Origin of the sequence: Vibrio sp. Isolate30, assembly GCF_022397975.1 — a bacterium.
In the GTDB taxonomy this organism is placed as follows: domain Bacteria; phylum Pseudomonadota; class Gammaproteobacteria; order Enterobacterales; family Vibrionaceae; genus Vibrio; species Vibrio fortis.
Genome location: NZ_JAKEUS010000014.1, coordinates 1 through 57,427 on the forward strand (window position 1 = coordinate 1; position 57,427 = coordinate 57,427).

Genomic DNA, 57,427 nt, shown 5'->3' on the forward strand with positions numbered 1-57,427 from the left:
TTAGTGTCAACCACTTTTTTCAAAACTTTTTTCAAGCGCTTAGCTTGGCTAATTTGGCTTGCTGATTCGTTTTGGTTTCCTAAGAAGCCATCCCGTGTCAGCGAGGTGGCATTATAGAGATTGCGATCACATTGGCAAGCCCTTTTTTACGTTTTTTTTTGTTTTTTGATTGTTCGGATAAAAAACACCCAAAAACGGCCATTTATCCTAGTCAGAGACCCAATAATGCTCTTAAGCTAGCTATATAAAGGAGGATTTATGAGTTCTATACGCAGTTATAAAGGTATCGCACCGAAAATAGGCCAAGATGTCTATATAGATGAAACCGCAGTATTAGTTGGTGATATCAAGATTGGTAACGACTCTAGTGTTTGGCCTTTGGTTGCAGCAAGAGGCGATGTTAATCATATCCATATTGGTCAACGTACAAATATCCAAGATGGTTCAGTTCTTCATGTCACCCATAAAAACAAGGAGAATCCTGACGGCTATCCTTTGATTATCGGTAATGATGTCACGATTGGCCACAAGGTGATGTTGCACGGTTGCACCATTCAAGATCGGGTATTGGTAGGAATGGGAGCGATCATTCTAGACAATGTTGTCGTAGAGCAAGAAGTAATGATTGGTGCTGGCAGTTTAGTTCCGCCAAACAAAGTTTTAGAGAGCGGTTATTTGTATGTGGGAAGCCCAGTAAAACAAGCACGTCCTTTAACAGATAAAGAACGTGCTTTTCTCCAGAAGTCTGCCGACAACTATGTTCAGAACAAAAATGACTATTTAGATTCAGTTCGCCCTGTTTAAGACGCTTGAATCTCGATTTGACCAGAGGAGTTAAACTCCTCTTCTTCTATTAGCTCTTCTGCTAGTTCTTCTAAGTCAAAACGCAGCTCACTGAACACCTCAATAGCTTGTTCATTTGTTACTTCACGTCCTGCTAGTTTTCCTAGCTCTTCTAAAGTAATAGTGCACTCGATGAGTGCGCCACTTTGTTGAGCCGGGAAAACGACGCATTGATTCTCTGCATCCCAGGTTTGGATGTCAGGAAACAAAATTGACTGATTCATTATTAAGCCTCTAGGTTCTTTCTCAATTCTCTGAGGATTTGCTTTGTACCCGGTCTTAGACCTCGCCACAACATAAAGCTTTCAGCCGCCTGACCCACTAGCATGCCTAAGCCATCATAAGCAGCGTGGGCACCATTATCCAATGCCCAGCGATTAAAGACCGTGCGTCCCGAACCATAGACCATGTCATAAACGGTACTTGTTGGTGTGAATATCTCGGCGGACACTTTTGGAAGTTCACCGCTCAACCCTGAAGAAGTAGAGTTAATGATCACATCAAAGCCTTCATTCACTTCATCAAGCCCAACGCCTGAGACATGACCAAAAGAAGTAAACATTTCTGCAAGTAGTTGTGCTTTAGAAGCTGTACGGTTGGCAATCACTAACTGGCGAGGACTGTGGTCAAGCAATGGCTTAATCACACCTCTTGCTGCACCGCCAGCTCCAAGCAGTAGAATACGAGCGTCTTTTAATACCACTTGGTGTTGCAATAAATCTTGGACAAGCCCCTCACCATCGGTGTTGTCACCAATGATCTCACCGTCATCAAGCTTTTTAAGGGTGTTCACGGCGCCAGCTAGTTGAGCTCGCTCGGTTAGACGATCCGCGAATTGGTATGCGTCTTCTTTAAACGGTGCTGTGACGTTACAGCCTTTACCACCATTGCCAAAAAAATCTTTCGCTGCAATGAGAAAATCATCTGGCTCAGGCTGTTGAGATGTATAGGTAAGTTGCTGGTTCGTTTGGCGAGCAAATAGCGTATGAATAAATGGTGATTTACTTTGACTAATTGGGTTTCCAAAAACGGCATAGCGATCTATGTACTGTGTCATATCCTTACCTAACAGAGCTTATGAAAAAGGGTCATCGAATGATGACCCTATCACTATACCTATAAGGAAGGAAGTCTTACCAAACTCTAGGTTTTAAATAGTCTGTGTACAGTAACGCCTCTGGTGAACCCTCTTGAGGTTCGTATCGATACTCCCATCGTGCCAGTGGTGGCATCGACATCAAGATCGACTCAGTACGCCCACCACTTTGTAGACCAAATAGAGTGCCGCGATCATAGACTAGATTGAACTCTACGTAGCGACCACGACGATAGAGTTGGAAATCGCGTTCACGTTCGCCGTAAGGCGTCTCTTTTCTTCGTTCAACAATTGGTAGATAAGCTTGGGTATAACCCTCACCAACCGCTTGCATGTAAGCAAAGCTCTTCTCAAAGCCCCACTCATTTAAGTCATCAAAGAACAAGCCGCCTACACCACGAGTTTCATCACGATGAGGTAGGTAAAAATACTTATCACACCACTCTTTATGTTGCTGATAAACATCATCGCCAAATGGCGCACATAGATCTTTCGCTGTTTGGTGCCAAGATTTGCAATCTTCAGCAAATGGGTAGAACGGGGTCAAGTCGAAGCCACCACCAAACCACCAGATGGGCGCTTCACCCTCTTTCTCTGCAATGAAAAATCGTACATTGGCATGAGAGGTTGGGATATATGGGTTCTTAGGATGGATCACCAAGGAAACACCCATTGCCTCAAATTTTCGGCCAGCAAGCTCTGGTCGATGTGCAGTCGCTGATGCTGGCATCTCTTTGCCTGCGACGTGGGAAAAGTTCACTCCACCCTGTTCAAATACGGCACCATTAGTCATAACACGCGTACGACCACCACCGCCAAGACGCTCACCAGGCTCACGTTGCCATGCGTCTTCTTCAAACGCCGCAACACCATCGGCTTGTTCTAGCTGTTGGCAAATCGAATCTTGTAAGTTGAGCAAGAACTGCTTTACCGCATCTTTATCAATTGCTGACATGTTTCTTCCTTTGTGCAGGGTTTAGCCCTGTCTTAATATTTGAGAAGTCTTGGCATCACGGATTTCACTTGGCTTATCACGGCCTCCCGTTTCACCCTCAAGTATTGCCACCAGCTTATGACCAAGCTGTTGTTTCACTTCTTCTGTGGTCATACACGGCGGCTCACCCGACAGGTTTGCGCTGGTAGAGGTTAACGGCTTTCCAAGCGCATTACACATCTTCTGTACCAAAGGGTGATCAGTTACACGTACCGCAATTGAATCGAATTGACCACTCACCCAACCCGTCACCCGAGTACTAGCTGGCATGATCCAAGTAACTGGCCCTGGCCATGTCGCTTTCACACTGGCCAGTTGTTCTGCTGTGAGTTGGCTTTCATCTATATAAGGAAGCAGCTGTTCATAGCTAGCAGCAATCAAGATAAGACCCTTTTCCACCGGGCGCTGTTTAAGTTCAAGTAATTTTTGGATGGCTTGCGGGTTATCAGGGTCGCAGCCCACACCAAATACACCTTCAGTTGGGTAAGCGATGACTTCACCTTGTTGTAATGCCTGTAAAGTATTCTGAAAGTTGTCCACGGGTTGCCTCACCTATTTCTGCTATTAAACTCGTTAAGTGTACAAATAATCACTAACTGTGACTAAAGCTATTTGTTTATAAAATGTATCAAATGGCAACTTTGACTAACGCAAACGTTTTCCTTAAGCAATTTTCCCCGTATAATGCGCGCAAATTATCTAAATCACTTAATCAAATCGTACCTGAAGGAGTTTGAGATGACTGTCGGTATTATCATGGGTTCTAAATCTGATTGGCCAACAATGAAGCTAGCAGCAGATATGTTGGATCAATTTGGCGTAGCGTACGAAACAAAAGTGGTTTCTGCTCACCGCACTCCTCAACTATTAGCAGATTACGCAACTAGCGCAAAAGAGCGTGGCATTAAGGTGATCATTGCAGGTGCGGGCGGTGCAGCTCATCTACCAGGTATGGCTGCGGCGTTTACGAGTGTTCCAGTTCTTGGTGTACCTGTTCAGTCGAAGGCGCTGAAGGGTATGGATTCTCTGCTTTCTATCGTGCAAATGCCAAAAGGTATCGCGGTAGGCACGCTAGCTATCGGTGAAGCAGGTGCAGCGAACGCGGGTATTCTAGCGGCACAAATCATTGGTACACACAATGAAGAAGTAATGGCAAAAGTAGAAGCATTCCGCTCTGAACAAACAGAAACGGTACTTGCTAATCCAAACCCTGCAGAGGACTAATTCCCATGCATGTTCTTGTGTTAGGCGCGGGCCAGCTTGCTCGTATGATGTCCCTAGCTGGGGCACCGCTGAATATTGAAATTTCTGCTTTTGATGTTGGCAGCAAAAATATTGTTCATCCATTAACGCAAGCGATTCTAGGTAACGGCTTAGAAAATGCGATAGAGCGCGCGGACTTCATTACTGCTGAGTTCGAACACATCCCTCATGATGTACTTGAAGTGTGTGAGCGCAATGGCAAGTTCCTACCGACAACCGAAGCGATCAAAGCAGGTGGTGATCGTCGTCTTGAAAAAGCTCTGCTCGACCAAGCAGGTGTGAAAAACGCTAAATACGCAGTGATCAACACTCGCGAAGACTTTGACCACGCTATCTCGCATGTCGGTCTACCTATGGTGCTTAAAAGCACACTGGGTGGTTACGATGGCAAAGGTCAATGGCGTCTTAAGTCATTAGACGCAGTGGAAAGCGTTTGGGCGGAGATGGCAGAGTGCATCGCGGCGACCGACAACCAAGCGATTGTTGCAGAAGAGTTTGTCCCATTTGATCGTGAGGTCTCTTTAGTTGGTGCTCGTGGTAAAGATGGCGAAATTCAGGTTTACCCACTGGCTGAAAACGTTCATACCAATGGAGTGCTGAGTCTATCGACAGCGATTGATGACATTGAGCTACAGGAACAAGCTAAGACGATGTTCACTGCGGTTGCTGAGCGCTTGGATTACGTTGGTGTGCTAGCGCTTGAGTTCTTTGATGTTCAAGGTGCACTACTCGTTAACGAGATTGCGCCACGTGTTCATAACTCTGGTCACTGGACGCAGCAAGGTGCTGAGACTTGTCAGTTTGAGAATCACCTTCGTGCCGTATGTGGTATGCCGTTAGGTAGCACTAAGCTGATTCGCCCGACTGCAATGATCAATATCCTTGGTGAAGACACACTACCAAATGAGATCCTAGCGCAAGCAGGGTGCCACGTTCACTGGTATGGCAAAGAAAAACGTGCAGGTCGTAAGATGGGTCACATCAACGTCAGTGCTGACTACACTGCAGAACTGCAACGCACGCTTTGCGGTCTAGCGAATATTCTGGATAAAGCAGCCTACCCTGCAATCCATGATTTTGCCGAGCAGATGCAGTAAGTTAAAATCAATTAAAAACGGCGCTCAATGAGCGCCGTTTTTTATGCTTGTTCTTGAATGTGGTGACACTTTCGATCAGCACATTGCTTTTTAACGCCATGCGCTGTTTTCTTCTCGACCAACAATGGGAATCGGCAGACTTCACAACGACCAATAATCGGTGGCTGATTTACTGCAAACTTGCACTTGGGGTAGTTATCACATGCAAAGAACAGTTTTCCGTAGCGAGACTTACGCTCAACAAGATGGCCTTTTCCACACTCTGGGCAGGCGACTTGTGGCGCTTGCGTCTGTTCTTCTTTCGGTTGATCGAGAGACTCTATGTGATGGCACTCTGGATAGCTGCTGCAGCCGATAAACATACCGTAGCGCCCCTGTCTTAATACCAACTCACTTTGGCATTTAGGACAAGGCACACCGAGCTCTTTGACGATGTGCCCATCGTTTTGATGCAGCGGCTTGATGTAGTCGCATTCTGGGTAATGAGTACACCCCATAAACGGGCCGTGCTTACCGTGACGAAGCTGTAACTCACCATCACACTGAGGACACGCTTCATGTTCGAGCGCGTGCTCATGGGCGGAAAAAAGCTGATGATCGATCTTACTACTCATGACAAGCCTGTATTAATGCAAGATACCTTGCTCTTTGGTGTACAACAGCTCTTCCATTTGCGTGTAAGCACTCTCATTACCTGGTACGTTAAACAGCACCATTAAGATAATCCATTTGAGATCATCCAACTCAAACTCATTGGTTTCTAACCCCATCACTCGGTCGATCACCATCTCACGAATTTCAGTGGTCAGCACATTAATTTGCTCTAAGAATAGAAGAAAGCCGCGACACTCTAGATTGATTCGTGCCATTTCTCGCTTGGTATACACACGCATGGAGGTATTCGAAGAGACCGAAATCGCCGCTTGGCTGTCGGTTTCTTGCAATGCAGCGAGATCTTCTAACCAGTGAAGCGCCTTATAAATATCGTCTTGGTGAAACCCTGCTCGAAGTAATTCTTCTTCAAGCTCGTCTTGATCCACCTGCAATTCAGAATCGCTATGGATGTAGGTTTCAAACAGGTACATCAGAATGTCCATCATCATAGCTAGCCTCTCCCCTTTCGAATATAGCCACCAGAAACTGCAACAACATGCCCTAAAAGTTCTAACTCTAAGAGCTGCATCATGACCTCATGCACAGGTATATGGGTTCGCTGTGCCAAAATATCAACGGGTGTCGCCTCTAACCCTACGTTAGCTAACAGATGTGGAAATGGCAATTGTTCATTTGCATTGTCAGTTGTTGGCGCATCAAACAGACTGGGTTGTACTTCAATAGACCAATCTAATAGGCTTTTTATTTCAACAAGGACATCTTGAGCACTCTGCACTAGGCAAGCGCCCGACTTGATTAAACTGTTTCCTCCACGACTGGTAGGGCTGTGTATTGAACCTGGCAAAGCAAAGACTTCTCGCCCTTGTTCTAATGCGTAGCGAGCCGTAATCAAGGAACCGCTCTTTTCCGCCGCTTCAACCACCAATGTGCCTAGCGACAAGCCACTGATAATGCGATTACGACGTGGGAAGTTTTCAGGACGCGGCTTAGCAGAAGGGCGAAACTCAGAGATTAACGCCCCTTGTTCTGCGACTCGTTCCGCGAGTTTACGGTGACGAGCCGGATAAACCGCATTCAACCCAGAGCCTAATACAGCAAAGGTTTCTCCTCCACCCGACAAGGCTCCATCATGGGCATAGCCATCAATACCGAGCGCTAGGCCACTGGTAACAATCAAACCACTCTGGGCGAATTCTCGAGCGAAGGCTTTGGCTGTTTGCAAGCCTTCCAAGCTCGCATTGCGACTGCCGACCATCGCGATCTGAGGATCACTCAGTGTTTTAATATTGCCGCGCACAAATAAGGCGCTCGGCGCACTGGCTATCTGTCGCAAGCAAGGTGGATACGCTACGCATTGGTGAGTAACGATATGATGTGTCGAATCTTGTGCTTGCCATGCTAAGCACTCTTCAATTAGAGGCTCAGTTTTGAATTTGAGGTAGGTTATTTGCGAATCTGAAAAACCAATAGCCGACAGCTGTTCGTGGGTGTAATCAACAAGATTTTGAGGTGAATCGATAGCCAGCAAGCGCTTAAGACGCTTCATACCCAACTTAGGGACAAAACTTAACCTCAACCACGCCGCTAGCTCTTGCTCTGTCATTTGAGAACCCTACTCGCCTGAGCCATCACTTAAGAGCGGTGACACAGCCAAGGTGTCCTGACTAATAGGTTTACTGCTTTGAGTAACTAAAGCCAAACTGAAATACTGATAAGGCCTTATTACCATCAGATTCCCTATCTCAGTATTTGGCAATTGGATCTTATCGCCCAATGTCTCACTGTCGTAACTGTAGTCACCCTGCTGACCATAGACCACAGCGCCAGACTGACTAAGTGAAAACATCGAACCTTGGCGAAGATTGTCGTGTGTACCTCTATCAATCACCACCACCTGATTCTTGGCACTGAATTTCCCGCCCTCCAAGGACCCAACGATATGTGCAAACTGCCCTGCAGCAGTCGGTGTCGGGTAAAAGGTCGTCGTCAGTGTGGCTTGATCGATATTCAATACAGGCAGCACTACATCATTCACTAAAATCTCTTGCTGCTGGGAATCGACCTGCAAACTACTAAAAGAGGCTTCTACGGAATGGAGACGAGCATTAGCCACTAAACGCAGCGATATCATCGACGACTGAGGATTACTGCGTTGATACTCCGCAACCGCTCGGTAGATACCCCACTTTTGATGTTGCTGTTGTCCTGATATAAACAGTCGATCTTGAGCCGTTAAAAACTTGCGCCCATCGCTGGTTCCCAATACGCGCTCAGCCGCATCGACCTCCGATTGAGTCACGAGTCGGTCCGATTGAAGATACGGAAGAACAAGCCCCTCATCGACCGTCGGTACCGCTTTTTTGGCTTTAACTCGAATCTTAGGACTCAATTTAATAACGGGTTTGAGGCTTAAAACGGGCTGGCCATTCAACCAAACTAGGGAGAGTTTATCCCCTGGATAAATCAGATGGGGATTATCTATCTCTGGGTTCACCTGCCATAAACGCGGCCATAACCAAGGGCTGTCGAGGTACATCTTTGAAATATCCCACAAGGTGTCACCTTTCTCCACGATGTACGTCTTGGGCGCGTCCTGTTTTATGTTCAGAGGAGTTGGGGGGTGCTGGGCCAGTGTCGCGGCTGAAAATGGTAGAAAAACTAGCGATAACCTTGTTAAAAAATGGCGCATGACCTCGGTTCCTTGGTCTGGATATATGACATCTAATCGTAGAATTACCTTCAGGATGCTGTCATTTGGCCTATAAAATGTCTAGAATTGAGCCAACAAGGTTTAAGCTGTTTCGGCACAGTTCAATATTTCGAGTGTATATGTCTGTATTACAAGTATTAACATTACCAGATGATCGTCTACGTACCGTGGCGAAACCGGTAAAAGAAGTTACCCCAGAGATTCAAAAGTTCGTTGATGACATGATTGAAACCATGTACGACGAAGAGGGCATTGGCCTTGCAGCAACGCAGGTTGATTTCCACCAACGTATTGTTGTTATCGATATTTCAGAGACACGTGATGAGCCAATGGTGCTGATCAACCCTGAAATCATCGAGAAGCGCGGTGAAGATGGCATCGAAGAAGGTTGTCTATCTGTTCCTGGTGCTCGCGCACTTGTGCCTCGTGCGGCAGAAGTTACCGTGAAAGCACTAGACCGCGATGGTAAAGAGTACACCTTCGACGCTGACGACCTACTGGCTATCTGTGTTCAGCATGAGCTTGATCACCTAGAAGGTAAGTTGTTTGTTGATTACCTATCGCCACTAAAGCGCAAACGTATTCAAGATAAACTAGCTAAGATCAAACGTTTCAACGAGAAACAAGCAAAATAAGCGCTAGTTAAACTAATTAGAAGGAAGCCTACCTTGAGTCAGTCTTTAAGAATTGTCTTCGCAGGTACTCCGGATTTCGCCGCCCGTCACTTGGCGGCGTTGTTGTCTTCGGAGCATGAAGTTATTGCGGTTTACACCCAACCGGATCGCCCTGCAGGTCGTGGTAAGAAGCTAACGGCAAGCCCAGTTAAAAACATCGCCCTTGAACATGATATTCCGGTTTACCAACCTGAGAACTTCAAGTCAGACGAAGCGAAGCAAGAGTTGGCTGATCTTAATGCCGACATCATGGTTGTAGTCGCTTATGGCTTGCTGCTACCTCAAGTGGTGCTAGATACTCCTCGCTTGGGTTGTATCAATGTTCACGGCTCTATCCTACCGCGCTGGCGTGGTGCTGCGCCTATCCAACGCTCTATCTGGGCAGGTGATGCAGAGACAGGCGTAACTATTATGCAGATGGATATCGGCCTAGATACGGGTGACATGCTCAGCATTGCTACGCTACCAATCGAAGCAACAGACACCAGTGCTTCAATGTACGAGAAACTCGCTGGTCTTGGCCCTGATGCTCTTGTTGAGTGTTTAGCTGACATCGCTGCAGGTAAAGCTGTTGCAGAGAAGCAAGACGACGAACTTGCTAACTACGCGAAGAAGCTGAGCAAAGAAGAGGCGCGCATCAACTGGAGTGACGACGCAGCACATATTGAGCGCTGTGTTCGTGCCTTCAACCCATGGCCAATGAGTCACTTTGAAGCCGCAGAAAACAGCATCAAGGTATGGCAAAGCCGTGTGGCAGAGCAAACTACTGATAAGCCAGCAGGTACCATTCTGCAAGCGGATAAAACCGGCATCTATGTAGCAACCGGACAAGGTGTCCTTGTTCTTGAGCAGCTACAAGTACCGGGCAAAAAAGCGATGTCAGTACAAGATATCTTGAACTCTCGCGCAAGTTGGTTTGAGGTGGGCACGCAGCTCACCTAACCCTTGCAAGACTGCACTCAATGCAGTCTATAACCTTTACGAGGGCAGAGATGCCCTCATGTATTCAATAACATAGTCGGTACTCCCCATGAATGTTCGCGCTGCTGCTGCCAATGTCCTGTTCCAAGTTGTCGATAAAGGCCACTCTCTTTCACACGCACTACCTGCGGCTCAAAAAACGATCCGCCCACGTGACCATGCTCTACTGCAAGAGATCTGTTATGGCGCTCTGCGCTACTTGCCTCGCCTAGAATCTATCGCCAACCAATTAATGGACAACCCGTTAAAAGGCAAGAAACGTGTTTTCCATCACCTGATTCTGGTTGGTATTTACCAACTGAGCTTCATGCGTATCCCTTCGCACGCAGCCGTCGGTGAGACAGTAGAAGCAACCAAAACGCTGCGTGGGCAGAACCTAAGTGGCTTAATCAACGCGGTACTACGCAATTACCTACGCGATCAAGAAGCTCTAGATGAGGCTGCGGTCAGTCACAACGCTGGCAAATACGGCCACCCAAGCTGGATCCTAAAAATGCTACAAGAAAGCTACCCAGATCAATGGGAGCAACTTGTCGAAGCGAATAACAGCAAGGCACCAATGTGGCTACGCGTGAACCGCCAGCATCACACTCGTGATGAATACGCTGAGCTACTTAAAAACGAAAACATTGAATACAGTCTGCACTCACAAGCTGCAGATGCCATAAAATTAGCTGCGCCGTGCGATGTCACTCTGCTTCCAGGCTTTGATAAAGGTTGGATTTCGGTACAAGATGCTGCCGCACAATTGTCGGTTGACTACTTGACGCCAAAAGATGGCGAACTGATTCTGGATTGCTGTGCCGCTCCGGGTGGTAAAACTGCACATATCCTTGAGCACACTAACGACACAGAAGTGGTTGCGATCGATGCAGACCCGAAACGTCTAGACCGCGTCTATGACAATCTAGAGCGTCTCCAACTGCGTGCTGATGTCATTTGTGGTGATGCTCGATACCCACAAGAGTGGTGGAGTGGTGAACAATTTGATCGTATTCTGCTTGATGCCCCTTGTTCGGCAACCGGTGTAATTCGCCGCCACCCAGACATCAAGTGGTTGCGCCGAGCGTCAGACATTGAAGCACTCGCAGAGCTGCAAAGCGAAATCATGGACGCAATGTGGGGACAATTAAAAGCTGGCGGCACTATGGTGTATGCGACCTGCTCTATCACACCACAAGAGAACGTACTTCAAGTGAAAGCGTTCCTTGAGCGTACTGCGGATGCAACACTTGTCGGCTCCGATATCGAACAACCAGGTCGTCAAATATTACCTGGCGAAGAAGATATGGATGGTTTCTACTACGCAGTGTTAGTGAAACAAGCATAATTATACAGCGGCTAAGAAGGGGTTCTTAGCCGCTGTTTCGTTGTGGTGAATATCACCAAGGCGTTAAATAACAAAAAATAAGAGATAGGCTATGAAGATCATTATCCTAGGTGCTGGACAAGTAGGCGGTACCCTTGCTGAGAACTTGGTAGGTGAAAACAATGACATCACTATTGTCGATCGCGATGGCGACCGACTGCGTGAACTTCAGGACAAATATGACCTTAGGGTAGTCAATGGCTATGCCAGCCACCCGAATACACTGCGCGAAGCCGGTGCTCAAGATGCCGATATGTTGGTTGCGGTAACCAATATGGATGAGACCAACATGGCCGCGTGTCAGGTCGCCTTTTCTCTGTTTAATACTCCGAACCGAATTGCCCGTATCCGCTCTCCTGAATATTTGGAAGAGAAAGAAGCTCTGTTCAAATCGGGTGCCATCCCTGTTGACCACCTTATTGCTCCTGAAGAGCTGGTGACCAGCTACATTGAGCGCCTAATCCAATACCCGGGCGCACTTCAGGTTGTCAGCTTCGCAGAGCAGAAAGTGAGCCTAGTAGCGGTAAAAGCCTACTATGGTGGCCCACTAGTAGGTAACGCACTTTCAGCGCTGCGCGAGCACATGCCACACATCGATACTCGCGTAGCCGCTATTTTCCGTCAAGGTCGTCCAATTCGACCACAAGGTACTACCATCATTGAAGCTGATGATGAGGTGTTCTTCGTTGCGGCAAGTAACCATATCCGCTCAGTCATGAGTGAGCTACAACGCCTTGAGAAGCCGTATCGCCGCGTCATGATTGTTGGTGGTGGTAACATCGGTGCCAGCTTAGCGAAGCGCCTAGAGCAGAGCTACAGCATCAAGCTGATTGAGCGCAGCTACACCCGTGCCGAGAAGTTGTCTGAAGAGCTTGAAAACACCATCGTCTTCTGTGGTGATGCGGCAGACCAAGAACTACTGACCGAAGAGAATATCGACCAAGTAGACGTGTTCATCGCTCTAACTAATGAAGACGAAACCAACATCATGTCAGCAATGTTGGCGAAACGAATGGGTGCCAAGAAGGTAATGGTGCTGATTCAGCGCGGTGCTTACGTCGACCTAGTACAAGGTGGTGTGATTGATATTGCGATATCTCCACAGCAAGCCACAATTTCTGCGCTACTGACGCACGTTCGTCGTGCCGATATCGTCAACGTATCATCTCTACGTCGTGGTGCTGCCGAGGCAATCGAAGCAATTGCTCACGGTGACGAAACCACTTCGAAGGTTGTCGGCCGAGCGATTGGCGATATCAAACTGCCACCAGGTACCACTATTGGTGCGATTGTGCGTGGTGAAGAGGTTCTTATCGCGCACGATAGAACTGTGATCGAACAAGATGACCACGTGGTGATGTTCTTGGTTGATAAAAAATACGTCCCAGACGTTGAGTCGCTATTCCAACCGAGTCCGTTCTTCCTATAAGAACGCACCAGTAAAACATCATGGTTAACTTACGCCCCATTCTATTAGTTATTGGGTTGGTGCTCTCCAAGCTCGCCCTGTTCATGTATGTGCCAACTTTGGTGGCATTCTTTACGGGAACGGGTGGCTTTCTAGAGTTTGGTCAATCGGTGGTGATCACCCATGTGATCGCCTTTATCTGCCTGAGCTTAGGCCGAACCGCACACTTCCGCCTTGGGGTAAGGGACATGTTCCTTATTACCTCACTAGTTTGGACCATCGCCAGCGCCTTTGCCGCACTGCCATTTGTGTTCATCAACCACATTAGCTTTACCGATGCCTACTTTGAGACCATGTCCGGTATCACCACTACCGGTTCTACCGTTCTCAGTGGTCTAGATAACATGGCGCCAAGTATCTTGCTGTGGCGCTCTATCTTGCAGTGGCTAGGTGGGGTTGGCTTCATCGTGATGGCGGTAGCCGTGCTACCAATGCTCAATGTTGGTGGTATGCGCTTATTCCAAACCGAGTCGTCGGATTGGTCCGATAAAAGTAGTCCACGCGCTAAAACGGTAGCCAAGAACATTGTTGCTGTGTATCTGGTGCTAACAGGGCTGTGCTTTATCAGCTACCTGTTTGCCGGTATGGGGATGTTTGATGCCATCAACCACGCCTTTACTACGCTCTCTACAGGCGGTTACTCCACCTCTGACGGCTCGATGAACCACTTCTCCAACAGTGCGCACTGGGTTGGTACCCTATTCATGTTCCTAGGCGGCTTGCCTTTCCTGCTGTTTGTCAGTGCTTTACGTGGACGCAAGCTGGCTCCACTCTACAAAGATGCTCAGGTTCGAGGTTTTACTTACCTGTTTCTTGCTTCGAGTGTTGTGATTTCAATGTGGTTAGTTATTCGTGATGGATACACCATGATGGATGCACTACGCGTGTCGATGTTCAATATCGTCTCAGTGGTTACGACTACCGGTTTTGGTTTGGAAGACTTCACAGCTTGGGGCGCTCTACCAACGACTCTGTTTGCCTTCTTAATGATGGCAGGAGCATGTTCAGGCTCAACCTCTGGTGGCATCAAAATATTCCGTTTCCAGATAGCAATGACCATGCTGCACAAACAGATGATGAAACTGATTCACCCTTCAGGCGTATTTGTTCAGCGTTATAACCAACGGCCAGTCAACGACGACATCGTTCGCTCTTTGGTGGCCTTTGGTTTGATGTTCTTTATTACTATTATCTTAATTGCAGGTGGCTTAAGTGCGATGGGACTCGATCCAATCACCAGCATTTCCGGTGCAATCACCGCGGTGGCCAACGTGGGCCCAGGCATGGGTAGTGTGATTGGTCCAACAGGAAACTTTGCACCACTTCCAGATGCAGCAAAATGGTTGCTAAGTTTTGGTATGCTGATGGGAAGGCTTGAGATCTTGACCCTGTTGGTACTGTTCTTCCCAGCCTTCTGGCGTCGTTAATTAAGCATTAAAAAGGAAACCATTATGCGATCTTACCTATTGATGGCTAGTGCACTACTCAGCGGTACTGCATTCGCCGATCAACTGATCACCCTACCTGATGGCAAACAGGTGAATCTTAAAGATGACTTTACATGGGAGTACGTGACGACCCAAGCTGAATCGGAAGTCACTACTTCGGATGCATCAACGAAGCCAAGCATCGCTGCGATTCCTGTTGCGACCGCCGTTACCGGTACCACGATTAAGCTTAACGATACTAAGCCGAGCCTGCAGTTGTCGAAGTCTGGTGTGGATATTCTGCTTGGCGCTGCAAGTTATCAAGATGGTGAACTCGTCATTCCAACAGCAATCACTAACCAAGGCACTCAGCCAATCATCTTGGTTTCACTGAAGGTTAAAGTGCTCTCGACAGACGGTAAGCTGCTCGCAGAGCAACAGGTTGATACTTGGAAATCCATCAAACGTATGGCTGATACCTACCTTCGCCCACAAAGCAGCGCCGAAGGTAAGTTGATTAAGCTAGCACTGGATAAACAAGACCAGTACCAACTCCAAGCTGAAGTGATTGAGGTTTTGGCTCGCTAAACTGGCGTAACGTATAGATAGATCGCAAAGAAATGACAAGCGCATCCCGCCAATACAAACAGATGCCAAATAGCATGGTTGTATGGGATGCGTTTTGCGACATAGAAAATCACACCCAGAGAATAGATAACTCCGCCCGCAGCCAGCAAGATCAAGCCGCCTAAATCCACACTCTTCGCCAGTTGATAAATCACTATCAACGATAGCCACCCCATTGCTAGATACGTGACTAACGACAAGCGCTTAAAGCGATACACAAAGGCAATTTTCATGACGATACCGACCAAGGCTATCGCCCAAATCACGCCCATTAACCCAAAGGCCAACGGCGTTCTCAAGCTAACTAATAAGAACGGGGTATAACTACCAGCGATCAACAGATAGATCGCACAGTGATCGAGGGTTTTCAGTAACCGCTTAGTTTTTTCGGTGGTAATCGAATGATAGAGAGTGGAAGCCAAAAACAACAAGATAATACTGCTGCCGTAGGTCGCCATACTTGCCACGGTAAGTAAATCCGCATTGAGCTGATCGGCTTTGATGAGCAATAAGATTAAACCAACAATACCCAACACCACCCCAAGGCCGTGTGTGATCGCATTGGCTCGCTCTTCTATTTCGCTATATTCACTGACGTTGGCTTCAGACATGGGCATCCTACTAGAGTAATCGAACAATTACTCTAGTATTACACATTAAGCTTACACGTGTAAGCTTAAATTTTTATGCACCGTATTATAGTCGGATGAAGGAGCTAAGAGACGCTTTCCAAATACTCTATCACCATCTCACCGGCTTGCTGTGGTGAGGTATCAAGAGGAATGCTTAGCTGGCGTTTGAGTTTGCCGACACCAAGTAGGCTCGCCAACATACCTTTAGCGCCATCACGATTGCGGTCGATCTCAAACCACATCTTTAGCTCTTGCTCATCTCTATGGGCCACGACCTCTAGCTCACGCCAACGGCCATGATAGGGCCCGGTCGTTGGTACGAACTCAAACTCTTGAACAAACGGTAATTCAAAGCCATCTACCGCTTCACACTCGACTTGTCGAATGCGTAAGCCTTGGGCTTCAAGTTTGTTAAAGATGCCATCAAGCAACTCGTCAGGACGTACCGTGAGCACATCTTTATCAGATGGGTCGATTGCCATCGCGATGTCTAATCCGGTTTCCAACCACACTTTCGCATCACCAATGGTGACCGGCGTATTGAGTGGAACATCAAACTCGCACTCGAAATCACGCGTTTCGCCCGGCTCAATCGTGAAGGCATAAGGCAGACTCCACTTCGCCAGTGAGTATGTTTGATGAACGCGACGCGTCTGACCTCGATCTTGCTTATCGGGGTTAATAGGAACTTCCTTGATGTAACGGCAGCACAAGTTGAGGTCGATGTTATCGATATCTTGAGGTTGAGAGCCACCGTAAACGTGCACAATAATGTTGGCTTTACGGCCTGGGTAAAGCACTTCTTGCTGCAGTACTGAATCTACCTTCGCCGATCCAATACCAAAACTTGCTAGCGTTTTCTTTAAGAACGACATATGCACCTCCTTTAAAGCACCATCTTAAGCCTGAAAGAGGTTCAAACTCAAATATACTGCTCACACAATTTTAGCTGTTATTGGCGGGTATTTTTCCAACAAGCATCGATCGTTCAACCAGATGATGATAATCTGTTATTGATATGCACGCATATCATTATCCTGATTCATGATTGGATTGGCGAAAGCCAGACGAGCCTAACTTTAAGCAATTAAAGCGCAGCTCATTTTGGATCAGGCCATTAAATTGGCAATGGATATGCCTGACCGTTAGGTAACTCAATGCGACCAACAGCTGTCAGGTTTTCGCACACCAACCGTAGTGCGATGCGTCGTCGTAGTGGCTTTGTAGCTGCTCCAACGGCAAAGAAAGTGGCACCAACAATGACTCTTGTTGAGAAGACTGCTCTGCTTACGTCTAGCTCTGCAAAAGTAATTAAAGCCGCATAACAAAAAGCGCAGTTTTTACTGCGCTTTTTTCTTGCCTGTTGGATTGGTATTCCGTATCCGATTTGATACCTTTACTGCAAATCATTATAAAATTTGTGGAGAATAAAAAATGAAATGCCATCGCATTGAAGAGCTGATCGAGCTAATGGAGCCTGAGTGGCAAAAAGACCAAGAGCTAAACCTGCTCGAATTCATTATTAAGCTATCTAAAGAGGCAGGCTACGAAGGTAAACTGGAAGATCTCACCGATGACGTACTGATCTACCACCTTAAGATGCGTAACAGCCAAAAAGACGAGATGATTCCTGGCCTGAAAAAAGACCAAGAAGACGATTTCAAAACTGCAATCCTAAAAGCACGCGGCATCATCTAGTCCCACTCAGTTTCAGCTCAACTCATTTAAAGGCGACCATTCGGTCGCTTTTTTGTTTCTGTTCGCTATTTTTTCGTCACAACTGTTATGAGTTTTGTTGCTAAAGGTTGATAGCGTTAAAGAAATGAGAACAGTATTGTCGCTATAATCGCCTCCCATAAGAATCTTCTAAAATAAGAGTAGCGTGTATAGGGTCCAGTGATATACCAAAGCTACGGTATGCAAGATTCTCCCGCAGAGTTACTTAAAGCAATGTCATAAAGTGCCCACACCAAGAAAGGGTACCTATACCATCAAAAGGATAGTCCATGAGTCAGGATAAAATCGATATCAAAGATGTGACTCCTAAAACCTTTAATCCCAAGACACATAAAGGTAATGGAGATCGATTTAACCCCAATAACCGCATCTACGTGCGTGAAAGCAAGGGTAAGTTCCAACAACTGCGCCGCTATGGTGGCTGGTTTCTACTGCTATTGTTTGCGCTGATCCCGTGGATACCGTTTGGAGAGCGACAAGCCATACTGCTCGATATTGGTAATCAGCAGTTTAATTTCTTTGGTACCACGCTCTACCCTCAGGATCTCACCCTGCTGGCGATTCTATTCATGATCGCGGCTTTCGGCCTGTTCTTTATTACCACCTTTTTAGGCCGGGTTTGGTGTGGCTATTTGTGTCCGCAAACCGTTTGGACCTTTATGTACATCTGGTTTGAAGAGAAACTCGAGGGTTCTGCCAACAAACGTAAGAAGCAAGACTCAGGCAAACTCACACCGAATCTAATGATGCGTAAGACCATTAAGCACATCGCTTGGTGGGCAATTGCCTTAGCAACAGGTCTCACCTTTGTTGGTTACTTTATTCCTGTTAAAGAACTAGTCGTTGGTTTCTTCACCTTTGACGCTTCGTTCTGGCCTGTATTTTGGGTGCTGTTCTTCGCTGGCTGTACCTACGCTAATGCGGGTTGGATGCGTTCAATCGTATGTCTACACATGTGTCCGTATGCTCGTTTCCAATCTGCGATGTTTGATAAAGATACCTTTATCGTTGGCTATGACACAGAGCGTGGTGAAAGCCGTGGCCCTCGTTCACGCAAAGCCGACCCTAAAACACTGGGCTTGGGTGACTGTATCGACTGTAACTTGTGTGTTCAGGTATGTCCGACTGGTATCGATATCCGTGACGGCCTGCAATATGAGTGTATTAACTGTGGCGCTTGTATCGATGCCTGTGACCAAACTATGGATCGCATGGGATATGAGAAAGGGCTGATCAACTACACGACAGAACACCGCCTGGAAGGTCACAATACTAAAGTAATGCGACCGAAACTATTGGGTTACGGTGGCGTGCTACTACTGATGATTGGTTTGTTCTTTGTTCAGGTTGCAAGTGTCGATCCAGCTGGCTTAACTGTGCTTCGTGACCGCAACCAACTATTCAGAATCAACACTCAAGGCTTTGTTGAGAACACCTACACGCTCAAAATCATCAACAAAACCCAACAGGTTCAAGAGTACGATTTAAGTGTTAGCGGGTTACCTGAAGCTATCTGGTATGGTAAGCAGACTGTTGCTGTCGACCCAGGCGAAGTATTGAACCTACCAATCAGCTTGGGAGCCGATCCAGAAAAACTCAGCTCACCAGTTTCGACAATTCAGTTTATACTCTCGGATAATGAAGAGTTTACGATGGAAGTTGAAAGCCGCTTTATCAAGAAGCTCTAATATCTAGTGGGTGACCACTTGGTATTTCAACCAATCAATGGAAAAAGGCTCAGTAATGAGCCTTTTTTATTTTTATGACCGAACAAGCTTTTAACTTTGACAACCTGACGCCTGATTTCATGTGGTACGCCCTCGAAAGTATTGGAGTTCGTGCCGAGTCAGGCCTTTTGGCGCTCAATAGCTACGAAAACCGCGTCTATCAATTTAGCGATGAAGACCGTAAGCGCTATGTTGTGAAGTTCTACCGCCCACAGCGTTGGACCAAAGAGCAGATTCAAGAAGAGCATGATTTCGCGCTCGATCTCATTGAACAGGAGATCCCTGTCGCACCGCCGATTAAGATCAACGGTCAAACTCTGCATGAGTATCAAGGCTATCTGTTTGCGCTGTTTGATAGTGTCGGAGGTCGTCAATACGAAGTGGATAACCTGGATCAGTTGGAAGGCGTAGGTCGTTTTCTCGGGCGTATTCACAAAGCAAGTTCTGAAAAGCTATTTCAACACCGACCAACCATCAGCCTTGATGAATACCTACATCAACCACGCAAGATCTTAGAGAATTCACGCTTTATACCAGCACACATCGAATCGGCTTTCTTCAATGATCTCGATATGTTGATTAAGGCACTCGAAGAACAGTGGTCTGACTCAAGTAAAATTATTCGCCTACATGGCGATTGTCACCCAGGCAATATTTTATGGCGTGATGGGCCGATGTTTGTCGATCTTGACGATGCGCGCAATGGTCCAGCGGTTCAAGATCTATGGATGCTCCTCAGTGGTGAACGCCAAGATAAACTGATGCAGCTCGATATTCTTTTAGAGGCTTATCAAGAGTTCTGCGACTTTAACAGCGCAGAATTGAAACTTATTGAACCACTGCGCGGTCTACGTATGGTGCATTACATGGCATGGTTAGCTAAGCGGTGGGACGATCCAGCGTTTCCTCTGGCCTTCCCATGGTTTAATGACCCGAAATACTGGGAGCAACAAGTACTTGCTTGTAAAGAGCAGATTGCTACCCTACAGGAGCCACCACTTTCGTTAATGCCTCAGTGGTAAGGCAACACTGATAGCAAACAAAAAATTCAAACATAATGGAGATTGAATAAATGAAAAAGCTATTCGCATTTTTCTCATTAGTTATGCTGAGCTTATCAGCTCATGCAGCGCAGTTTAACGAAGGTGAGCACTACAAAGTTCTAGATCTAGAGCCTTCAAAAAAACCCGTGGTTACTGAGTTTTTCTCATTCTACTGCCCGCACTGTAATAGCTTCGAACCAATTATTCAGCAGCTAAAAAAACAGCTGCCTGAAGGCGTTAAGCTTCAGAAGAACCACGTATCCTTTATGGGTGGTGCGATGGGTAAACCAATGAGCAAAGCATACGCGACTATGATTGCTCTAAAAGTTGAAGACAAAATGGTTCCAGTGATGTTTAACCGCATCCACAACATGAACAAAGCACCGCGTGATGAAGAAGAGTTGCGTCAAATCTTCCTAGACGAAGGTGTTGATGCGAAGAAATTTGATGCTGCATATAAAGGCTTCGCCGTTGACTCTATGGTTCGTCGCTTTGACAAAGCATTCAAAGACAGCGGCCTATCGGGCGTACCAGCCGTTGTGGTTAACAACCGCTACCTAGTCGATGCACAAGGTATCAACTCTTTAGATGAGTACTTTGCATTGGTTAACTTCTTATTGAAGAAGTAAATCATTGATAAAAGGGAGCTTCGGCTTCCTTTTTTTTGCTATGCTCAAAAAGCATCATTGATAAAAAATTAATCAGGAACCTTTTAGTATTTGGGTTATCTATAGCTTTTCACTACACACTAACAGGTTGGGCAAGGAGCCCCGCGAATGAAATTCAAGATTACGTTAATAGCGTTGAGCATTGCAGCAACCCCTGCTTTTGCCAAATTGGCCGATGAACAAGGCTTCAGCGGTGAAGTCTCCATCAATGCCGGAGTTACCTCGTCTACTTCAAACTTTAATACCGATGGCGATAACACTATCACCTCGAATACACAAGAAGCCTCCTCTGAAAGCTCCTTCTTGGTGGCACCACTGGGCAACATTGCTTACACCTTTGGTGAACGCCTAAATCATCAAGTTTATACAGGTACTGCGCGAGATGACGTAGCGACAGGTACCGTTGTACTCGAAGTCGGTTATAAATATCAGCTGCAATCGGGAATGGTGATTGATGCTTCAGTTCTGCCAACCATCATGTCCGGCGAGACTTGGGCTGACCCATATAACACCACAGGCCCACGTTCAAAAACTGACGAGAAGGGTAACGCCTTTCGTTTGAAACTAAGCAGTATTGCCGGCTCACCATTCTCACTTGATATGGCCTACGCGACCAGGGATGTTGAGCAAGATGACGTACCTGATGAACTCAAGCGTGATGGGAATACTCTCTATCTAAAAGGTCAGTATCGACAACCTCTTAGTCGCAGCTTAATGCTTGTTCCATCCATCATCTACCAAACCCGAGATGCTGATGGCAGTGCAGAGTCTTATGATCAAATTGGTGCAGAGGTTAGCCTATTTGGCGTAGCAGGGCGCCATCAATACGTGCTTACAGCAGGCTATAACCAACGAGATTACGACGGTGGTAATTCCCTGTACAACAACACCGTCCGTAGTGACGACAACATCAACCTGTTTGCTGCTTATGAATACGAAAAGTTCATGAACTGGGACAACTGGTCATTCATTTCATTGGCAGGCTACGGCACCAGTGATTCCAACATTACTTTCTACGATGAGTCTCAATACATCGTTTCTGTTGGTATGAACTACAAGTTCTAATCCATGTACTTCGGTATAGCCAATTTAGTGGCTATACCGCTTGTGCCGTCAACTGCTTCAACAACCTATCCATCGCTCGATACCCCAGCGCCTCTGAAAGGTGCTTCTTGTGAATTTGTTCGCTCCCTTCAAGATCCGCTATTGTACGCGCGACTTTGATGATGCGATGGTAAGCACGAATCGATAAACCCAGCCGATGCAGCGCCGTCTCCAAAAATTGAGCATCTTGTTTATCGAGCGGGCAATGCTTTTCAATTTCTCGACTGCCCAGCAGTGCATTGGGTTTTCCCCCTCGCGCTACCATCACTGACCTTGCCTGAACTACACGCTGCTTAACAACCTGTGTCCCTTCACCTCGATCGCCCCCCTCAGCGAGCATACCTTTGGGCAAAAGCGGGATCTCCAACGACATGTCGAAACGGTCTAAGAGCGGACCAGAGAGCCGATTCAAATAACGCAAAATAATCTGTGGATTCGCTCGTGCTTGATTACCTTCATAGTATCCCGTCGGGCTTGGATTCAACGCGCCAACTAGCTGAAAACGCGCAGGGAAACGAGTCTTTCCCGCCGCACGTGAGATGATGATCTCTCCCGACTCCAAAGGCTCTCGCAATGAATCAAGGACCTTTCGCTCAAACTCCGGCATCTCATCAAGGAACAACAACCCATTATGCGCCAGCGAGATCTCTCCCGGCCTTGGGATCGAGCCGCCCCCTACTAAAGCTGCCATAGAGCTGGAGTGATGAGGGGAACGAAACGGGCGCAGCTTCCAGTTGTGCTGATTGATCTCTTGTTGGGTAAGTGACGCCACCGAAGCCGTCTCCATTGCCTCATCATCACTCATCTCAGGCAACAGATCACAAAGGCGTGAAGCAAGCATGGTCTTGCCCGTGCCGGGTGGGCCTAAAAACAGTAAGTTATGATTGCCAGCAGCCGCAATCTCTAGAGCTCGCTTCCCTTGTTGTTGACCAATAATATCTTGCAGATCTCGAGTCATACTTTGTTGATGTCGAGGCTCAGATACGTCATTTAAGTTCAATGTGCTTTGACCACAAAGATAACCACACACCTCCAGTAATGTTTGAGCTGACTTGTGTTCCCCTTGCCCAACCAAAGCAGCTTGCTCACCGTTATCATGGGGCACCACCAACGCACGACTCGCCTTATCGCACGCCAATGTTGCGGGCAATACTCCCTTAACCCTGCGCAATTCACCAGACAAGGCGAGCTCTCCTATGAACTCATGGCTCAATACTTTGGTTTCAGGCAACTGCTCAGAGGCGACTAAAATACCCAACGCAATTGGCAAGTCAAACCGCCCTCCCTCTTTGGGCAGATCAGCGGGAGCAAGATTGACTGTGATACGCTTTGCTGGAAATTCGAACCGTGAGTTGATGATCGCACTGCGTACACGGTCTTTAGACTCTTTCACCGTGGTCTCTGGTAATCCCACCAAAGAGAACCCCGGCATTCCGTTACTAATATGCACCTCAACAGTGACCGCAGGCGCTTCCACTCCTACGCTGGCGCGACTATGAATAATTGCGAGTCCCATAGCTTTCCTTTGTTATTGATTTAAAAGTATTCAGCTTGGGTATTAGTTCCTCACCAAAGCTATAAGGATGTTATATAGCTTGGTGGAATGAGTTTTTAATGTGAAAAAAGAATGACATTTTGCTTGTCATGAAACAGTTTTATGTGATAACACTAGAGATAGATGGTTTTACATACGACAATCGACGAGAAAGCTCGGATTTTATGACACTAAACACACGCCTTTACGCACTGATTAACCTGATTATCGTGGTCATTATTATGACGACGCGGGGGCGTGTGGATAAAAAATAGCCACAAATTTTTAAAACCCCCGCACTGACAAGTCCGGGGGTTTTTTCTAATTTATAGATTCGATTTTTATATTTTGAAGCATTTTCGGCTACGCCGATAGACAGGAAGAATGGGAGCACACGATGTGCAGCAACAAAAGAAATAGTTACCAAAATACCGGTAACCAGGGGGATTTACGATGAAAGGTGCAGAATTAGTCGTATCCGCTTTGAAGCAGCAAGGTATAGACACGGTATTTGGTTATCCAGGCGGTGCCATAATGCCAATCTACGATGCATTGTACGACGGTGGAGTGGAACACATCCTATGTCGTCACGAGCAAGGTGCTGCAATGGCTGCCATAGGAATGGCAAGAGCCACTCAGGATGTTGCAGTATGTATGGCGACCTCTGGTCCAGGCGCCACTAACCTAGTCACCGGCCTTGCCGATGCATTTATGGACTCCATCCCCCTCGTCGCCATTACTGGCCAAGTCGCTAGCTCCCACATTGGTACTGATGCCTTCCAAGAAATGGATGTGATTGGTATGTCTCTCTCTTGTACCAAGCACAGCTACCTCGTTACCGATATTGAAGACCTCGCCCCAACCTTGGCAGAGGCCTTTGAAGTAGCGAAAACTGGTCGTCCTGGTCCAGTTATCGTTGATATCGCTAAAGATGTACAACTTGCTGAAGCGCCAGTCGAAGTTCTCCCTTCTTTCACGCCACCAGCAATACCAGTAGCGCCACAAGAAGCAATCGAGACCGCACAACAAGTACTTTCTCAAGCGACCCGCCCTGTACTTTACGTAGGTGGTGGCGTTCAGTTGGCAAAAGCAACCGACTCCGTTCGTGAGTTCTTACGCCTTAATCCAATGCCAGCAGTGAGTACACTGAAAGGCTTGGGGACTATTGAGCGCAATGACCCACACTATTTAGGCATGCTAGGCATGCACGGTACCAAAGCGGCGAACTTAGTCGTTCAAGAATCCGACCTACTTATCGTAGTCGGTGCACGCTTCGATGACCGAGTGACAGGCAAGCTGGATACCTTTGCACCGCATGCTAAGGTGATTCACATCGATATCGATGCGGCAGAGATCCATAAGCTGCGTCATGCACACGCGCCACTGCGCGGCGACATCAACACCATTCTTCCACAGTTAGAGTTAACTCAAGACATCAGCCCTTGGGTTCATCACTCAGAGAGCTTACGCAGTACATTCAAATGGCGCTATGACCATCCAGGCGATCCAATCTTCGCACCACTGCTACTTAAACAGCTTTCTGACATGATGCCGGATAGCTCGATTGTCTCGACCGACGTTGGTCAGCACCAGATGTGGGCGGCTCAGCACATTCAACCGCGTGACCCACAGAACTTCATCACCTCAGCGGGCTTAGGCACGATGGGGTTTGGTCTACCTGCAGCGATGGGAGCAGCTGTTGCTCGACCTGATGACCAGTCGATTCTGATCTCTGGTGATGGTTCATTCATGATGAACGTTCAGGAGCTAGGTACGCTTAAACGTCGTCAGATCCCAGTGAAGATGGTGCTACTCAACAACTCACGTCTCGGCATGGTACGTCAGTGGCAATCCCTGTTCTTCGATGGTCGCCACAGTGAAACCATTCTTGATGACAACCCAGATTTCGTAATGCTAGCGAAAGCCTTCGATATTCCGGGCAAAACCATCACCAAAAAGGAAGAGGTTGAGCCTGCGATTAAAGAGATGCTTGAGAGCAAAACCGCTTACCTTCTGCATGTCCTGATCGACGAAGAAGAAAACGTATGGCCACTTGTACCACCTGGTGCATCAAATAGTGATATGTTGGAGAACACGTAACATGGAAAGATATTTACTAGACATCAAAGCCGACGATAAACCGGTACTGTTAGAGCGTGTTCTTCGTGTCATTCGCCACCGCGGCTTTATTGTTAAGCAGGTTGCAGGGACGCAAAACCACGAAAGTAAAATCGCGAGCGTTGAGATCATCGTAGATAGTGACCGCCCTATCTCTTTCTTGGTTAATCAGATTGAAAAGCTATGGGATGTACGCACGGTAGATGTGATTTCCATTAGCCGTAACGAACTACCAAACAACAATTTACAACAAAAGATTGGTGCATAAGGAAGCGCAAACATGACAGCAAAAACAGCAGACTACATTTGGTTTAATGGCGAGATGGTTCCTTGGGCTGAGGCGAACGTTCACGTCTTAACTCATGCTATGCACTACGGCACTTCAGTATTTGAAGGCGTTCGTTGCTACAACACACCAAATGGCCCAATCATTTTCCGTCACCCAGAGCACGCTAAGCGCCTAAAAGACTCAGCGAAGATCTACCGCTTCCCAATTCCTTACACGGAAGAGCAGATCATGGAAGCAACACGCGAAACACTGCGTCAGAACAAACTAGAATCTGCCTACATCCGCCCTCTTGGTTTTGTCGGTAACGTTGGTCTGGGTGTATGTCCACCAGAAAACACGGAAATGGACCTCATCATCGCGGCCTTCCCATGGGGTTCATACCTAGGTGAAGAAGCACTAGAAAATGGCGTAGATGCGATGATTTCAAGCTGGAATCGTGCAGCGCCTAACACCATCCCAACAGCAGCAAAAGCGGGCGGTAACTACCTATCATCACTACTGGTTGGTGGTGAAGCTCGTCGCCATGGCTATGATGAGGGTATCGCACTGAGTGTTGATGGTTACCTTTCAGAAGGTGCCGGTGAGAACATCTTTGTCGTGAAAGATGGCGTGATCACTACACCACCAGCGACCAGCGCAATCCTGCCTGGTATTACACGCGACAGCATCATGACTCTGGCACGCGATCGCGGCTATGAAGTTCGTGAAGCGAATATTGCACGTGAAGCGCTTTACCTAGCGGATGAAATATTCATGACGGGTACTGCAGCCGAAATCGTGCCAGTACGTACAGTTGATAAGATTGAAGTCGGTTGTGGTAAACGCGGCCCAATCACTAAAGTAATGCAAGACCTTTACTTTGGCCTATTCAACGGCACCACCGAAGATAAGTGGGGCTGGTTGGATTACGTTTACCCAGAACAAGCACCTTCAGCTCAATAATTTATAAGGAAGTAGCAAATGTCTTCGGCTCCAAAAATCAAATATCGCAGCGCAACTACCACTCACGGCCGCAACATGGCGGGTGCTCGTGCCCTTTGGCGTGCAACGGGTGTAAAAGATGATGACTTCGGTAAGCCAATCATCGCGGTTGTAAACTCATTCACTCAATTTGTTCCAGGCCACGTTCACCTAAAAGACATGGGGCAGCTGGTCGCGGGTGAAATCGAAAAAGCGGGCGGTATCGCTAAAGAATTCAATACCATTGCGGTTGATGACGGCATCGCGATGGGTCACGGCGGCATGCTTTACTCATTGCCTTCACGTGAATTGATCGCGGACTCTGTAGAGTACATGGTTAATGCACACTGTGCCGATGCGATGGTATGTATCTCTAACTGTGACAAAATCACTCCGGGAATGATGATGGCGGCTATGCGCCTCAACATCCCTGTAATCTTTGTTTCAGGTGGCCCAATGGAAGCAGGTAAAACCAAGCTTTCTGATCAGATCATCAAGCTAGACCTTGTTGATGCGATGATCCAAGGTGCCGATCCAACGGTTTCAGATGAGCAGAGCGAACAGATCGAGCGTTCAGCTTGTCCAACTTGTGGCTCTTGTTCGGGTATGTTCACAGCAAACTCAATGAACTGTCTAACTGAAGCTCTAGGTCTATCTCAACCAGGTAACGGCTCAATGCTAGCAACCCACGCTGACCGTGAGCAGCTGTTCATCAACGCAGGTAAGCGTGTTGTTGAACTGACTAAGCGCTACTACGATCAAGGCGACGAATCAGCACTGCCGCGCAATATTGCTAACCGCGCAGCCTTTGAAAACGCGATGGCACTAGATATCGCTATGGGTGGCTCTAGTAACACGGTTCTTCACCTTCTCGCAGCAGCGCAAGAAGGCGAAGTCGACTTTGACATGAACGATATCGATGAAATGTCACGTCGCGTTCCTCACCTATGTAAAGTGGCGCCATCAACTCAGAAATACCACATGGAAGACGTACACCGCGCAGGTGGTGTGATGGCGATTCTGGGTGAGCTAGACCGTGCAGGCCTACTCAATGGTTCAACAAGTACTGTTCTTGGTATGACAATGCAAGAGCAGCTGGCTGAATACGACATCATGCAAACCGAGAATGAAGACGTTCTTAAGTTCTTCCGTGCGGGCCCTGCTGGTATCCGTACAACCCAAGCCTTCTCTCAAGATTGCCGCTGGGATCGCCTTGATGACGATCGCACCGATGGTTGTATCCGCTCAAAAGAGAACGCATTTAGCCAAGAGGGTGGCCTAGCCGTTCTTTCAGGTAACATCGCGGTTGACGGCTGTATCGTTAAAACAGCAGGTGTCGATGAAGAAAACCTCAAGTTCCAAGGCCCAGCTATCGTATTCGAAAGCCAAGATACAGCGGTAGAAGGCATCCTAGGTGGTAAAGTGAAAGCCGGTGAAGTGGTTGTTATCCGCTACGAAGGCCCTAAAGGTGGCCCAGGTATGCAAGAGATGCTATACCCAACGACTTACCTGAAGTCTATGGGTCTAGGCAAGTCTTGTGCACTGCTAACGGACGGTCGTTTCTCTGGTGGTACGTCTGGTCTATCTATTGGTCACGCCTCTCCAGAAGCCGCAAGTGGCGGTACCATCGGCCTTGTCCAAGATGGCGACATCATCACGATCGATATCCCTAGCCGTTCAATCTCATTAGACGTGTCAGAAGAAGAACTTGCTGCTCGTCGTGCAAAACAGGATGAACTAGGTTGGAAACCAGCCGATCGCCAACGTGAAGTGTCATTCGCCCTTAAAGCATACGCAAGCATGGCAACCAGTGCAGACAAAGGCGCAGTGCGCGATAAGTCGAAGCTTGAGGGCTAATCTATGAGTGATGACACCTCAACGCCCCATCTACAATCTGGTGCAGATTATCTGCGCCAGATATTAAGAGCGCCGGTTTATGAAGCGGCTATCGTTACGCCGCTGCAAGAGATGCCACGCCTGAGTGCGCGTATTGGTAATCAGGTTCAGCTTAAACGTGAAGACCGTCAGCCGGTACACTCATTCAAGCTACGCGGTGCCTATAACATGGTATCTAGCCTGTCTGAGCAGCAGAAAGCCTCTGGCGTGATTGCAGCCTCGGCGGGTAACCACGCTCAAGGTATGGCGCTATCTGGCTCTAAGCTAGGTATCCAGACCACGATTGTAATGCCAAAAACCACCCCAGACATTAAGGTCGATGCGGTACGTGGTTTCGGTGGCAACGTGGTTCTGCACGGCAGCAACTTTGACGAAGCTAAAGCAGAAGCAGAACGCCTTTCCGCTGAACATGGCTATACCTTTGTGCCTCCATTCGATCACCCGTTGGTGATCGCGGGACAAGGCACTATGGGCATGGAGATGCTGCAGCAGAATGGTCACCTAGATTACATCTTTGTACCTGTCGGTGGTGGTGGTCTAGCGGCAGGTGTTGCTGTGCTGGTTAAACAGCTAATGCCAGAGATTAAAGTTATCGCAGTAGAACCAGAAGACTCTTCTTGTCTCAAAGCAGCACTAGATGCTGGTGAACCCGTGGTACTGGATCAAGTCAGCATGTTTGCCGATGGCGTTGCGGTTAAACGTATTGGTGAAGAGACCTTCCGTCTGTGCCAGCAATACATCGATGGCCACATTGCCGTTTCTAGTGATGAGATCTGCTCTGCAGTAAAAGACATCTTTGAAGACACGCGCGCGATTGCCGAACCCTCAGGTGCATTGGCACTGGCCGGCTTGAAGAAGTTTGCTGAGCAGAACCAACTGCAAGACAAGCAGTTGGCGACGGTATTGTCTGGCGCTAACACCAACTTCCATGGTTTGCGTTATGTGTCGGAGCGTTGTGAGCTAGGTGAGAAGCGAGAAGGCTTGCTTGCCGTGACCATACCTGAACGTCAAGGTGCATTCCTAGAATTCTGTAATATTATTGGTGGCCGAGCTGTCACTGAGTTCAACTACCGTCATAACGATGACAGCTTAGCCAATATCTTCGTAGGTGTTCGTCTCAATGGCGGACAGGAAGAGCTGGATAATATCATCTCTGATCTTCGTGAAGGGGGTTACCCAGTGGTTGACCTTTCTGATGATGAGATGGCGAAGCTGCATATCCGTTATATGATTGGTGGTAAGCCCTCAAAACCAATAAAAGAGCGTTTGTATAGCTTTGAATTCCCAGAATACCCAGGCGCTCTGATCAAGTTCCTAGATACGCTTGGGACACACTGGAACATCAGCCTGTTCAACTACCGTAACCACGGTGCTGATTATGGTCGCGTTCTATGTGGATTTGAATTGAGTGATGACGACCTCGCACAATTCTCAACCCATCTGCGTGAGTTAGGCTACCAATGCAAAGACGAGACAGATAACCCTTCATACAAGTTCTTCTTGTCCTAATAGGTTGTTATCTAATAGAAAAGAGCGAGTATTCACTCGCTCTTTTTGATCTTAGCTAGAAAGATCCTTTCACTAGATCGCCTTACGATGATCCAGCCAATCTCGATGCAGTTGATCACTGGATCCTAAGTAGTTGACCATCCACTCGATCAACTTATGGTTATCATCTTTTCGCCATACCAGACAGCACTGACTTAGCGGGCTAGGCTCAGGCAAAATCTTTTCCACCAGCAATCCCTGCTCAATGATAGGGGCTGCAATATGACGTGGCATATAGCCCACCCCGACACCATTTTTAAGGCACTCAATGGCACTGTACCAGTTGGGGAGCAGCAAGCGCCTCTGGTTTGCGTAGTGTCCCGTATGACGCTTGGGCAATACGCTCGAGGTATCGTCTAAACAGATAGCGGGGAACTGACTAACAAAGGCCTCATCAAGGTACTGCTCTCGCACACATGGGTGGCTGGGCGACATAACAAATGCCCAATCGAGCGGTCCCATCTCCTTAACCTCAAAATCACCGCCAACAGGGATCGCAGAGGTTGCACCAATCACAATATCGGCACGACCTTGGGCTATAGCTTCCCAAGAGCCATTGAACACCTCCATATTGATCTGCAATTCTGCAAAATCAAAAGTCTCATAGAACTCTTCAATCATCGGCTTCATTTTGTCGAGCTTAACCACGTTATCTAAGGTTAAGCGCAAGGTCTTTTTCCACCCTCGAGCCGCTCGCTTAGTCTGGGCGCTAACCTCTTCCATCTGGCGCAATAGAGATCGAGCCTCGTCGATAAATACCTCTCCTGCAGGTGTCAGCTCAACCTTTCTTGGCAAGCGCTTAAATAGCAGTACGCCAAGTTCTTGCTCTATCTGGCGAACCCCGTAGCTGATCGCCGATGGCACCTTGTGCAATTGCTCAGCAGCCGCAGTGAAGCTCCCTAGCCTCGCTACTGTATCAAGCATTTCTAACGATGATTTTGAGAACATAAGCCTTCAAATTTTTTGATTGATAACTACATATTTTAGCGTTTTATTTTAACAGAACAGAAAAATAGAATGTCAGCGTACATAAAACGGGCATGACGTCACCCAACAACTAACAATAATTTTGATGATAAATACATCACTACAACAGCTTAATGGCATTTTATGAATATTTCTAAGTTTCAGCTGACCTACCTTGCGGTTCTATCCATGCTAGGTTTTATTGCGACCGATATGTATCTACCTGCATTTAAGGCAATGGAGATCGACTTTGCAACCGGTCCAGAGCAGATTGCTCTATCTCTAACGGTATTCCTTGGCGGCATGGCTATGGGTCAGCTTCTTTGGGGTCTTGCGAGTGATAAGTATGGCCACCGCAACACACTGGCTGTCGGTCTCGTTCTGTTTACGGCAGCCTCATTTGGTTTGGCGTTCAGTACCGAGGTTTGGCAGCTACTGACACTGCGCTTTATCCAAGCAATCGGGGTGTGTGCACCTGCTGTGATCTGGCAAGCAATGGTTATCAAGCGATACTCACAAAGCAGCAGCCAACAAATTTTTGCCACCATCATGCCTTTAGTGGCCCTATCTCCAGCGCTGGCGCCTCAACTGGGTGTGCTTCTAGCGGATAACTTTGGTTGGCACAGCATCTTCATTACTCTAACTCTAATGGGCGCGCTATTGGTTGCAACTACCATGGCTCAACCAAAAGAGCAACCTGAGGTAAAACAGACCTCTGTTAAGTCTGATATTAAGGCGTTGGTGAAATCAAAACCTTACATGGGTAACGTATTGATGTTTGCTTCGGCATCGGCAGCCTTCTTTGCTTACCTTACAGGTATGCCAGAGATCATGTCTCAATTAGGCTATGAAGCTAAAGACATTGGCTTGAGCTTTATCCCACAGACGATTGCATTCATGGCAGGTGGTTACTTTGGTAAACAAGCGGTGAAGAAATACGGTGATGGTGTTGTGTTGCGTAATCTAGTGGGCCTGTTCAGCGTTGCGGCAATGCTGATCTTTATTGCCTCACAATGGGAGCTCACATCAATTTGGCCTCTACTAGCACCATTCTGTCTGATTGCTGTAGCGAACGGCGCGATGTACCCGATTGTAGTCAACCGCGCCCTATCTAGTGCTAAACAGAGCCCTGCAACCGCAGCTGGTCTGCAGAACAGCCTGCAAATCTGTATCAGTAGTTTAGCAAGTGCATTGGTTGCAGCAATGGCAAGCCAAGCACTGAGCGTGACTGGCGTGGCGATTGTTATCTGTTTGGGTAGTCTATGGTTTGGTTATATCTACTCAAACAAAGAGTTGTCTCAGCACTTCTCTGCGCCAGATAACTCTCGTGTTGTTGCGGAAGAGAATCAAGACTAGTCGGAGACTCTATTTGTAATCTTCAAATAGTCTCTGTAAAAACCAAAAGAGCGAGTTCAATACTCGCTCTTTTATCATCTAACTAAATTCTATCGGCGCTCATTCTCAACCACTTCCAGTGCCGGTGCTTTATGTCGGCTGTACTCATCATAGTTAATCACTCGACTGCGTCCCATATCTTTGGCCATGTATAGTGCGTTATCTGCCATCTTAACTAGAGATTCAGTATCTGAAGCTGGCTTTGGATAAGTCGCCACACCAATAGAGACCCCTAACTGACCTAGAGATAAACCTTTGTGTTCAAGGTGCATCGAGCGCACTGCATCACATAGAACTTGGGCGAACTCTGTGGCTTGCTCCATCGAGTAGTGTGGCAGCAAAACGGCGAGCTCTTCTCCGCCGAGGCGACATGCAATTTCGTCTTCACTGACACTTTGCTTAAGCAGTGCACTGATCTCTTTTAATACAAAATCACCCGCATCATGACCAAAGTTGTCATTAAAGCGCTTGAAGTGATCCAAATCGAGCATTAACAATGATAGTGGTTGCTCGCTGGTGGCTGAATTCATCGAGTGCTCTTCTAATTTCTGCTCGAAGAAACGACGATTGAATAGACCGGTGAGTGGATCGCTTAAGGCCTGCGAGCGCAGCTTCTCTTGCAGGCTGAGGTTAGCCAGAGCCAAGCCTAAGTGCTCTGAAACACTAAAGGCAAGCTGCTCGGTGATAGGGTCAATCTTGATATGACCTTGACCAAAATAGAGATGCATTATGCCAATGGTATTACCGTGAGCGGTTAATGGGATGCACAAGGTTTGGTTATTTTCCATATCGTGCATGTGTCCGCAGGTTAACGAGTGGAAATCATCATTAGATTGATGCGGACGTCCCTTACGTAGCGACCAACACTCCTCTGGCGCAAAGCTGGAGCTACCCGGCCAGGTATCTCCCCAGTCTAACTGAGTAATCAATTGGTTACGTGAAGCACGCATCAATGAAACACTACCGTTAATTTTGCCAAGAATTCTTGGCAGGATATCCGAAACGATCTGCTGCGCTTCGACCATGTTGTTACACGCTGCCAGCATATTTGCTAGACGGTGCATCAATTCTATTTCATGAGTACGCTGACGAATGCGTTCATCTTGCTTCTTCTGCTCTTCTTCCACACGATGAGTGATCTGGCGGTTGCTGACATAAGAAGTACCAATCAAAAAGCTCAAACTCAGCAACACCATACCAATCAGAATCCCCATCAACTGGAAGTTCATCTGTTTAAGCTGATGCATTGGTGAGGAGATCACCACCACAAAGTCTTTGCCCTGCACACTCTCTTTCTGTGAGTAGTAGATTCGGTCAATAGAGGTAACGGTACTAAAACGCACATCACTACCATTTCCATGCTTAAGAGCCTGCTGAAACTCGGGACGGTCGCTATGGTTTTCAACACGAGCAAGTGCATGATCAGAGAGGTCGGTATCACCAATCACAACCCCCTGTGGATCGATGACTTGAATCCTCAGTCGCGTATTGGCTTGGGTGAGATCACCAATGTAGTCATCGATATCGGTATCAGCGGTAAACGAGTCGCTATCCTCGCGAATCTCATAGATTACATCTGACATTAACGAGACCAAGTGCTCGCGCTCGTTCTCAACCACCAGCTTTTCCAACGTTACGTAAAAGCCGTACAGCCCAATTAGCATTGAAAAAGATAAGATGATGATCGGCATGGTCTGCCATTTTTTTTCAACCAATCTCATTATCTCTATTTCACCTTAACTTTACAGAACCCCAACCTGAATAATAACAATACAACAACAAAATACAATTAGAGCATTGATGAATTTATTAGCAGCGCACAATAAAAAGAGCCAGTTACTCGCGTAACTGGCTCTTTCATATATCTATTGTTCAATAATCGATGCGATTATTTTTTCTTCACTGGACGCTGCCAATTTGCAATCTTGCGCTCTTTAGCGCGGCTGATCACTAGTTCGCTCTCAGCAACATCACGAGTAACTGTTGAGCCTGCACCAACTGTTGCACCATTGGCAATCGTCACAGGAGCAATCAACTGGCTATCAGAGCCAACAAACACGTCATCGCCAATGATAGTCTTGAACTTGTTCGCGCCGTCATAGTTACAAGTAATAGCACCTGCACCAACGTTAACGCGTTGACCAATCTCTGCATCGCCAAGATAAGTCAAGTGGTTCGCCTTAGAGCCTTCACCTAGACGCGTATTCTTCACTTCCACGAAGTTACCTACGTGTGAGTCATTACGCATGTCTGCACCCGGGCGCAGACGAGTAAATGGACCAACTGTACAATCTTCACCAACGGTTGCACCTTCAATAACGCTATATGGGCGAATCACTGTGTTGTCATCGATTTCACAATCTTTAAGTACACAACCCGCACCAATAGTCACGTTATCACCAATGCTTACGCTACCTTCGATGATCACGTTAACATCGATCTCTACGTCCATACCACATTGCAGTTCACCACGTAGGTCAAAACGGCTTGGGTCACGTAGCATAACACCTTGCTTCAACAGTTTGTCTGCTTGTTCTGCTTGGTACGCGCGCTCTAGACGAGCCAGTTGAGAGCGATCGTTAACGCCTTCAACTTCAATTGGGCTGTTTGGGTGTACCGCTTCTACCGCACGACCTTCATCGTGAGCTGCAGCAATAACATCTGTTAGGTAGTATTCGCCCTGTGCGTTGTCATTGCTTAAGCCAGACAACCAACGCTTAAGATCACCACCTGTCGCAACCATAACGCCAGTGTTGATCTCTTTAATCAGTTTCTGTTCGTCTGTCGCATCTTTTTGCTCAACGATTGCCACTACAGGACCGTTACGACGAATAATACGGCCGTAACCTGTTGGGTTATCTAGCACAACCGTCAACAGCGCTATACCGCTTGTTGGTTGTGCGTCTAATAGGTTTTCAATGGTTTCAGCTGAGATCAGTGGTACATCACCATACAGAATCAGCACTTTCTCATCATCAGCAAAGTGCGCTGACGCTTGGTCAACCGCGTGACCTGTGCCTAACTGCTCCGCTTGCAGCGCCCAGTTTACTGATTCTTCAGCCAAAGTAGCCTTCATCTGATCGCCACCGTGGCCGTATACAAGGTGGATGTTTTGTGCACCCAAACCGTTACAGGTATCGATAACGTGTTTCACCATCGGCTTACCAGCAAGCGTGTGCAGCACCTTTGGTGTGTTTGAGTACATGCGAGTGCCTTTACCCGCCGCGAGGATAACCGCGCTGAAATTCATGGAACAACCTATCTGACGTTATTTTAGTTAAGACGATATTGTAACCGTTTTTGGCTAACAAATTAAATAATCTGATGATTTAACGCATATGCTTTATCCAAAAACGCAAAAAGGCGACCCTTAGGTCGCCTTTATCTCAGTATCGATAACTTCTATAAAATTAACGACGCTGTTTTGTCAGTTCGATAACTCGTAACTGAGCAATGGCTTTAGCCAGTTCACCGGCCGCTTGTGCGAAGTCCATGTCGCCATGCTGATTTTGGATATTCTCCACAGCCTTGCGTTTAGCTTCTTCCGCCTTTGCTGCGTCTAGCTCTTCACCACGGATAGCTGTATCAGCCAGTACAGTCGCTGTACCAGGCTGAACTTCTACCATACCACCAGAAACATAAATGATTTCTTCGTGGCCGTGCTGCTTAACAATACGCACCATACCAGGCTTGATAGCGGTCAGCAGCGGTGTGTGACCATGGAAAATACCAAGTTCACCTTCGCTACCGGTCACCTGAAACGTCTCAACAAGACCAGAGAAAAGCTTTTTCTCTGCGCTTACTACGTCTAGGTGAAAGGTTATTGCTGCCATATCGCCTCCTAGTTAGCCTTATAGCTTCTTAGCATTCTCAATAGCTTCGTCGATAGTACCGCAGTACATGAACGCTTGCTCTGGAATGTCATCGTATTCACCGTCTAGTAGACCTTTGAAGCCACGTAGAGTCTCTTTAAGAGGTACGTAAACGCCTGGGTCACCTGTAAATACTTCCGCTACGTGGTAAGGCTGAGTTAGGAACTTCTCAATCTTACGAGCACGAGATACAACTTGCTTATCTTCTTCAGATAGCTCGTCCATACCTAGAATAGCAATAATGTCTTTAAGCTCTTTGTAGCGCTGAAGTGTACGTTGTACACCTTGAGCGATATCGTAGTGCTCTTGACCAACTACTAGTGGATCTAGTTGACGTGAAGTTGAATCTAGCGGGTCGATCGCTGGGTATAGACCCATAGCTGCGATGTTACGGTTAAGTACAACCGTTGCATCCAAGTGCGCGAACGTTGTTGCTGGAGATGGGTCAGTCAAGTCATCTGCAGGTACATATACCGCCTGTACAGACGTGATAGAGCCTTGCTTAGTTGACGTGATACGCTCTTGTAGAACACCCATTTCTTCCGCTAGTGTAGGTTGGTAACCTACCGCAGAAGGCATACGGCCTAGAAGTGCTGATACCTCAGTACCTGCAAGCGTGTAACGGTAGATGTTATCTACGAATAGTAGAACGTCACGACCTTCGTCACGGAAACGCTCTGCCATTGTTAGACCAGTCAGTGCAACACGTAGACGGTTACCTGGTGGCTCGTTCATCTGACCGTAAACCATCGCTACTTTAGATTCTTCAGGTTTTTCAACGTTTACAACGCCTGCTTCCTGCATCTCAAAGTAGAAATCGTTACCTTCACGAGTACGCTCACCTACACCTGCAAATACAGATAGGCCAGAGTGCTGAAGTGCGATGTTGTTGATAAGTTCCATCATGTTAACGGTCTTACCTACACCTGCACCACCGAATAGACCGATTTTACCACCCTTAGCGAATGGACAAACCAAGTCGATTACTTTAACGCCAGTCTCTAGAAGTGCTGTCTCGTTAGACTGCTCTTCGTAGCTAGGCGCTTCGCGGTGAATTGCGTAGTGCTCTTCTGCACCGATTTCACCACACTCATCAATCGCGTCACCTAGAACGTTCATGATACGACCTAGGGTCTTAGTACCTACTGGTACTGAGATTGGCGCGCCAGTATTTTCTACTGTCAAACCACGACGTAAACCATCAGAGCTACCCATTACGATTGCGCGAACTACGCCACCGCCAAGTTGTTGCTGAACTTCAAGAACTAGACGTTCTTTAGCTTCAGTAACGTTCAGAGCGTCGTATACACGTGGTACTTCACCCTGTGGGAACTCTACGTCGACTACTGCACCGATGATCTGTACGATCTTACCTGTAGCCATCGTTAATCCTCTAACTATTTAGTTTTACCTAAGCTTTAACCGAAAAAGCGATTAAACCGCTGATGCGCCTGAAACGATCTCAGAAAGTTCTTGTGTGATTGCCGCTTGACGGGCTTTGTTATACACAAGTTCTAAGTCATCAATTAGGTCGCTAGCGTTGTCTGTTGCAGCTTTCATAGCAATCATCCGAGCCGCTTGCTCACAAGCAAGGTTCTCTACCACACCTTGGTACACTTGAGATTCGACGTAACGAACCAATAGTGCATCTAGTAGTGGTTTTGGCTCAGGCTCATAAATGTAGTCCCAAGCATGATTGCGCTGCATGTCTTCGCTATCCGATTTTGGCAAAGGAAGTAATTGATCGATCGTTGGTTCTTGTACCATAGTGTTTTCAAACTTGTTGAACACTACGAACAGGCGATCCAATTCACCTTCATCATATTTCTTCAGCATTACGCTTACAGAACCGATCAAGTCTTCAAGGCTTGGGCTATCGCCTAGACCAGAAACTTGAGCTGCTACTTTCGCGCCGCTGTTGTTGAAAAATGCTGTTGCTTTTGAACCGATAATTGCCAGTTCAACGTCAGCACCTTTCTCAGACCAGTCTTTCATGTCTAACATAGCTTTCTTGAACAAGTTAATGTTCAAGCCGCCACATAGACCGCGGTCTGTAGAAACGATGATGTAACCAACACGTTTGGCTTCACGTTCCTCAAGATAAGGATGCTTATACTCAAGGCTACCGTTAGCCAAATGACCGATCACTTTACGCATTGTTTCTGCATATGGACGAGTAGCTTCCATTGCGTCTTGAGAACGACGCATTTTTGAAGCTGCTACCATTTCCATTGCTTTCGTAATCTTCTGTGTGCTTTTAACACTACCGATTTTATTACGTATCTCTTTTGCGCCGGCCATCGTTACTCTCCGTTAATGGTATGAGGTGACCCTAAGGCCACCCACCAATTACCAGGTCTGGGTTGCTTTGAAATCGTCAGCAAGCTTCTTCAGCTCAGCTTCGATATCATTGTTGTACACACCCGTTTTGTCGATCTGCGTTGCAAGATCGGCATAGTGACTGCGAGCATACGATAGTAAAGCAGCTTCAAAGTCTAGAAGCTTAGAAAGCTCTACGTCTTGAAGGTAACCACGCTCTGCAGCGAAGATTACTAGTGCTTGGTCAAATACAGACATTGGAGCGTACTGCTTCTGCTTCATTAGTTCTGTAACTTTTTGACCGTGGTCTAGCTGCTTCTTAGTCGCTTCATCAAGGTCAGACGAGAACTGTGCGAATGCCGCAAGTTCACGGTACTGTGCTAGAGCTGTACGGATACCGCCAGATAGCTTCTTGATGATTTTCGTCTGCGCTGAACCACCTACACGAGATACTGAGATACCTGGGTCAACAGCTGGACGTACGCCCGCGTTGAATAGCTCAGTTTGTAGGAAGATCTGACCATCGGTAATCGAGATTACGTTCGTCGGTACGAATGCAGATACGTCACCAGCTTGTGTTTCGATGATAGGAAGAGCAGTTAGAGAACCTGTCTTACCTTTCACTTCACCGTTAGTGAACTTTTCTACGTACTCTTCGCTTACACGAGCAGCGCGCTCTAGTAGACGAGAGTGAAGGTAGAATACATCACCCGGGAATGCTTCACGGCCTGGTGGACGCTTAAGTAGTAGCGAGATCTGACGGTAAGCTACCGCTTGCTTAGATAGATCATCATAAACAATCAGTGCATCTTCACCGCGATCACGGAAGTATTCACCCATCGCACAACCTGCGTATGGCGCTAGGTATTGTAGCGCTGCAGATTCAGAAGCAGATGCAACAACAACGATAGTGTTTTCTAGCGCGCCGTGCTCTTCTAGTTTGCGAACCACGTTAGCGATAGTCGATGCTTTCTGACCGATTGCTACGTAGATAGAGAAAATACCAGAATCTTTTTGGTTGATAATCGCATCGATCGCCATCGCTGTTTTACCAGTCTGACGGTCACCGATTACTAGCTCACGCTGACCACGACCGATTGGGATCATAGAGTCAACAGACTTGTAACCAGTTTGTACAGGTTGGTCTACCGATTTACGGTCGATTACACCTGGTGCAATTACTTCTACAGGCGAAGTCAGTTTCGCTTCGATAGGACCTTTACCATCAATTGGCTCACCTAGTGTGTTTACAACACGACCAAGTAGTTCTGGACCTACTGGCACTTCAAGAATGCGGCCAGTACCTGTAACTTTCATGCCTTCCTGAAGGTCAGCATATGGGCCCATTACAACAGCACCAACCGAATCACGGTTCAAGTTAAGTGCTAGTGCGTAGCGGCCACCCGGTAGTTCAATCATTTCACCTTGCATCACGTCCGTTAGGCCGTGAATGCTAAGAATACCATCGCTTACCGATACGATAGTACCCTCGTTGCGAGCTTCACTAACAACGTCGAAAGATTCGATACGTTGTTTAATTAGATCGCTAATTTCCGTGGAATTAAGTTGCATGCTCCAATCCCCATTAAGACTGCAATGCATCGCTCAGGCGGTCTAGTCGACCACGAGCTGAGTTATCGATGACTAGGTCTCCGGCTCGAATAATAACTCCACTAAGTAGAGTCTCATCTATACTGCAATTCAGCTGAACTTTGCGCTCTAGGCGCTGTTCCAATTTGCTGCTGATGTCTGCCAGTTGTTCTTTAGAAAGTTCTACTGCTGAAGTTACTTCAACGTCGATCTCTTTCTCGTGCTCTTTTTTCAGAGCGAAGAACTCGTGACATACATCTGGAAGAGCCTTAAGTCGGCCATTCTCTGCCATCACTTTGATAAAGTTTTGGCCATGTGCATCAAATTGTTCGCCGCAGATTACAATGAAAATTTCAGCTAGCTTGCTGGCAGTTGTTGAACTGTTCAGTAGGCTAACAATATCATCGTTTTGTGCGACCTCGGCTGCGAAAGTAAGCATTTGACCCCATTGGTCTAGCTCGCCCTTCTCAACCGCAAAGTCAAAGGCTGCTTTAGCATAGGGGCGTGCGATTGTAGTCAAATCAGACATATTCAGCCCCTTGCATTAAAGTTTTGCAGTAATGTTGTCAAGAACATCTTTGTGTACATCTTGGTCGATAGTACGTTCAAGGATTTTCTCAGCACCAGCAATTGCCAGAGTTGCGACTTGTTTGCGCAGGTCATCACGTGCACGTTTACGTTCAGCTTCAAGTTCAGCTTCTGCTTGAGCAAGAATCTTCTGGCGTTCTGCCTGAGCTTCTTCACGAGCTTCGTCTAGAATTTGTGCTTTACGCTTATTTGCCTGATCAATAACCTCAGTTGCAGTGCGCTTCGCTTCTTTCAGTTGTTCAGAAGCGTTGGCTTGTGCCAGGTTCAAATCTTTAGCAGCACGTTCAGCTGCTTGTAGACCGTCAGCAATTTTCTTCTGACGCTCTTCAATTGCTTGCATGATTGGTGGCCATACATATTTCATGCAGAACCAAACAAACATAGAAAAAGCAATCGCTTGACCTAGCAGAGTTGCGTTCATATTCACAACAGCTACCCCTCTATTCGGACTTAGTGTTAATCAATGACAAACCTGAGTTTGTCTGAAGTTAAAAGTGATTAACCTAGTTGACCAACGAATGGGTTTGCGAAAGTGAATAGAAGTGCGATTACGATACCGATCATTGGAACCGCATCCAGTAGACCCGCGATGATGAACATCTTAACTTGAAGCATAGGAGCCATTTCAGGTTGACGTGCAGCACCTTCTAGGAATTTACCACCAAGAATTGCAAAACCAATTGCAGTACCTACGGCACAAAGACCAACAATAATAGCAACAGCAATTGCTGAAAAACTTAGTACAGTTTCCATTTACGTTCTCCGATTAACATTAATAGTTAGAATAAAGCTTAAAAATTTTTTTTAGTGATCACTATCTTCATGGGCCATTGATAGGTAAACAATTGTCAACATCATGAAAACAAATGCTTGAATCAAAATAACCAAGATGTGGAAGATAGCCCAAGGTAGAGCACCTACCCATTGTAAGTACCACGGTAGCATCGCTGCGATAAGAATGAATACAACCTCACCCGCAAACATGTTACCAAACAAACGCATACCTAGAGATAGTGGCTTCGCTAGTAACGAAATTACCTCAAGTACCAAGTTGAATGGAATCATAATTGGGTGATTGAATGGGTGTAATGCCAATTCTTTAGCAAACCCGCCAAGCCCTTTCACTTTGATGCTGTAGTAGATCATCAGAGCGAAAACGCCCAAAGCCATTGCCATGGTGATGTTAACATCAGCTGTAGGAACCACTTTCAAGTAAGGGATACCTAGCCAATGCTCTGCAGGATATGGTAAGAAATCAATAGGCACTAGGTCCATCAAGTTCATTAAGATAATCCAGCAGAATATAGTCAGTGCTAGTGGAGCGATCAGCGGGTTGCGACCATGGAAAGTTTCTTTAACGTTGTCACCAACGAATTCCACTACCATTTCGACAAAACACTGAAGCTTACCAGGTACACCTGCTGTTGCTTGCTTTGCTACTGAGCGAAATACCCAAAGGAATAACGCACCAGTTAGTACAGAGAAGAACAGACTGTCTATATGTACGTTCCAGAAACTTGTCTCCTCTACAAAACCTAGCTTGGCTAAAGACAGGTTCTGTAAGTGGTGTTCAATGTATCCGGATGCTGTTGCCGCAGCCATAACTCGTCCTATTTCTTATTGTTAATGAAAAGCACTGGCGCAAAGATATTAATACCGAGAGCCAGTAAATAGGTCAGTTTGAGGGGAATTAATTCCACCTGCATATACATGTAGACAATAGAGAATAGTAAAACTGTGATTAAGATTTTTAATGCTTCGCCTGCATAGAACGACGCTGCAACCAGTTTCGTTGCACGCGCCCCACAAAAAAGAAAAGCACACACACAAAACACCACATTGGCAATGACAAAAATACCGCCACCCACCAGTGAAGCAAAACCCCAATCAGGATTAACAGCTAAACCTAACCCCACCGCCACTAATATAACCGCGCTAAGCTCGATCAATAACATTTGCTTTGCAAGCACTCGTCCTGGTCTTGCTAACGCCGCTACCATGTATTCGTTCCTCTTTTAAGCCCACTTACCACCGCTTAAAAGCGTGCTGAGAAATTGGCGAAAATTATACGTTCAGCCAAACTGATTGCAATAAAAACGCAGCAATCATTTACATTTTTGTATACAAACCGACAACTTTCGTACGAAAATTATTGTTTATTACATTATTGACCTATGTCAATTATCTCATTTAGTCCTCTAGCTTGGCAATAAGTTGCTCTAATTTGTGAGGCTCATCAAGTGTAATCGTCACTTTTGACTTTCCTGTACCAGTTCGGACAATTGTAACGTTTGCTTGCAATTTTTCCGTCAGTCTTCGTGAAAGTTCGATGGCTTCTTGGTCTTGCGGCTGAGTTTCCGCTTCAACCTCTGGTTTTAGACACTTTTTGACAAGTTGTTCTGTCTGGCGAACCGTCAGCTGCTTGCGTGCAGCGGTATTCGCTGTCTCTACTTGTAGCTCACCTTCGAGCGCCAATAATGCGCGAGCGTGACCCATTTCAAGTTGTTTAGTCACCACCAACTCTTTGACTGGTGCTGCGAGCTGATTGAGACGTAAAAGGTTGCTCACGGTAGTACGTGACTTACCAATCACTTCAGCGACCTTCTGATGCGTCAACTCAAACTCGTTCTGAAGGCGCTCTAAAGCTTGTGCTTCTTCAATCACGTTCAAGTCTTCACGTTGAATGTTCTCAATCAAAGCCATCGCAATTGCCGCGCGATCTTCAACCTTTTTAACCAAACATGGCACCTGTTTTAGGCCAGCTTGGCGAGCCGCACGCCAACGACGTTCACCGGCGATGATCTCATAGTGATCTTGCGACAGTGGGCGAACAACAATCGGCTGGATAATGCCTTGAGATTGGATCGACGCCGCTAACTCTTCAAGCGCGTCTGGCGCCATGTCTTTACGTGGCTGATAAACACCTGGCTTCAAGCTACCAATCGCAAGCTCGGTTAACTCACCGTCGGCCGATAGTGCCTGACTATGAGAAGCGACTTGCTGTTTTTCACGAGCCATTGAGCTAGTTGCAAGTAATGCATCTAGCCCTTTTCCTAAACCACGTTTAGACATTGAGCGAATTCCTTTGGTTTGATTTAAACTGGGACTTCTTCACGACGTAACATCTCACCCGCGAGTGCCAAATAGGCTTTCGCTCCGGCGGAGTATTTGTCGTAGTACATCGCTGGTTTGCCGTGGCTTGGAGCCTCAGCAAGACGTACATTTCTAGGGATCACAGTTCGGTAGACCTTGCTACCAAAATGCTTCTTGAGTTGATCAGATACTTCATTCGACAAGCGGTTGCGAGGATCATACATAGTACGAAGTAGGCCTTCGATCTTCAGATTCTCATTCACAACTGCTGCCAATTTGCTGATGGTATCCATCAAGGCAGTTAAACCCTCTAACGCAAAGTATTCACACTGCATCGGAACCAAAACAGAATCCGCCGCAGCCATCGCATTAATTGTAAGAAGGTTTAGAGAAGGGGGGCAATCAATAAAGATGAAATCATAGTTATCGCGAACTGATGCGAGAGCGTTTTTAAGCCTCACTTCACGAGCAAACACTTCCATCAGCTTGATTTCAGCCGCGGTAACATCACCGTTGGCTGCGATGAGATCGTAATTTCCCGACGTACTTCGGCAAACTACCTCATCAAAAGGTGTGTCTTCAACCAGTAAATCGTAAGCAGTTGCTTCAACCTGATATTTATCGACACCGCTTGCCATAGTGGCATTACCCTGTGGATCGAGATCGACAACCAAAATCTTGCGCTTTGTCGCGGCCATAGAGGCTGCTAAATTAATGCAAGTTGTTGTTTTTCCTACACCACCTTTCTGGTTGGCAATTGCTACAATTCTACCCACTATGGCCTCGCTGATTATCCCTGACGCGATAACGTTACTAGATGACGTTCTCCATCAAGCTCTGGAACTTGCAAAACTTTGATGTCAGTTACTGAACACCAGTTCGGTAACTGGTCCATTTCGTCTCTAGGATGTTGTCCTTTAAGAGCCAAAAATACACCGGATTGCTCTTTAGGTAAATGATGACACCACTCAACCATGTCTGTCATTGATGCAAATGCACGACTGAGCACAGCGTCAAACTTTTCTTCTGGTTGGAACTCTTCAACACGACTTTGAACAGGTGTCACGTTGTCGATACCCAACTCATGTACGACTTGTTTGATGAAACGAATACGCTTTCCAAGGCTATCCAACAAGAAAAACTCACAATCAGGATTCATAATTGAGAGCGGGATACCAGGAAGGCCAGGGCCGGTACCTACATCAATAAAACGCTTACCCTGTAAGTGAGTGCTGACAATGATACTATCTAAGATATGTTTCACCATCATGTCCATAGGATCGCGAACTGAGGTCAGGTTATACGCCTTGTTCCACTTGTTGAGCAATTCAACGTAGCCAACCAATTGGCCACGTTGTTTATCTGATACTTCTAGGTCTGTCTGGCTGATCAGGTGATCCAGTTTTTCGCGTAGTGCGCTCATTATGCTTCCTCACCTTTTTTCAGTAGGCCATGTTTCTTCAAGTAAACCAGTAGGATAGAGATTGCAGCTGGTGTGATGCCAGAGATTCGAGAGGCAATACCAATAGACTCTGGTTTCGCAGTCGACAGCTTAAGTACGACTTCGTTTGATAGGCCTTTCACTTGGCTGTAATCAAGATCAACAGGTAGCTTGGTGTTTTCGTGGCGTAGCGATTTTTCGATCTCATCTTGCTGACGCTGGATGTAACCCTCGTATTTCACTTGGATTTCTACCTGTTCTGCCGCTTGTTGATCGTCCAGTGCCGGAGCAAAACGATCCAGAGCAGTCAGCTGTGAATACGTCATCTCTGGACGACGCAGAAGATCCTCACCGCTCGCTTCACGCGACATTGGTGTTTTTAGGATCTGGTTAAGCGCATCAATGTCTTCAGATTTCGGGTTAATCCAAGTCTCTTTCAGACGCTGACGCTCTTTTTCCATGTTCTCGATTTTCTCGTTGAAGCGAGCCCAGCGAACATCGTCAATTAGACCAAGTTCACGAGACTTCTCCGTCAAACGAATATCAGCGTTGTCTTCACGCAGTAACAGACGGTACTCAGCACGAGAGGTGAACATGCGGTACGGTTCTTTAGTACCCATGGTTGATAGGTCGTCAATCAATACGCCCATATAAGCCTGATCGCGACGTGGGCTCCAGCCCTCTTTACCCTGAGTAAACAGACTCGCGTTCAAACCCGCCATCAAGCCTTGTGCTGCCGCTTCTTCGTAACCGGTTGTACCATTGATTTGCCCCGCAAAGAACAAGCCCTTGATGAACTTAGTCTCGTAAGTCTGCTTCAAATCACGAGGATCAAAGAAATCATACTCAATCGCGTAACCTGGACGAACGATATGCGCATTCTCGAAGCCTTTCATTGAATGAACAATCTGAACCTGTACATCGAATGGCAAGCTGGTAGAGATACCATTTGGGTATAGCTCGTGTGTGGTTAGGCCTTCTGGCTCAATGAATATCTGATGGCTGTTCTTATCAGCAAAGCGCATCACCTTGTCTTCGATTGAAGGACAATAACGAGGACCAATACCTTCAATCACGCCAGCGTACATTGGGCTGCGATCAAGGTTATTACGAATGACTTCATGAGTGGATTCGTTAGTGTGAGTGATGTAACACGGAATTTGACGCGGCTGCTGCGCACGGTTGCCCATGAATGAGAAAACAGGTGTTGGGTTATCACCGTGCTGAACCTCAAGTTCAGAGAAATCAACACTACGCGCATCGATACGTGGTGGAGTACCTGTTTTCAGGCGATCAACACGGAATGGAAGATCACGAAGACGCTGAGCCAATGCGATCGATGGTGGATCACCTGCGCGACCACCCGAAGAGCTTTCCATACCAATGTGGATCTTACCGCCTAGGAAGGTTCCAACTGTTAATACCACTGCCTTCGCATGGAATTTCAGCCCCATTTGCGTCACAACACCCACGACTTGATCCTGCTCTACGATCAAATCATCAACCGATTGTTGGAATAGGGTTAGGTTTGGTGTGTTTTCTAAGGCGCTGCGAACGTACGCTTTGTACAGGGCACGGTCAGCTTGAGCACGAGTGGCACGAACCGCTGGCCCCTTAGAAGCATTAAGAGTACGGAATTGAATACCTGCATGATCAATGGCTTGAGCCATCAATCCACCCATTGCATCGACTTCTTTTACTAAGTGTCCCTTACCAATACCACCAATTGCTGGGTTACAAGACATTTGTCCCAAGGTATCGATATTGTGAGTAAGGAGTAACGTACTTTGACCAGTACGCGCAGATGCGAGTGCGGCTTCCGTTCCTGCATGGCCGCCACCGACTACGATGACGTCAAATTTTTCGTGATAAAGCATGAACCGACCTCAGGTATTCAAACGATTTCTAGACAGATAAAAAGGAGCGATATTCTACCTGTTTTCATAGCGTGAGAAAACGTTTTTGGAATTTTTCAGAAACGCTATTTTTAATTAATATAGATAAGATCTTTAAAGAGATCTTTTATTGGATCTATTATTAGGATCGAGAGGTTCTGTGGATAACTCAAAAATGATCAACAAGATCATGGATCTTTTTTGGATCAAATGGTGTGATCTAATTTTGATCAGGATGAGGATTAGCTGGGATCAAAAAGGTCACTTATGCACACCCCAAAAAGTGATCTTAAGTTGTTATTTGGATAACTATAGGTTAATCACTGTATTTCTATGATCTTATCCACAAGAGAAATGGCAATAAATGAGTAAATAATGCCATTTCATTGAAAAAAGTTATTCACAGCTGGTGGATTTAGGCACAAAAAAAGCGGCTTTCGCCGCTCTTTGTTGAGAATTAACGCTTAAAATTGGTCACTGTGATCGTGAAACCACTCCTCTGCAGCGTCTTCTGGTACCGGAGTTTCCAATACATCGATGGTAAAACAGTCAGAAATCGCTTGTGCACCGAGCTTTGTTAATAACTCATGGGCAGCGTAGCCTGCTGCACAGAAGGTGTCGTAACTTGAATCACCAATCGCAATTACAGCGAAGCGAACCTTATCGAGCTGAGGTGTTTGTTCGCCAAGTTGAGCTATGAATGGTTTAATATTGTCTGGGAATTCACCGGCACCATGAGTTGATGTCACGATCAACCAAGTATCTTGCTGCGGGATCGACTGATACTCAGGTTGGTTGTGGAGTGTGATCGCTTGACCTTGTTCTTCGAGTAGATCATTTAAGTGATCGCCAACGTATTCAGCCCCACCGAGTGTACTGCCCGTAATAATGTGGATCATGGATATTTCCTTGTAAAAAGGGCGAGCTATGCTCACCCTTGATTTTATTTACCAATACAGAAAGAAGAGAAGATGCGACCGAGTAGGTCATCTGAACTGAATTCACCGGTAATCTCGTTAAGATGCTGCTGAGTAATGCGCAGCTCTTCTGCCAAGATTTCACCCGCCATATAACCTTCAAGTTGTTGCTGACCAATATCCAGGTGTTCTGACGCTCGTTCAAGTGCATCAAGGTGACGTCGGCGTGCCATAAAGCCGCCCTCATGGCCACCAGCAAAGCCCATACACTCTTTTAGATGGTTTCGAAGGGAGTCAATGCCTTGGCCTGTTTTCGCCGATAGACGGATAAGAGTAGGGTCGTTTACATGACAAATCCCCAGCTCTTCGCCAGTTTGGTCTGCTTTATTACGGATCACCGTCATACCGATTTTTGCGGGTAGGCGATCAACAAAATCAGGCCAGATGTCTTTCGGGTCGGTTGCGTCGGTTGTTGTACCATCCACCATAAATAGCACACGGTCAGCTTGTTCAATCTCTTCCCAAGCGCGCTCAATACCAATTTTCTCAACCTCGTCAGACGCATCACGCAGACCTGCGGTATCGATGATGTGCAGTGGCATGCCATCAATGTGGATATGTTCACGCAGTACGTCACGTGTGGTACCCGCAATGTCAGTCACGATAGCGGATTCTTTACCAGATAGTGCGTTGAGTAGGCTAGATTTGCCGGCATTAGGACGACCTGCAATCACCACCTTCATGCCTTCACGCATGATCGCGCCTTGGTTAGCTTCTTGGCGAACCGCTTCCAAATTGTCGATGATTGCCTGTAAGTCAGCACTTACTTTGCCGTCGGCTAGGAAGTCGATCTCTTCTTCGGGAAAGTCGATTGCGGCCTCAACGTAGATACGTAAGTGGATCAGTGACTCCACCAGCGTATTGATGCGCTTTGAGAATTCACCCTGCAATGATTGGAGCGCCGACTTCGCGGCTTCTTCTGAACTCGCATCAATGAGGTCAGCAATCGCTTCTGCTTGGGTTAAGTCCATTTTGTCGTTCAAGAATGCACGCTCTGAGAACTCGCCTGGACGTGCAGCACGTACACCTGAGATGGTAAGGATACGCTTGATCAACATGTCCATAACCACAGGACCACCGTGACCTTGAAGCTCAAGAACATCTTCGCCAGTGAAGGAGTGTGGGTTAGGGAAGTAAAGGGCAATACCTTGGTCCAACTCAATACCATCATGAGATTTGAATGGCAGGTACTCGGCGTAACGAGGTTTCAAAACCTTACCTGTAACCTCTAGAGCAACCTGTGCTGCCTGTGGGCCTGAAACGCGGATAATACCGACACCACCACGCCCGGGCGCGGTCGCTTGAGCAACAATCGTATCTGTAGTCATAGTTGTGCCTGCTAGCAAGTGAACGTCAAAAGGACGCTCACGATTAATCAATTAGCTGAATTGTAATCAGCCCAAAACAAAAAGGCGACCTTTTGGCCGCCTTTCTTTTAACTCTTAGTCTTACCGACTGCGTAATGCTTACTTAGAGTGTAAGCCTTTCTTCTCCAGCTGCTTGTAGATAAGCGTCTGCTGAATCAGAGTTACGATGTTCGATACTAGCCAGTAAAGAACCAGACCTGATGGGAAGAACAGGAAGAAGAATGTGAACATAACCGGCATGAAGGTCATGATCTTCTGCTGCATTGGATCCGTTACAGTTGTCGGGCTCATCTTCTGAATTAGGAACATTGAAGCACCCATTAGAAGTGGCAAGATGTAGTAAGGGTCTTGTGCTGAAAGGTCAGTAATCCAACCAAAGAACGGTGAGTGACGCAGTTCAACAGACTCCATTAGTGCCCAGTATAGAGAAATGAAGATAGGCATCTGTAGAAGGATAGGTAGACAGCCGCCTAGCGGGTTTACTTTCTCTTTCTTGTACAGTTCCATCATCTCTTGGCTCATGCGTTGACGGTCGTCGCCAATACGCTCACGCATTGCAGTCAGCTTAGGCTGAAGCATACGCATTTTTGCCATAGACGTGTACTGAGCTTTCGTTAGTGGGTACATAGCACCACGAACGATGAAGGTTAGGATGATGATCGCTACACCCCAGTTCGATACAAAGCCTTGGATGAACGAAAGCAGAGTATGAAGTGGTTTCGCGATGAACCATAGCCAGCCGTAGTCGACTACTAGGTCTAGGTTAGGTGCAACTTCAGCCATTTGGTCTTGAAGTTTTGGACCAACCCACAGTGTTGCTGTGAAGTTTGCTTGGTCGCCATTTGCAATCGTCTTGTTCGGCATGCGAACACCGATGTCGCCAAGGTTGCCAATCACACGAGTGTATAGGTTGCTGCCTGCTTCGTCGCGTGGGATCCAAGCACTTGCAAAGTAGTGTTGAATCATCGCTGCCCAACCTTGACCGTTTGCTAGGTTAAGTGACAGGTTGCGATCTTGCATGTCGTCGAAGCTGTATTTTTTGTAACGCGTATCTTCCGTAGAGTAAGCACCACCACGGTAAGTTGGCATTGTTAGGCTACCACCGTCATCCATTACGTTTTGACGTAGGTGAGCGTACATACCAAATGTTGCGTTGTTGCCTGAGTTGTTCACGACATCGTATTCAACATCAATCGCGTAGCTGCCGCGCTTAAGGATGAATGTTTTCGTGTAATCAAGGCCATTCGCTTGGTAAGTCATTGGAATGCGCAGTTCATCTTGACCGTCCGCCAGTGTGAAGCTGTCAGCTGAAACTGTGTAGCTTGGGCGGTTAGTGCTGCTTAGGTCGATACCTTGTGGGCCAACAAGACCACTTTGAGCGATGAACTGGTGACCAGGTTCGTTCTTAAGTAGAACAAAGCTGTCATCTGAATCGTATTCAGCAGAGTAGTCATTAAGACTTGCTGATACCACGTCGCCACCAACCGTATCAATTGACAGAGTCAGTACATCAGTGGTTACTGTGATAGCTTTTGCTGAAGCAACTTGACCCGGAGCTGGATCTAGGTCGTCTGCATAAGATGGCGCTGGTAGAGTGCTGCCAGATTGTGCCTGCTCAACCGCTTGTGGTGCTGGATTCTTCGCTACGTTCCACTGTTGGAAAAGTAAGAAAGATACCAAAGCCAGTGCGATTAACAGGATATTACGTTGAGAATCCATCGTTATTTATCTCTGTCTTGTTTTTGGACTGGTGGAACGGGGTCAAAGCCCCCTTCGTTCAAAGGATGGCATTTTAATAGACGTTTGCCTGATAACCAACACCCTTTTACAAAACCGTGAGCTTTCAACGCTTCTATCGCATATAAAGAGCAGGTTGGAGTAAATCGGCAGCGAGGGCCAATGAGTGGACTAATGAACCATCTATAAAAATAGATAGGTATTAGCGCTATCCACGCGAAGGGCGAGACAGGCGAAGCCATAATTTGTCTAATAATTTGAACATTTCTTCATTGCTCAAATCTTGCGCGCTCTTTTTAGCAATAACAACAAAATCTTTGTTAGGAAGTTTATGTTGATTGTTACGAAAGCTTTCACGGCATAGACGCTTAAATTTATTGCGACCAACGGCGGTTTTAATCTGCTTTTTCGGAACGGCTAATCCAAGACGAGGATTTGAAAGAGAGTTTTTACGAGCAATGATGGTGAAATGAGGGGAGCCAGCTCGATGAGCTTGCTTGAAGACATTTTGATAATGTTCGGGAGTTAACAAGCGTAACTCCCGACCGAAGGCTAGCTTTTTCAAAATAATCAAAGATTACTTAGAAAGACGCTTACGGCCTTTTGCACGACGTGCATTGATTGTTGCGCGACCGTTCTTAGTAGCCATGCGAGCACGGAAACCGTGAGTACGCTTACGCTTTAGAACTGTAGGTTGAAAAGTGCGTTTCATTGTAATTACCTTACTGATCAGTAGTTTTAGGTTTTTGTTAAACCCGGCGTGGGCATTGCTTCCCTCTTTATATAAAGAAAGGAGAACCGACGCCTCTCAACAAAGAGGCGGAATTGTAATCACTGTCACAAAAAGTGTCAATGATTGGGTTAACTAAAATTCCGGTCGGGGGATTATACGTAGAATCTCCAAAATCTCAAGGATCCTTACTCGATCCCAACCTTATTTAAGAATTTTTTTAATTTAGGATCTTGTGGATTACCAAAAATATCCTGTGGAGATCCTTGCTCGACAATATGGCCATCTGCCATGAAGATCACGCGATCCGCGACCTCTCTTGCGAACTGCATTTCATGGGTAACCACCAGCATGGTTTGATGCTGATTTGCCAATTTTTTCATTAGGTTAAGCACTTCTCCCACCCATTCAGGATCGAGCGCTGAAGTGGGCTCATCGAACAAAAGTAGCTCTGGTTGAAGGGCCATAGCGCGGCCAATACCGACACGTTGCTGCTGGCCGCCTGATAGCGCTGCTGGGTAGCTGTCTGCCTTATCGCCAAGGCCAATGTCATCCAGTATTTGTTGTGCCTTTTCATAGGCTTGCTGCTTCTTCCAACCACGTACCGTGATCAAACCTTCGGCGATGTTTTGCTTGGCGGTTTGGTGAGCAAAGAGTGCGTAATTTTGGAATACAAAACCAGTCTTACGGCGCAGTGCCAGCACTTCCGCTTTAGTGTGGTTCTGTACATCTACCTTGATGTCATCAATCGCAATTGAGCCTTGATCGGCATGCTCTAGAAAGTTCACACAGCGTAGTAGGGTAGACTTACCAGTACCGCTTGAACCTATGATAACGATAATCTCACCTTGTTGGATTTCTAGGTCGATCCCTTTAAGAACTTCGGTGTCACCGAACTGCTTGTGGATATTTTCTAATTTGATCATCGTACGTACGCCTTATTCAGTTTCACTTCGGCCCAAATTTGAATGCGAGTTAGAATCACCACCACACCCCAGTAGATAAGTGCGACGGCAAGAAAAGCCTCAAAGAAGCGGAAGCTTGAAGAGGCCTCCATTTGCGCTTTAGCCATAATCTCAGCCACACCAAGTGTGAAGGCGAGAGACGTCGACTTAATCATATCAATGAAGTAGTTCATCAACGATGGTAGAGCCACTCGTGTTGCTTGTGGAAGAATCACACGACGCATCGCCTGACTGGTCGTCATACCTACCGAGAGGCTCGCTTCCATCTGGCTGCGATCAATACCAATAATCGCGGCACGAATACTTTCCGCCATGTAGGCTGCAAAGTGAAGGGTTAGGCCAATCACAGCAGCGCTGAATGCATCTAGCCCTACCATCCATGGAAATACCTGTGGTAAGCCGTAATAAAGAAGGAACAGTTGAACCAGCAGCGGTGTGCCACGGAAGAAACTAATATAAAGTTGGCTGAGTTGGTCGAGTACTGGGATTTTGAATACACGAATGTTTGCCAGTATCACAGACAGGATCAAGGCAAAAAATAGACCCCAGATAGCCATCTCCATGGTCGTGCCCAGATACTTCAGTAGTATCGGTAGCAGCTCCAGCATGTAATTAAAGTCGAATCCCATAATCTATCTCGTTTGTTTATGTCAGGCGTTGGGTAATGTGTCGTAGTTATTGAATGGTAAAAAAGAAAAACCCACTGCAGAAAAAAGCAGTGGGTTATGGTGTCTAGAGTGAGTGATTACTATTTAGTAATGTCAGCACCGAACCATTTCTCAGAGATTTTCTCTAGCGTACCGTCTGCACGCATTGCTGCAAGTGCTGCGTTTACTTCAGCTTGAAGTTTTTTACCATTGTCGTTGTCAACGAATGGCCATGCGTTTTCGATGGTTTCGAAAGGTTGACCAGCCAGTTGTAATGGTAGACCTGTTTTCTTGATCAGCTCTAGTGCTGATAGGCGATCCATAACAAACGCGTCAGCGCGACCCAGTGCAACGTCGTGCTCAATACCAGTGTCGTAAGTCTTTACGTTGATCTTGCCGTCTTTATCGTAGTTACGTAGCAGTTGTTCAAAGTTTGAGCCTAGGTTAACTGCAACCGTTTTGCCTTCTAGGTCTTCAATACCTTTAATGCTGTCGTTACCTTTACGTACAGTAATTTGTGCGCCATCAACCACGTACGGGTCAGCAAATAGGTATTTTGCCTTACGTGCGTCTGTCATTGTGATTTGGTTTGAGATCGTATCAATACGACCTGTTTCAAGAAGACCGAATAGACCAGAGAAGTTCGCTGTTACGTACTCCACTTTGTAGTCATTGCGTTTACCAATTTCATCCCACAGATCCACTTCAAAGCCTTGTAGCTTATCTTGCTTCACAAACGTGAACGGGAAATAACGGCCAGACATGCCTACTTTAACTTCAGTAGCAGCTTGAACAGTAGCAGCAGATAGTGCGATAGCCGCAATTGCAGCTTTAACCCAGTTTTTCATTTGGTAACTCCTTATCATTATGGGGTGAGATGTTACTGGGAAAACAGTCAATAGAATAAATAACCAGATGTTATTAACCATAACCAGATTGAATTCTGAATTTGGGGATAACTAGACAAGATCCGGGCATAAGTGGATCATTATGTGAGTAAATTTGGGGCAATTTGTGTGGATCCAGACATTTTGGCTAAAATTATTGTGAATAACTTGGATCTTATTCACTGGATCTGCGATCAATTGCTGGCGATCTGATTTATCAACAGGTAAAATTGCCCGTCATTTCAAATAACTTAAATAGAGTGGGGGCACCGTGTCATCTTCGCTTTGGTTGCAATGTTTGCAACAGCTTCAAGAAGAGCTACCAGCTACAGAATTCAGTATGTGGGTTCGTCCGTTACAAGCGGAGCTCAATGACAATACTCTTACTCTATTTGCACCGAACCGCTTTGTGCTGGATTGGGTGCGTGATAAGTACCTAAACAGCATTAACCGTTTACTGCAGGAATATTGTGGTAACGATATCCCACACCTTCATTTTGAAGTGGGCAGCAAGCCGGTATCGGCACCTAAGCCTGCAGCGCCTAAGCCTGCTCGTACAGCCGCAGATGTCGCAGCTGAATCATCGGCTCCGGCACAACTTCAAGCGCGTAAACCAGTTCATAACACGTGGCGTGATGAAGAGCCTGCAGCAGAGGTCGACCTTAACCACCGCTCAAACGTCAACCCTAAGCATAAGTTCAACAACTTTGTTGAGGGTAAGTCGAACCAACTTGGTTTAGCCGCAGCACGCCAAGTTGCGGATAACCCAGGCGCAGCGTACAACCCACTATTTCTTTATGGTGGTACCGGCCTAGGTAAAACCCACTTGTTGCACGCGGTAGGTAATGCCATTGTTGATGGCAAACCGAATGCTAAAGTGGTGTACATGCACTCTGAGCGTTTTGTTCAAGATATGGTTAAAGCCCTGCAGAACAACGCGATCGAAGAATTTAAGCGCTACTACCGTAGTGTTGATGCATTGCTTATCGATGATATTCAATTCTTCGCTAACAAAGAGCGTTCTCAGGAAGAGTTCTTCCATACCTTTAATGCGCTCTTGGAAGGCAACCAACAGATCATCCTAACTTCAGACCGTTATCCAAAAGAGATCAACGGTGTAGAAGATCGTCTTAAATCTCGATTTGGTTGGGGCCTAACGGTTGCGATCGAGCCACCTGAGCTTGAGACGCGTGTTGCGATCTTAATGAAGAAGGCAGAAGACCATCAGATCCATCTTGCTGATGAAGTGGCGTTCTTTATTGCTAAGCGTCTGCGTTCGAATGTTCGTGAGCTTGAAGGTGCATTGAACCGTGTAATCGCGAATGCGAACTTTACCGGTCGTCCAATCACCATCGATTTTGTACGTGAAGCTCTGCGTGATCTATTGGCGCTGCAAGAAAAGCTGGTGACAATCGACAATATTCAAAAGACCGTAGCGGAATACTACAAGATTAAAGTGGCGGACTTACTGTCGAAGCGTCGTTCTCGTTCGGTTGCGCGCCCGCGTCAATTAGCGATGGCACTGGCAAAAGAGCTGACCAACCACAGCTTACCTGAGATTGGTGATGCATTTGGTGGTCGTGACCACACTACGGTTCTACACGCTTGTCGTAAAATTGCTCAGCTTCGTGAAGAGAGCCACGACATTAAAGAAGACTATTCTAACCTGATCCGTACCCTTTCTTCTTAATACACAGTATTCTTACACCAGAGATAATAGAATATCGGCCGCTCGTTGGATAACGGGCCGCCCTTGATACCTTAAGAGTAAGCTATGAAATTTACCATTGAACGCAGTCACCTGATTAAGCCGTTACAACAAGTCTCTGGCGCACTGGGTGGTCGACCAACCCTACCAATCCTAGGTAACCTTCTGATCAAGGTTGAAGATAACGTGTTATCGATGACCGCCACCGATCTAGAAGTGGAATTGGTGAGTCGCGTGACGCTAGAAGGTGAGTTTGAAGCGGGCAGCATCACTGTACCTTCTCGCAAGTTCCTTGATATCTGTCGTGGTCTACCAGATAGCTCAGTGATCACTGTTGTTCTGGATGGTGACCGTGTTCAAGTGCGCTCTGGCCGCAGCCGTTTCTCATTAGCAACACTGCCAGCCGCTGATTTCCCAAATATTGAAGACTGGAGCAGTGAAGTTGAAGTGTCTGTGACACAAGCAGAGCTGCGCGGTCTTATTGAAAAAACGCAATTCTCAATGGCGAACCAAGACGTTCGTTACTACCTCAACGGCATGCTGTTTGAGATTGAAGGCTCAACACTGCGCAGTGTCGCGACCGATGGTCACCGTATGGCGGTATCGCAAGCAGCATTAGGCGCTGACTTCGCACAGAAGCAGATCATTGTGCCTCGTAAGGGCGTTCAAGAGCTGGTTAAGCTATTAGATGCACCTGAGCAGCCAGTGACGCTGCAAATCGGTAGCTCAAACGTGCGCGCAGAAGTGAACAACTATGTCTTCACTTCTAAGCTAGTTGATGGTCGTTTCCCTGATTATCGCCGCGTAATGCCGCAAAATACCACTAAAAC

The 57,427-nt window shown here is 46.8% G+C and carries 59 protein-coding genes (1 of these 59 cut by a window edge); 23 read left to right on the forward strand and 36 right to left on the reverse strand.

All coding sequences use genetic code 11. The features are described 5' to 3' along the window. The first annotated feature begins 258 nt into the window (after positions 1–258). Positions 259–804 (forward strand): gamma carbonic anhydrase family protein, encoded by a 546-nt coding sequence (locus tag L1D60_RS21820; protein ID WP_239842964.1) that lies wholly within the window; start codon positions 259–261, stop codon positions 802–804. Here L1D60_RS21820 and L1D60_RS21825 read toward each other — a convergent pair. From L1D60_RS21825 to L1D60_RS21840, 4 genes are all read right to left on the reverse strand, one after another. Further along, on the reverse strand, positions 801–1,067 hold the full coding sequence (locus L1D60_RS21825) for a DUF1488 domain-containing protein (protein ID WP_032548677.1): 267 nt from the start codon (positions 1,065–1,067) through the stop codon (positions 801–803). The genes L1D60_RS21820 and L1D60_RS21825 overlap by 4 nt on opposite strands. A gap of 2 nt (positions 1,068–1,069) precedes the next feature. Further along, the gene (gene aroE / locus L1D60_RS21830; RefSeq protein ID WP_239842965.1) at positions 1,070–1,900 is read right to left on the reverse strand and encodes a shikimate dehydrogenase; all 831 of its coding nucleotides are present in this window, start codon (positions 1,898–1,900) and stop codon (positions 1,070–1,072) included. Between the two features lie 76 nt (positions 1,901–1,976). Further along, positions 1,977–2,894, reverse strand: a complete 918-nt coding sequence (hemF, locus tag L1D60_RS21835) for an oxygen-dependent coproporphyrinogen oxidase (protein ID WP_239842966.1) — start codon at positions 2,892–2,894, stop codon at positions 1,977–1,979. Between the two features lie 21 nt (positions 2,895–2,915). After that, a complete protein-coding gene (locus L1D60_RS21840) occupies positions 2,916–3,473 on the reverse strand; it encodes an L-threonylcarbamoyladenylate synthase (RefSeq protein ID WP_239842967.1) in 558 nt (185 codons plus the stop codon). 198 nt (positions 3,474–3,671) lie between these two features. On the opposite strand from L1D60_RS21840, the gene purE reads away from it, so the two are divergent. Together purE and L1D60_RS21850 are read left to right on the forward strand one after the other, a co-directional pair. Beyond that, a complete protein-coding gene (purE, locus tag L1D60_RS21845; RefSeq protein ID WP_004739348.1) occupies positions 3,672–4,157 on the forward strand; it encodes a 5-(carboxyamino)imidazole ribonucleotide mutase in 486 nt (161 codons plus the stop codon). 5 nt (positions 4,158–4,162) lie between these two features. Continuing rightward, positions 4,163–5,293 (forward strand): 5-(carboxyamino)imidazole ribonucleotide synthase, encoded by a 1,131-nt coding sequence (locus tag L1D60_RS21850; RefSeq protein ID WP_239842968.1) that lies wholly within the window; start codon positions 4,163–4,165, stop codon positions 5,291–5,293. Positions 5,294–5,334: 41 nt separating this feature from the next. Here the strand turns inward: L1D60_RS21850 and L1D60_RS21855 are convergent, their stop codons facing one another. The 4 genes from L1D60_RS21855 to L1D60_RS21870 are packed head-to-tail and all read right to left on the reverse strand — an operon-like array spanning position 5,335 to position 8,597. Continuing rightward, on the reverse strand, positions 5,335–5,907 hold the full coding sequence (locus tag L1D60_RS21855; protein WP_239842969.1) for a topoisomerase DNA-binding C4 zinc finger domain-containing protein: 573 nt from the start codon (positions 5,905–5,907) through the stop codon (positions 5,335–5,337). A 12-nt stretch (positions 5,908–5,919) separates the two neighbouring features. Next, positions 5,920–6,396, reverse strand: a complete 477-nt coding sequence (locus L1D60_RS21860; protein WP_275665802.1) for a DUF494 family protein — start codon at positions 6,394–6,396, stop codon at positions 5,920–5,922. 2 nt (positions 6,397–6,398) lie between these two features. Continuing rightward, on the reverse strand, positions 6,399–7,511 hold the full coding sequence (gene dprA / locus L1D60_RS21865; RefSeq protein ID WP_239842970.1) for a DNA-processing protein DprA: 1,113 nt from the start codon (positions 7,509–7,511) through the stop codon (positions 6,399–6,401). A 9-nt stretch (positions 7,512–7,520) separates the two neighbouring features. After that, positions 7,521–8,597, reverse strand: coding sequence for a LysM peptidoglycan-binding domain-containing protein (locus L1D60_RS21870; protein ID WP_239842971.1), 1,077 nt, complete (start codon positions 8,595–8,597; stop codon positions 7,521–7,523). Positions 8,598–8,737: 140 nt separating this feature from the next. On the opposite strand from L1D60_RS21870, the gene def reads away from it, so the two are divergent. The 6 genes from def to L1D60_RS21900 all read left to right on the forward strand — a co-directional run bounded on the left by def (position 8,738) and on the right by L1D60_RS21900 (position 15,125). After that, positions 8,738–9,253, forward strand: coding sequence for a peptide deformylase (gene def / locus L1D60_RS21875; protein WP_032548665.1), 516 nt, complete (start codon positions 8,738–8,740; stop codon positions 9,251–9,253). A 33-nt stretch (positions 9,254–9,286) separates the two neighbouring features. Further along, positions 9,287–10,234: a methionyl-tRNA formyltransferase gene (fmt, locus tag L1D60_RS21880; RefSeq protein WP_239842972.1), complete on the forward strand. Its 948-nt coding sequence runs from the start codon at positions 9,287–9,289 to the stop codon at positions 10,232–10,234. A gap of 88 nt (positions 10,235–10,322) precedes the next feature. Further along, the gene (rsmB, locus tag L1D60_RS21885) at positions 10,323–11,603 is read left to right on the forward strand and encodes a 16S rRNA (cytosine(967)-C(5))-methyltransferase RsmB (protein WP_239842973.1); all 1,281 of its coding nucleotides are present in this window, start codon (positions 10,323–10,325) and stop codon (positions 11,601–11,603) included. Between the two features lie 91 nt (positions 11,604–11,694). After that, positions 11,695–13,071, forward strand: coding sequence for a Trk system potassium transporter TrkA (gene trkA / locus L1D60_RS21890; RefSeq protein ID WP_032548662.1), 1,377 nt, complete (start codon positions 11,695–11,697; stop codon positions 13,069–13,071). A 20-nt stretch (positions 13,072–13,091) separates the two neighbouring features. Continuing rightward, positions 13,092–14,537, forward strand: coding sequence for a TrkH family potassium uptake protein (locus L1D60_RS21895; protein ID WP_239842974.1), 1,446 nt, complete (start codon positions 13,092–13,094; stop codon positions 14,535–14,537). A gap of 24 nt (positions 14,538–14,561) precedes the next feature. Then, positions 14,562–15,125 carry a DUF3157 family protein gene (locus L1D60_RS21900; RefSeq protein WP_239842975.1) on the forward strand — a complete coding sequence of 188 codons (564 nt, stop codon included), beginning with the start codon at positions 14,562–14,564 and terminating at the stop codon, positions 15,123–15,125. On the opposite strand, the gene L1D60_RS21905 is transcribed toward L1D60_RS21900, so the two are convergent. Together L1D60_RS21905 and L1D60_RS21910 are read right to left on the reverse strand one after the other, a co-directional pair. Beyond that, on the reverse strand, positions 15,122–15,775 hold the full coding sequence (locus L1D60_RS21905) for a hemolysin III family protein (RefSeq protein ID WP_239842976.1): 654 nt from the start codon (positions 15,773–15,775) through the stop codon (positions 15,122–15,124). The genes L1D60_RS21900 and L1D60_RS21905 overlap by 4 nt on opposite strands. A 104-nt stretch (positions 15,776–15,879) precedes the next feature. Further along, positions 15,880–16,671: a sporulation protein gene (locus L1D60_RS21910; protein WP_239842977.1), complete on the reverse strand. Its 792-nt coding sequence runs from the start codon at positions 16,669–16,671 to the stop codon at positions 15,880–15,882. 282 nt (positions 16,672–16,953) lie between these two features. Between L1D60_RS21910 and L1D60_RS21915 the strand changes: the two genes are divergently transcribed. The 6 genes from L1D60_RS21915 (at position 16,954) to L1D60_RS21940 (ending at position 22,036) form a co-directional block, all read left to right on the forward strand. Beyond that, positions 16,954–17,121, forward strand: a complete 168-nt coding sequence (locus L1D60_RS21915; protein ID WP_239842978.1) for a hypothetical protein — start codon at positions 16,954–16,956, stop codon at positions 17,119–17,121. A 109-nt stretch (positions 17,122–17,230) separates the two neighbouring features. Continuing rightward, positions 17,231–17,494, forward strand: a complete 264-nt coding sequence (locus L1D60_RS21920) for a YihD family protein (protein ID WP_032548658.1) — start codon at positions 17,231–17,233, stop codon at positions 17,492–17,494. Positions 17,495–17,802: 308 nt separating this feature from the next. Continuing rightward, positions 17,803–19,221 carry a cytochrome c oxidase accessory protein CcoG gene (gene ccoG / locus L1D60_RS21925; protein WP_239842979.1) on the forward strand — a complete coding sequence of 473 codons (1,419 nt, stop codon included), beginning with the start codon at positions 17,803–17,805 and terminating at the stop codon, positions 19,219–19,221. Positions 19,222–19,295: 74 nt separating this feature from the next. Then, positions 19,296–20,282 carry a serine/threonine protein kinase gene (locus L1D60_RS21930; protein WP_239842980.1) on the forward strand — a complete coding sequence of 329 codons (987 nt, stop codon included), beginning with the start codon at positions 19,296–19,298 and terminating at the stop codon, positions 20,280–20,282. Positions 20,283–20,332: 50 nt separating this feature from the next. Beyond that, a complete protein-coding gene (locus L1D60_RS21935) occupies positions 20,333–20,932 on the forward strand; it encodes a thiol:disulfide interchange protein DsbA/DsbL (protein WP_032548655.1) in 600 nt (199 codons plus the stop codon). 147 nt (positions 20,933–21,079) lie between these two features. Next, positions 21,080–22,036 (forward strand): DUF2860 domain-containing protein, encoded by a 957-nt coding sequence (locus L1D60_RS21940; RefSeq protein WP_239842981.1) that lies wholly within the window; start codon positions 21,080–21,082, stop codon positions 22,034–22,036. A gap of 31 nt (positions 22,037–22,067) precedes the next feature. Here L1D60_RS21940 and L1D60_RS21945 read toward each other — a convergent pair whose 3' ends face one another. Continuing rightward, entirely contained in the window at positions 22,068–23,591 is a 1,524-nt protein-coding gene (locus tag L1D60_RS21945) for a YifB family Mg chelatase-like AAA ATPase (protein WP_239842982.1), read from the reverse strand. A 471-nt stretch (positions 23,592–24,062) separates the two neighbouring features. Here L1D60_RS21945 and ilvG point away from each other — a divergent pair, with 471 nt between their 5' ends. Genes ilvG through ilvA form a run of 5 tightly spaced genes read left to right on the forward strand, consistent with a single transcriptional unit; the run spans position 24,063 to position 30,381 of the window. Then, positions 24,063–25,709 carry an acetolactate synthase 2 catalytic subunit gene (gene ilvG, locus L1D60_RS21950; RefSeq protein WP_239842983.1) on the forward strand — a complete coding sequence of 549 codons (1,647 nt, stop codon included), beginning with the start codon at positions 24,063–24,065 and terminating at the stop codon, positions 25,707–25,709. Between the two features lies 1 nt (position 25,710). Beyond that, positions 25,711–25,995 (forward strand): acetolactate synthase 2 small subunit, encoded by a 285-nt coding sequence (gene ilvM, locus L1D60_RS21955; protein ID WP_032548651.1) that lies wholly within the window; start codon positions 25,711–25,713, stop codon positions 25,993–25,995. A 12-nt stretch (positions 25,996–26,007) separates the two neighbouring features. Continuing rightward, positions 26,008–26,958, forward strand: a complete 951-nt coding sequence (locus L1D60_RS21960) for a branched-chain amino acid transaminase (RefSeq protein WP_239842984.1) — start codon at positions 26,008–26,010, stop codon at positions 26,956–26,958. An 18-nt stretch (positions 26,959–26,976) separates the two neighbouring features. Then, positions 26,977–28,833: a dihydroxy-acid dehydratase gene (ilvD, locus tag L1D60_RS21965; protein WP_239842985.1), complete on the forward strand. Its 1,857-nt coding sequence runs from the start codon at positions 26,977–26,979 to the stop codon at positions 28,831–28,833. Between the two features lie 3 nt (positions 28,834–28,836). Next, positions 28,837–30,381: a threonine ammonia-lyase, biosynthetic gene (gene ilvA / locus L1D60_RS21970; protein WP_239842986.1), complete on the forward strand. Its 1,545-nt coding sequence runs from the start codon at positions 28,837–28,839 to the stop codon at positions 30,379–30,381. Between the two features lie 72 nt (positions 30,382–30,453). Here ilvA and punR read toward each other — a convergent pair whose 3' ends face one another. Then, positions 30,454–31,368: a DNA-binding transcriptional activator PunR gene (gene punR / locus L1D60_RS21975; RefSeq protein WP_239842987.1), complete on the reverse strand. Its 915-nt coding sequence runs from the start codon at positions 31,366–31,368 to the stop codon at positions 30,454–30,456. Between the two features lie 162 nt (positions 31,369–31,530). On the opposite strand from punR, the gene punC reads away from it, so the two are divergent. Further along, positions 31,531–32,742, forward strand: a complete 1,212-nt coding sequence (gene punC / locus L1D60_RS21980; protein ID WP_239842988.1) for a purine nucleoside transporter PunC — start codon at positions 31,531–31,533, stop codon at positions 32,740–32,742. Between the two features lie 89 nt (positions 32,743–32,831). On the opposite strand, the gene L1D60_RS21985 is transcribed toward punC, so the two are convergent. From L1D60_RS21985 to L1D60_RS22100, 24 genes are all read right to left on the reverse strand, one after another. Further along, positions 32,832–34,445, reverse strand: a complete 1,614-nt coding sequence (locus L1D60_RS21985) for a diguanylate cyclase (RefSeq protein ID WP_239843018.1) — start codon at positions 34,443–34,445, stop codon at positions 32,832–32,834. A 224-nt stretch (positions 34,446–34,669) separates the two neighbouring features. Beyond that, a complete protein-coding gene (gene glmU, locus L1D60_RS21990) occupies positions 34,670–36,031 on the reverse strand; it encodes a bifunctional UDP-N-acetylglucosamine diphosphorylase/glucosamine-1-phosphate N-acetyltransferase GlmU (protein WP_239842989.1) in 1,362 nt (453 codons plus the stop codon). 160 nt (positions 36,032–36,191) lie between these two features. Next, positions 36,192–36,614 (reverse strand): F0F1 ATP synthase subunit epsilon, encoded by a 423-nt coding sequence (locus tag L1D60_RS21995; protein ID WP_032548643.1) that lies wholly within the window; start codon positions 36,612–36,614, stop codon positions 36,192–36,194. A gap of 18 nt (positions 36,615–36,632) precedes the next feature. After that, the gene (atpD, locus tag L1D60_RS22000; RefSeq protein WP_150870625.1) at positions 36,633–38,036 is read right to left on the reverse strand and encodes a F0F1 ATP synthase subunit beta; all 1,404 of its coding nucleotides are present in this window, start codon (positions 38,034–38,036) and stop codon (positions 36,633–36,635) included. 51 nt (positions 38,037–38,087) lie between these two features. Next, the gene (gene atpG / locus L1D60_RS22005) at positions 38,088–38,954 is read right to left on the reverse strand and encodes a F0F1 ATP synthase subunit gamma (RefSeq protein ID WP_032548641.1); all 867 of its coding nucleotides are present in this window, start codon (positions 38,952–38,954) and stop codon (positions 38,088–38,090) included. Between the two features lie 48 nt (positions 38,955–39,002). Beyond that, entirely contained in the window at positions 39,003–40,544 is a 1,542-nt protein-coding gene (atpA, locus tag L1D60_RS22010; protein ID WP_032548640.1) for a F0F1 ATP synthase subunit alpha, read from the reverse strand. A gap of 13 nt (positions 40,545–40,557) precedes the next feature. Continuing rightward, a complete protein-coding gene (atpH, locus tag L1D60_RS22015; protein WP_032548639.1) occupies positions 40,558–41,091 on the reverse strand; it encodes a F0F1 ATP synthase subunit delta in 534 nt (177 codons plus the stop codon). A 15-nt stretch (positions 41,092–41,106) separates the two neighbouring features. Next, a complete protein-coding gene (gene atpF / locus L1D60_RS22020) occupies positions 41,107–41,577 on the reverse strand; it encodes a F0F1 ATP synthase subunit B (RefSeq protein ID WP_239842990.1) in 471 nt (156 codons plus the stop codon). A gap of 71 nt (positions 41,578–41,648) precedes the next feature. Continuing rightward, positions 41,649–41,903: a F0F1 ATP synthase subunit C gene (gene atpE / locus L1D60_RS22025; RefSeq protein WP_010319963.1), complete on the reverse strand. Its 255-nt coding sequence runs from the start codon at positions 41,901–41,903 to the stop codon at positions 41,649–41,651. Positions 41,904–41,954: 51 nt separating this feature from the next. Continuing rightward, a complete protein-coding gene (gene atpB, locus L1D60_RS22030; RefSeq protein ID WP_032548636.1) occupies positions 41,955–42,752 on the reverse strand; it encodes a F0F1 ATP synthase subunit A in 798 nt (265 codons plus the stop codon). A gap of 8 nt (positions 42,753–42,760) precedes the next feature. Continuing rightward, positions 42,761–43,150, reverse strand: coding sequence for a F0F1 ATP synthase subunit I (locus L1D60_RS22035; protein WP_032548635.1), 390 nt, complete (start codon positions 43,148–43,150; stop codon positions 42,761–42,763). Between the two features lie 190 nt (positions 43,151–43,340). Continuing rightward, a complete protein-coding gene (locus L1D60_RS22040) occupies positions 43,341–44,222 on the reverse strand; it encodes a ParB/RepB/Spo0J family partition protein (RefSeq protein WP_239842991.1) in 882 nt (293 codons plus the stop codon). A gap of 23 nt (positions 44,223–44,245) precedes the next feature. Beyond that, positions 44,246–45,019: a ParA family protein gene (locus tag L1D60_RS22045; RefSeq protein WP_239842992.1), complete on the reverse strand. Its 774-nt coding sequence runs from the start codon at positions 45,017–45,019 to the stop codon at positions 44,246–44,248. A 14-nt stretch (positions 45,020–45,033) separates the two neighbouring features. Beyond that, on the reverse strand, positions 45,034–45,666 hold the full coding sequence (gene rsmG / locus L1D60_RS22050; protein WP_239842993.1) for a 16S rRNA (guanine(527)-N(7))-methyltransferase RsmG: 633 nt from the start codon (positions 45,664–45,666) through the stop codon (positions 45,034–45,036). Further along, on the reverse strand, positions 45,666–47,561 hold the full coding sequence (gene mnmG / locus L1D60_RS22055; RefSeq protein WP_239842994.1) for a tRNA uridine-5-carboxymethylaminomethyl(34) synthesis enzyme MnmG: 1,896 nt from the start codon (positions 47,559–47,561) through the stop codon (positions 45,666–45,668). Before mnmG ends, rsmG begins: the two co-directional genes overlap by 1 nt. A gap of 482 nt (positions 47,562–48,043) precedes the next feature. Beyond that, positions 48,044–48,478, reverse strand: a complete 435-nt coding sequence (gene mioC, locus L1D60_RS22060) for an FMN-binding protein MioC (protein WP_239842995.1) — start codon at positions 48,476–48,478, stop codon at positions 48,044–48,046. Positions 48,479–48,522: 44 nt separating this feature from the next. After that, complete coding sequence (gene mnmE, locus L1D60_RS22065; protein ID WP_239842996.1) at positions 48,523–49,884, reverse strand: tRNA uridine-5-carboxymethylaminomethyl(34) synthesis GTPase MnmE; 1,362 nt, start codon at positions 49,882–49,884, stop codon at positions 48,523–48,525. A gap of 138 nt (positions 49,885–50,022) precedes the next feature. Beyond that, complete coding sequence (gene yidC / locus L1D60_RS22070; RefSeq protein ID WP_239842997.1) at positions 50,023–51,642, reverse strand: membrane protein insertase YidC; 1,620 nt, start codon at positions 51,640–51,642, stop codon at positions 50,023–50,025. Between the two features lie 2 nt (positions 51,643–51,644). Continuing rightward, positions 51,645–51,902 (reverse strand): membrane protein insertion efficiency factor YidD, encoded by a 258-nt coding sequence (gene yidD, locus L1D60_RS22075; RefSeq protein WP_004735802.1) that lies wholly within the window; start codon positions 51,900–51,902, stop codon positions 51,645–51,647. Further along, positions 51,869–52,192 (reverse strand): ribonuclease P protein component, encoded by a 324-nt coding sequence (gene rnpA / locus L1D60_RS22080; protein ID WP_032548627.1) that lies wholly within the window; start codon positions 52,190–52,192, stop codon positions 51,869–51,871. The genes yidD and rnpA overlap by 34 nt, the downstream gene beginning before the upstream one ends. Before the next feature lie 45 nt (positions 52,193–52,237). Beyond that, positions 52,238–52,372: a 50S ribosomal protein L34 gene (rpmH, locus tag L1D60_RS22085; RefSeq protein ID WP_004735800.1), complete on the reverse strand. Its 135-nt coding sequence runs from the start codon at positions 52,370–52,372 to the stop codon at positions 52,238–52,240. Positions 52,373–52,578: 206 nt separating this feature from the next. Beyond that, entirely contained in the window at positions 52,579–53,316 is a 738-nt protein-coding gene (locus tag L1D60_RS22090; protein WP_239842998.1) for an amino acid ABC transporter ATP-binding protein, read from the reverse strand. Further along, on the reverse strand, positions 53,313–53,984 hold the full coding sequence (locus tag L1D60_RS22095) for an amino acid ABC transporter permease (RefSeq protein WP_004739268.1): 672 nt from the start codon (positions 53,982–53,984) through the stop codon (positions 53,313–53,315). The genes L1D60_RS22090 and L1D60_RS22095 overlap by 4 nt, the downstream gene beginning before the upstream one ends. A 119-nt stretch (positions 53,985–54,103) precedes the next feature. Beyond that, complete coding sequence (locus tag L1D60_RS22100) at positions 54,104–54,850, reverse strand: amino acid ABC transporter substrate-binding protein (RefSeq protein ID WP_239842999.1); 747 nt, start codon at positions 54,848–54,850, stop codon at positions 54,104–54,106. Positions 54,851–55,160: 310 nt separating this feature from the next. Here L1D60_RS22100 and dnaA point away from each other — a divergent pair, with 310 nt between their 5' ends. Both dnaA and dnaN read left to right on the forward strand, forming a co-directional pair. Continuing rightward, the gene (dnaA, locus tag L1D60_RS22105) at positions 55,161–56,579 is read left to right on the forward strand and encodes a chromosomal replication initiator protein DnaA (protein WP_239843000.1); all 1,419 of its coding nucleotides are present in this window, start codon (positions 55,161–55,163) and stop codon (positions 56,577–56,579) included. A gap of 84 nt (positions 56,580–56,663) precedes the next feature. After that, positions 56,664–57,427: the 5' portion of a DNA polymerase III subunit beta gene (dnaN, locus tag L1D60_RS22110; RefSeq protein ID WP_239843001.1), read on the forward strand. 337 nt of this gene lie beyond the right edge of the window; only the first 764 of its 1,101 coding nucleotides appear in the window; the start codon lies at positions 56,664–56,666; its stop codon lies beyond the right edge, outside the window.

What these genes read in the sequence shown, in the direction of transcription:
- L1D60_RS21825 (WP_032548677.1), bottom strand. Translation starts at nt 1,067, where the DNA reads ATGAATCAGTCAATTTTGTTTCCTGACATCCAAACCTGGGATGCAGAG.
- ilvM (WP_032548651.1), top strand. Translation starts at nt 25,711, where the DNA reads ATGGAAAGATATTTACTAGACATCAAAGCCGACGATAAACCGGTACTG.
- L1D60_RS21940 (WP_239842981.1), top strand. Translation starts at nt 21,080, where the DNA reads ATGAAATTCAAGATTACGTTAATAGCGTTGAGCATTGCAGCAACCCCT.
- atpG (WP_032548641.1), bottom strand. Translation starts at nt 38,954, where the DNA reads ATGGCCGGCGCAAAAGAGATACGTAATAAAATCGGTAGTGTTAAAAGC.
- hemF (WP_239842966.1), bottom strand. Translation starts at nt 2,894, where the DNA reads ATGTCAGCAATTGATAAAGATGCGGTAAAGCAGTTCTTGCTCAACTTA.
- L1D60_RS21820 (WP_239842964.1), top strand. Translation starts at nt 259, where the DNA reads ATGAGTTCTATACGCAGTTATAAAGGTATCGCACCGAAAATAGGCCAA.
- L1D60_RS21905 (WP_239842976.1), bottom strand. Translation starts at nt 15,775, where the DNA reads ATGTCTGAAGCCAACGTCAGTGAATATAGCGAAATAGAAGAGCGAGCC.
- yidC (WP_239842997.1), bottom strand. Translation starts at nt 51,642, where the DNA reads ATGGATTCTCAACGTAATATCCTGTTAATCGCACTGGCTTTGGTATCT.
- L1D60_RS22035 (WP_032548635.1), bottom strand. Translation starts at nt 43,150, where the DNA reads ATGGTAGCGGCGTTAGCAAGACCAGGACGAGTGCTTGCAAAGCAAATG.
- L1D60_RS21985 (WP_239843018.1), bottom strand. Translation starts at nt 34,445, where the DNA reads ATGCTAATTGGGCTGTACGGCTTTTACGTAACGTTGGAAAAGCTGGTG.
- L1D60_RS21960 (WP_239842984.1), top strand. Translation starts at nt 26,008, where the DNA reads ATGACAGCAAAAACAGCAGACTACATTTGGTTTAATGGCGAGATGGTT.
- L1D60_RS22100 (WP_239842999.1), bottom strand. Translation starts at nt 54,850, where the DNA reads ATGAAAAACTGGGTTAAAGCTGCAATTGCGGCTATCGCACTATCTGCT.
- L1D60_RS22095 (WP_004739268.1), bottom strand. Translation starts at nt 53,984, where the DNA reads ATGGGATTCGACTTTAATTACATGCTGGAGCTGCTACCGATACTACTG.
- mioC (WP_239842995.1), bottom strand. Translation starts at nt 48,478, where the DNA reads ATGATCCACATTATTACGGGCAGTACACTCGGTGGGGCTGAATACGTT.
- L1D60_RS21895 (WP_239842974.1), top strand. Translation starts at nt 13,092, where the DNA reads ATGGTTAACTTACGCCCCATTCTATTAGTTATTGGGTTGGTGCTCTCC.
- L1D60_RS21930 (WP_239842980.1), top strand. Translation starts at nt 19,296, where the DNA reads ATGACCGAACAAGCTTTTAACTTTGACAACCTGACGCCTGATTTCATG.
- atpE (WP_010319963.1), bottom strand. Translation starts at nt 41,903, where the DNA reads ATGGAAACTGTACTAAGTTTTTCAGCAATTGCTGTTGCTATTATTGTT.
- glmU (WP_239842989.1), bottom strand. Translation starts at nt 36,031, where the DNA reads ATGAATTTCAGCGCGGTTATCCTCGCGGCGGGTAAAGGCACTCGCATG.
- yidD (WP_004735802.1), bottom strand. Translation starts at nt 51,902, where the DNA reads ATGGCTTCGCCTGTCTCGCCCTTCGCGTGGATAGCGCTAATACCTATC.
- mnmE (WP_239842996.1), bottom strand. Translation starts at nt 49,884, where the DNA reads ATGACTACAGATACGATTGTTGCTCAAGCGACCGCGCCCGGGCGTGGT.
- L1D60_RS22090 (WP_239842998.1), bottom strand. Translation starts at nt 53,316, where the DNA reads ATGATCAAATTAGAAAATATCCACAAGCAGTTCGGTGACACCGAAGTT.
- L1D60_RS21945 (WP_239842982.1), bottom strand. Translation starts at nt 23,591, where the DNA reads ATGGGACTCGCAATTATTCATAGTCGCGCCAGCGTAGGAGTGGAAGCG.
- L1D60_RS21935 (WP_032548655.1), top strand. Translation starts at nt 20,333, where the DNA reads ATGAAAAAGCTATTCGCATTTTTCTCATTAGTTATGCTGAGCTTATCA.
- atpD (WP_150870625.1), bottom strand. Translation starts at nt 38,036, where the DNA reads ATGGCTACAGGTAAGATCGTACAGATCATCGGTGCAGTAGTCGACGTA.
- ccoG (WP_239842979.1), top strand. Translation starts at nt 17,803, where the DNA reads ATGAGTCAGGATAAAATCGATATCAAAGATGTGACTCCTAAAACCTTT.
- ilvA (WP_239842986.1), top strand. Translation starts at nt 28,837, where the DNA reads ATGAGTGATGACACCTCAACGCCCCATCTACAATCTGGTGCAGATTAT.
- rpmH (WP_004735800.1), bottom strand. Translation starts at nt 52,372, where the DNA reads ATGAAACGCACTTTTCAACCTACAGTTCTAAAGCGTAAGCGTACTCAC.
- atpA (WP_032548640.1), bottom strand. Translation starts at nt 40,544, where the DNA reads ATGCAACTTAATTCCACGGAAATTAGCGATCTAATTAAACAACGTATC.
- trkA (WP_032548662.1), top strand. Translation starts at nt 11,695, where the DNA reads ATGAAGATCATTATCCTAGGTGCTGGACAAGTAGGCGGTACCCTTGCT.
- rsmB (WP_239842973.1), top strand. Translation starts at nt 10,323, where the DNA reads ATGAATGTTCGCGCTGCTGCTGCCAATGTCCTGTTCCAAGTTGTCGAT.
- L1D60_RS21860 (WP_275665802.1), bottom strand. Translation starts at nt 6,396, where the DNA reads ATGATGATGGACATTCTGATGTACCTGTTTGAAACCTACATCCATAGC.
- L1D60_RS21900 (WP_239842975.1), top strand. Translation starts at nt 14,562, where the DNA reads ATGCGATCTTACCTATTGATGGCTAGTGCACTACTCAGCGGTACTGCA.
- atpH (WP_032548639.1), bottom strand. Translation starts at nt 41,091, where the DNA reads ATGTCTGATTTGACTACAATCGCACGCCCCTATGCTAAAGCAGCCTTT.
- dprA (WP_239842970.1), bottom strand. Translation starts at nt 7,511, where the DNA reads ATGACAGAGCAAGAGCTAGCGGCGTGGTTGAGGTTAAGTTTTGTCCCT.
- L1D60_RS21855 (WP_239842969.1), bottom strand. Translation starts at nt 5,907, where the DNA reads ATGAGTAGTAAGATCGATCATCAGCTTTTTTCCGCCCATGAGCACGCG.
- L1D60_RS21915 (WP_239842978.1), top strand. Translation starts at nt 16,954, where the DNA reads ATGCGACCAACAGCTGTCAGGTTTTCGCACACCAACCGTAGTGCGATG.
- L1D60_RS21910 (WP_239842977.1), bottom strand. Translation starts at nt 16,671, where the DNA reads ATGTCGTTCTTAAAGAAAACGCTAGCAAGTTTTGGTATTGGATCGGCG.
- L1D60_RS21850 (WP_239842968.1), top strand. Translation starts at nt 4,163, where the DNA reads ATGCATGTTCTTGTGTTAGGCGCGGGCCAGCTTGCTCGTATGATGTCC.
- punR (WP_239842987.1), bottom strand. Translation starts at nt 31,368, where the DNA reads ATGTTCTCAAAATCATCGTTAGAAATGCTTGATACAGTAGCGAGGCTA.
- L1D60_RS22040 (WP_239842991.1), bottom strand. Translation starts at nt 44,222, where the DNA reads ATGTCTAAACGTGGTTTAGGAAAAGGGCTAGATGCATTACTTGCAACT.
- L1D60_RS21995 (WP_032548643.1), bottom strand. Translation starts at nt 36,614, where the DNA reads ATGGCAGCAATAACCTTTCACCTAGACGTAGTAAGCGCAGAGAAAAAG.
- purE (WP_004739348.1), top strand. Translation starts at nt 3,672, where the DNA reads ATGACTGTCGGTATTATCATGGGTTCTAAATCTGATTGGCCAACAATG.
- punC (WP_239842988.1), top strand. Translation starts at nt 31,531, where the DNA reads ATGAATATTTCTAAGTTTCAGCTGACCTACCTTGCGGTTCTATCCATG.
- rsmG (WP_239842993.1), bottom strand. Translation starts at nt 45,666, where the DNA reads ATGAGCGCACTACGCGAAAAACTGGATCACCTGATCAGCCAGACAGAC.
- atpB (WP_032548636.1), bottom strand. Translation starts at nt 42,752, where the DNA reads ATGGCTGCGGCAACAGCATCCGGATACATTGAACACCACTTACAGAAC.
- L1D60_RS21870 (WP_239842971.1), bottom strand. Translation starts at nt 8,597, where the DNA reads ATGCGCCATTTTTTAACAAGGTTATCGCTAGTTTTTCTACCATTTTCA.
- mnmG (WP_239842994.1), bottom strand. Translation starts at nt 47,561, where the DNA reads ATGCTTTATCACGAAAAATTTGACGTCATCGTAGTCGGTGGCGGCCAT.
- L1D60_RS21920 (WP_032548658.1), top strand. Translation starts at nt 17,231, where the DNA reads ATGAAATGCCATCGCATTGAAGAGCTGATCGAGCTAATGGAGCCTGAG.
- def (WP_032548665.1), top strand. Translation starts at nt 8,738, where the DNA reads ATGTCTGTATTACAAGTATTAACATTACCAGATGATCGTCTACGTACC.
- aroE (WP_239842965.1), bottom strand. Translation starts at nt 1,900, where the DNA reads ATGACACAGTACATAGATCGCTATGCCGTTTTTGGAAACCCAATTAGT.
- ilvG (WP_239842983.1), top strand. Translation starts at nt 24,063, where the DNA reads ATGAAAGGTGCAGAATTAGTCGTATCCGCTTTGAAGCAGCAAGGTATA.
- ilvD (WP_239842985.1), top strand. Translation starts at nt 26,977, where the DNA reads ATGTCTTCGGCTCCAAAAATCAAATATCGCAGCGCAACTACCACTCAC.